This is a genomic window from bacterium (assembly GCA_013360215.1).
In the GTDB taxonomy this organism is placed as follows: Bacteria; CLD3; CLD3; order SB21; family SB21; genus JABWCP01.
This window is the reverse complement of record JABWCP010000012.1, coordinates 1-57,671: the sequence shown is the minus strand read 5'-3', so window position 1 is coordinate 57,671 and position 57,671 is coordinate 1. Positions and strand designations below refer to the sequence as shown.

48 protein-coding genes and 1 tRNA gene (1 of these 49 running past the window's edge) are annotated in these 57,671 nt (G+C 46.3%); 19 read left to right on the top strand and 30 right to left on the bottom strand.

The features are described 5' to 3' along the window. The 5 genes from HUU58_09455 to HUU58_09435 all read right to left on the bottom strand — a co-directional run. Positions 1 to 2,588, bottom strand: partial view of a response regulator gene (locus HUU58_09455; protein ID NUN45898.1) — the 5' portion only. The gene continues 1,741 nt to the left of window position 1, outside the view; only the first 2,588 of its 4,329 coding nucleotides appear in the window; the start codon lies at positions 2,586 to 2,588; its stop codon lies beyond the left edge, outside the window. Between the two features lie 294 nt (positions 2,589 to 2,882). Beyond that, positions 2,883 to 6,080, bottom strand: coding sequence for a hypothetical protein (locus HUU58_09450; GenBank protein NUN45897.1), 3,198 nt, complete (start codon positions 6,078 to 6,080; stop codon positions 2,883 to 2,885). Between the two features lie 278 nt (positions 6,081 to 6,358). After that, positions 6,359 to 6,431, bottom strand: a tRNA-Phe gene (locus tag HUU58_09445). Between the two features lie 235 nt (positions 6,432 to 6,666). Next, the gene (locus tag HUU58_09440; protein ID NUN45896.1) at positions 6,667 to 7,257 is read right to left on the bottom strand and encodes a hypothetical protein; all 591 of its coding nucleotides are present in this window, start codon (positions 7,255 to 7,257) and stop codon (positions 6,667 to 6,669) included. Between the two features lie 199 nt (positions 7,258 to 7,456). After that, entirely contained in the window at positions 7,457 to 8,851 is a 1,395-nt protein-coding gene (locus tag HUU58_09435) for a S8 family serine peptidase (protein NUN45895.1), read from the bottom strand. 205 nt (positions 8,852 to 9,056) lie between these two features. Here HUU58_09435 and HUU58_09430 point away from each other — a divergent pair, with 205 nt between their 5' ends. Then, positions 9,057 to 9,866 (top strand): hypothetical protein, encoded by an 810-nt coding sequence (locus HUU58_09430; GenBank protein NUN45894.1) that lies wholly within the window; start codon positions 9,057 to 9,059, stop codon positions 9,864 to 9,866. A gap of 56 nt (positions 9,867 to 9,922) precedes the next feature. Here HUU58_09430 and HUU58_09425 read toward each other — a convergent pair whose 3' ends face one another. The 10 genes from HUU58_09425 to HUU58_09380 all read right to left on the bottom strand — a co-directional run bounded on the left by HUU58_09425 (position 9,923) and on the right by HUU58_09380 (position 19,423). After that, a complete protein-coding gene (locus HUU58_09425; protein NUN45893.1) occupies positions 9,923 to 10,423 on the bottom strand; it encodes a GNAT family N-acetyltransferase in 501 nt (166 codons plus the stop codon). 51 nt (positions 10,424 to 10,474) lie between these two features. Next, complete coding sequence (locus HUU58_09420; GenBank protein NUN45892.1) at positions 10,475 to 11,317, bottom strand: maleylpyruvate isomerase N-terminal domain-containing protein; 843 nt, start codon at positions 11,315 to 11,317, stop codon at positions 10,475 to 10,477. A gap of 60 nt (positions 11,318 to 11,377) precedes the next feature. After that, a complete protein-coding gene (locus tag HUU58_09415) occupies positions 11,378 to 12,757 on the bottom strand; it encodes a M20/M25/M40 family metallo-hydrolase (protein NUN45891.1) in 1,380 nt (459 codons plus the stop codon). A 34-nt stretch (positions 12,758 to 12,791) separates the two neighbouring features. Further along, positions 12,792 to 13,445, bottom strand: a complete 654-nt coding sequence (locus tag HUU58_09410) for a hypothetical protein (protein ID NUN45890.1) — start codon at positions 13,443 to 13,445, stop codon at positions 12,792 to 12,794. A gap of 39 nt (positions 13,446 to 13,484) precedes the next feature. Next, a complete protein-coding gene (locus HUU58_09405) occupies positions 13,485 to 13,925 on the bottom strand; it encodes a hypothetical protein (protein NUN45889.1) in 441 nt (146 codons plus the stop codon). 125 nt (positions 13,926 to 14,050) lie between these two features. Beyond that, entirely contained in the window at positions 14,051 to 15,223 is a 1,173-nt protein-coding gene (locus HUU58_09400) for an acyl-CoA dehydrogenase family protein (protein NUN45888.1), read from the bottom strand. 28 nt (positions 15,224 to 15,251) lie between these two features. After that, positions 15,252 to 15,713 carry a hypothetical protein gene (locus HUU58_09395; GenBank protein NUN45887.1) on the bottom strand — a complete coding sequence of 154 codons (462 nt, stop codon included), beginning with the start codon at positions 15,711 to 15,713 and terminating at the stop codon, positions 15,252 to 15,254. A gap of 104 nt (positions 15,714 to 15,817) precedes the next feature. Continuing rightward, positions 15,818 to 16,231, bottom strand: coding sequence for a hypothetical protein (locus HUU58_09390; GenBank protein ID NUN45886.1), 414 nt, complete (start codon positions 16,229 to 16,231; stop codon positions 15,818 to 15,820). Positions 16,232 to 16,275: 44 nt separating this feature from the next. Beyond that, entirely contained in the window at positions 16,276 to 18,018 is a 1,743-nt protein-coding gene (locus HUU58_09385; GenBank protein NUN45885.1) for a DUF1957 domain-containing protein, read from the bottom strand. Between the two features lie 151 nt (positions 18,019 to 18,169). Further along, positions 18,170 to 19,423: a pyridoxal phosphate-dependent aminotransferase family protein gene (locus HUU58_09380; GenBank protein NUN45884.1), complete on the bottom strand. Its 1,254-nt coding sequence runs from the start codon at positions 19,421 to 19,423 to the stop codon at positions 18,170 to 18,172. Between the two features lie 416 nt (positions 19,424 to 19,839). Between HUU58_09380 and HUU58_09375 the strand changes: the two genes are divergently transcribed. The 9 genes from HUU58_09375 (at position 19,840) to HUU58_09335 (ending at position 28,112) form a co-directional block, all read left to right on the top strand. Continuing rightward, positions 19,840 to 20,214, top strand: a complete 375-nt coding sequence (locus tag HUU58_09375; protein NUN45883.1) for a response regulator — start codon at positions 19,840 to 19,842, stop codon at positions 20,212 to 20,214. A gap of 17 nt (positions 20,215 to 20,231) precedes the next feature. Further along, positions 20,232 to 20,894 (top strand): DUF4388 domain-containing protein, encoded by a 663-nt coding sequence (locus HUU58_09370; GenBank protein NUN45882.1) that lies wholly within the window; start codon positions 20,232 to 20,234, stop codon positions 20,892 to 20,894. Between the two features lie 21 nt (positions 20,895 to 20,915). Then, positions 20,916 to 21,353 (top strand): hypothetical protein, encoded by a 438-nt coding sequence (locus HUU58_09365; GenBank protein ID NUN45881.1) that lies wholly within the window; start codon positions 20,916 to 20,918, stop codon positions 21,351 to 21,353. A 22-nt stretch (positions 21,354 to 21,375) separates the two neighbouring features. After that, positions 21,376 to 22,179: a DUF4388 domain-containing protein gene (locus tag HUU58_09360; GenBank protein ID NUN45880.1), complete on the top strand. Its 804-nt coding sequence runs from the start codon at positions 21,376 to 21,378 to the stop codon at positions 22,177 to 22,179. 10 nt (positions 22,180 to 22,189) lie between these two features. Continuing rightward, a complete protein-coding gene (locus HUU58_09355) occupies positions 22,190 to 22,936 on the top strand; it encodes a HAMP domain-containing protein (protein NUN45879.1) in 747 nt (248 codons plus the stop codon). A 135-nt stretch (positions 22,937 to 23,071) separates the two neighbouring features. Further along, complete coding sequence (locus tag HUU58_09350) at positions 23,072 to 23,587, top strand: roadblock/LC7 domain-containing protein (protein NUN45878.1); 516 nt, start codon at positions 23,072 to 23,074, stop codon at positions 23,585 to 23,587. Positions 23,588 to 23,637: 50 nt separating this feature from the next. Continuing rightward, complete coding sequence (locus tag HUU58_09345; protein ID NUN45877.1) at positions 23,638 to 24,222, top strand: GTPase domain-containing protein; 585 nt, start codon at positions 23,638 to 23,640, stop codon at positions 24,220 to 24,222. A 78-nt stretch (positions 24,223 to 24,300) separates the two neighbouring features. After that, complete coding sequence (gene uppP / locus HUU58_09340; GenBank protein ID NUN45876.1) at positions 24,301 to 25,140, top strand: undecaprenyl-diphosphatase UppP; 840 nt, start codon at positions 24,301 to 24,303, stop codon at positions 25,138 to 25,140. A gap of 173 nt (positions 25,141 to 25,313) precedes the next feature. After that, complete coding sequence (locus tag HUU58_09335; GenBank protein ID NUN45875.1) at positions 25,314 to 28,112, top strand: SpoIIE family protein phosphatase; 2,799 nt, start codon at positions 25,314 to 25,316, stop codon at positions 28,110 to 28,112. Between the two features lie 92 nt (positions 28,113 to 28,204). Here HUU58_09335 and HUU58_09330 read toward each other — a convergent pair whose 3' ends face one another. The 6 genes from HUU58_09330 to HUU58_09305 all read right to left on the bottom strand — a co-directional run bounded on the left by HUU58_09330 (position 28,205) and on the right by HUU58_09305 (position 34,515). Beyond that, positions 28,205 to 29,179: a PorV/PorQ family protein gene (locus tag HUU58_09330; GenBank protein ID NUN45874.1), complete on the bottom strand. Its 975-nt coding sequence runs from the start codon at positions 29,177 to 29,179 to the stop codon at positions 28,205 to 28,207. After that, on the bottom strand, positions 29,176 to 30,879 hold the full coding sequence (locus HUU58_09325; GenBank protein ID NUN45873.1) for a hypothetical protein: 1,704 nt from the start codon (positions 30,877 to 30,879) through the stop codon (positions 29,176 to 29,178). Before HUU58_09325 ends, HUU58_09330 begins: the two co-directional genes overlap by 4 nt. Positions 30,880 to 30,918: 39 nt before the next feature. After that, positions 30,919 to 32,361 (bottom strand): NAD(P)(+) transhydrogenase (Re/Si-specific) subunit beta, encoded by a 1,443-nt coding sequence (locus tag HUU58_09320; protein ID NUN45872.1) that lies wholly within the window; start codon positions 32,359 to 32,361, stop codon positions 30,919 to 30,921. A 30-nt stretch (positions 32,362 to 32,391) separates the two neighbouring features. Then, positions 32,392 to 32,670: an NAD(P) transhydrogenase subunit alpha gene (locus HUU58_09315; protein ID NUN45871.1), complete on the bottom strand. Its 279-nt coding sequence runs from the start codon at positions 32,668 to 32,670 to the stop codon at positions 32,392 to 32,394. A gap of 21 nt (positions 32,671 to 32,691) precedes the next feature. After that, a complete protein-coding gene (locus HUU58_09310; protein NUN45870.1) occupies positions 32,692 to 33,816 on the bottom strand; it encodes a Re/Si-specific NAD(P)(+) transhydrogenase subunit alpha in 1,125 nt (374 codons plus the stop codon). A 228-nt stretch (positions 33,817 to 34,044) separates the two neighbouring features. Beyond that, complete coding sequence (locus tag HUU58_09305) at positions 34,045 to 34,515, bottom strand: photosynthetic reaction center cytochrome c subunit (protein NUN45869.1); 471 nt, start codon at positions 34,513 to 34,515, stop codon at positions 34,045 to 34,047. 151 nt (positions 34,516 to 34,666) lie between these two features. On the opposite strand from HUU58_09305, the gene HUU58_09300 reads away from it, so the two are divergent. Further along, positions 34,667 to 35,551 carry a tyrosine-type recombinase/integrase gene (locus tag HUU58_09300; protein ID NUN45868.1) on the top strand — a complete coding sequence of 295 codons (885 nt, stop codon included), beginning with the start codon at positions 34,667 to 34,669 and terminating at the stop codon, positions 35,549 to 35,551. 237 nt (positions 35,552 to 35,788) lie between these two features. Then, a complete protein-coding gene (locus HUU58_09295; protein ID NUN45867.1) occupies positions 35,789 to 36,808 on the top strand; it encodes a trypsin-like peptidase domain-containing protein in 1,020 nt (339 codons plus the stop codon). Between the two features lie 107 nt (positions 36,809 to 36,915). Here HUU58_09295 and pabB read toward each other — a convergent pair whose 3' ends face one another. The 6 genes from pabB to HUU58_09265 form a co-directional block, all read right to left on the bottom strand. After that, positions 36,916 to 38,319, bottom strand: coding sequence for an aminodeoxychorismate synthase component I (gene pabB / locus HUU58_09290; GenBank protein NUN45866.1), 1,404 nt, complete (start codon positions 38,317 to 38,319; stop codon positions 36,916 to 36,918). Then, positions 38,312 to 39,181, bottom strand: a complete 870-nt coding sequence (locus tag HUU58_09285; protein ID NUN45865.1) for an aminotransferase class IV — start codon at positions 39,179 to 39,181, stop codon at positions 38,312 to 38,314. Before HUU58_09285 ends, pabB begins: the two co-directional genes overlap by 8 nt. Positions 39,182 to 39,212: 31 nt before the next feature. Continuing rightward, a complete protein-coding gene (locus HUU58_09280) occupies positions 39,213 to 40,865 on the bottom strand; it encodes a Zn-dependent hydrolase (GenBank protein NUN45864.1) in 1,653 nt (550 codons plus the stop codon). Positions 40,866 to 40,897: 32 nt separating this feature from the next. Then, positions 40,898 to 44,167 (bottom strand): PD40 domain-containing protein, encoded by a 3,270-nt coding sequence (locus tag HUU58_09275; protein ID NUN45863.1) that lies wholly within the window; start codon positions 44,165 to 44,167, stop codon positions 40,898 to 40,900. Positions 44,168 to 44,432: 265 nt separating this feature from the next. Beyond that, positions 44,433 to 46,085, bottom strand: a complete 1,653-nt coding sequence (gene groL / locus HUU58_09270) for a chaperonin GroEL (GenBank protein ID NUN45862.1) — start codon at positions 46,083 to 46,085, stop codon at positions 44,433 to 44,435. A 56-nt stretch (positions 46,086 to 46,141) separates the two neighbouring features. Next, positions 46,142 to 46,417, bottom strand: a complete 276-nt coding sequence (locus HUU58_09265) for a co-chaperone GroES (protein ID NUN45861.1) — start codon at positions 46,415 to 46,417, stop codon at positions 46,142 to 46,144. A gap of 417 nt (positions 46,418 to 46,834) precedes the next feature. Here HUU58_09265 and HUU58_09260 point away from each other — a divergent pair, with 417 nt between their 5' ends. The 3 genes from HUU58_09260 to HUU58_09250 all read left to right on the top strand — a co-directional run bounded on the left by HUU58_09260 (position 46,835) and on the right by HUU58_09250 (position 50,428). After that, positions 46,835 to 47,821: a hypothetical protein gene (locus tag HUU58_09260; protein ID NUN45860.1), complete on the top strand. Its 987-nt coding sequence runs from the start codon at positions 46,835 to 46,837 to the stop codon at positions 47,819 to 47,821. Between the two features lie 443 nt (positions 47,822 to 48,264). After that, the gene (locus HUU58_09255; GenBank protein ID NUN45859.1) at positions 48,265 to 48,657 is read left to right on the top strand and encodes a bacteriohemerythrin; all 393 of its coding nucleotides are present in this window, start codon (positions 48,265 to 48,267) and stop codon (positions 48,655 to 48,657) included. A 139-nt stretch (positions 48,658 to 48,796) separates the two neighbouring features. Further along, complete coding sequence (locus HUU58_09250; protein NUN45858.1) at positions 48,797 to 50,428, top strand: hypothetical protein; 1,632 nt, start codon at positions 48,797 to 48,799, stop codon at positions 50,426 to 50,428. A 30-nt stretch (positions 50,429 to 50,458) separates the two neighbouring features. Here HUU58_09250 and HUU58_09245 read toward each other — a convergent pair whose 3' ends face one another. Next, positions 50,459 to 51,913, bottom strand: coding sequence for a trypsin-like peptidase domain-containing protein (locus HUU58_09245; protein ID NUN45857.1), 1,455 nt, complete (start codon positions 51,911 to 51,913; stop codon positions 50,459 to 50,461). Between the two features lie 476 nt (positions 51,914 to 52,389). Here HUU58_09245 and HUU58_09240 point away from each other — a divergent pair, with 476 nt between their 5' ends. Genes HUU58_09240 through HUU58_09225 form a run of 4 tightly spaced genes read left to right on the top strand, consistent with a single transcriptional unit; the run spans position 52,390 to position 56,360 of the window. Continuing rightward, the gene (locus HUU58_09240) at positions 52,390 to 53,307 is read left to right on the top strand and encodes a TIGR01777 family protein (protein ID NUN45856.1); all 918 of its coding nucleotides are present in this window, start codon (positions 52,390 to 52,392) and stop codon (positions 53,305 to 53,307) included. Then, on the top strand, positions 53,304 to 54,449 hold the full coding sequence (locus HUU58_09235) for an aminotransferase class V-fold PLP-dependent enzyme (GenBank protein ID NUN45855.1): 1,146 nt from the start codon (positions 53,304 to 53,306) through the stop codon (positions 54,447 to 54,449). The genes HUU58_09240 and HUU58_09235 overlap by 4 nt, the downstream gene beginning before the upstream one ends. Continuing rightward, a complete protein-coding gene (locus HUU58_09230) occupies positions 54,446 to 54,934 on the top strand; it encodes an NYN domain-containing protein (GenBank protein ID NUN45854.1) in 489 nt (162 codons plus the stop codon). Before HUU58_09235 ends, HUU58_09230 begins: the two co-directional genes overlap by 4 nt. Next, entirely contained in the window at positions 54,924 to 56,360 is a 1,437-nt protein-coding gene (locus HUU58_09225) for an ABC transporter permease (GenBank protein ID NUN45853.1), read from the top strand. Before HUU58_09230 ends, HUU58_09225 begins: the two co-directional genes overlap by 11 nt. On the opposite strand, the gene HUU58_09220 is transcribed toward HUU58_09225, so the two are convergent. Then, positions 56,349 to 56,816 carry an NUDIX domain-containing protein gene (locus HUU58_09220; GenBank protein NUN45852.1) on the bottom strand — a complete coding sequence of 156 codons (468 nt, stop codon included), beginning with the start codon at positions 56,814 to 56,816 and terminating at the stop codon, positions 56,349 to 56,351. The genes HUU58_09225 and HUU58_09220 overlap by 12 nt on opposite strands. 20 nt (positions 56,817 to 56,836) lie before the next feature. After that, a complete protein-coding gene (locus HUU58_09215) occupies positions 56,837 to 57,520 on the bottom strand; it encodes a queuosine precursor transporter (protein ID NUN45851.1) in 684 nt (227 codons plus the stop codon). Positions 57,521 to 57,671: the final 151 nt, after the last annotated feature.

Here is a 57,671-nt window from a genome sequence, read left to right as displayed (position 1 = left end):
GCCTCCAGAAGTTGATTGATCAAACCCAATAGTTGCTTGGCTTGACGTAACATGAGTTCAAATGAAACGCGTTGATCGGCCGAAAGCGTGGCGGATCGCAATACATCTTCCAAAGGTCCGATGATCAATGTGAGCGGGGTACGAAATTCGTGAGAAATATTGGTAAAGAAATTGGTTTTTACTTTATCCAATTCGATCAATTTTTGTGATTGCGACTGAATGACCTGCTGAGATTTTTCGATCTCGCGTTTAGCTTCCTCGGATTCCCGCAACGCGTGTTCGGTTTTTTCTTTTTCCTCGCGCAGATTACGTGTGCGTTCCTGTACAAGCCGTGTCAGTTCTTCCTGACGTTCGTGCAGTTCGCGCACACGCGAACGGTAATACGTAAAACCGAGATACAAAAGGAATACACCGGACAAACTGTAAAACCACACGGTCTCAAAAAAATACGGATCAATTGAAAATAATACTGTCGCCGGTTGCGAGGACCAAATGCCGTCGCTATTGGAAGCCATCACCTCAAAGCGGTATGCACCGGGCGGTACATTGGTATAGACGGCATGACGAGTTTTTTCGGCTTGGATCCATTCTTTATCAAAACCGATAAGCCGGTACATAAATGTGTTGTTTTCCGGAGCGGTAAAACTTAAACCGGTAAATGTAAATTCGATACGGCGGTGTCCCGGCGTCAATTCGATTTTTTCACCTAAGGTGATGAGTTTTTGTTCAGCCAGCATGCGCTCAATGACGACCAGCGGTGACGGGGAAACGCGCGACAACAAACGCGGATTCACGGCAGCAAGACCTTTACCGGTCGGATACAGAAGCCATCCGCCGCGGGTCATCCATGCGGCGGGTTGTGTAGTGCCATTGCATTCGCTGCTGCGCATACCGTCGCTGCGGCCAAACACTTTGCATGGTATAACGGGTATTATTTTCTGACGGTATCGTTCAAAATCTTCTTTGGCGACGCGAAACACGCCCTTACCGCAGCTCATCCACAGATAACCTTCGCCATCTTCCAGAATGGAATACATGTTTTCGTTGAATAAACCATCGGCCGTCGTAAATATGGCGATGGAGTCGTTTTGTAAGCGGTTGAGTCCGTTACCAAATGTACCCGCCCACAGCGTATTGGTTTTGTCCACATACAGAGATAAAAAAATATCAGATGACATACCGTTTTTGGAATTGTATGTGACAAAGTTTTTTCCGTCGAAGCGACTCAGTCCGCTATTGGTGCCAAACCACATTCGCCCGAGCGAGTCTTCCGCTATAGCGATCACGACGATGCCGGCTAAACCTTGTTTGGAGGTATATTGTTGTACGTTTTGAGGTTTGTAAGATACCGCACCAGCGCCGCCGGTGCCGATCCACATCGTACCGTCGCGCGCGCGCAGCATGGAGAGAATGACCAAGGGTGGAATTTTGAGGCGCGCATTCCATGATTCGAAACGTACCTCATTCCATACAAAAACACCTTCGCGCGTGCCGACCCATATTCGTCCGTCTGTATCTTCCGCAAAAGAACGCACTTTGGTGTTGGTCAGTCCGCTGGATTCACCGAGATTACGGATCGTATCGCCGTCAATGATCGAAACGCCGGCTTCGGTACCGACCCAGATGCGAGCACGGCTGTCTTCGAATACGACGTTGGCGCTGTTGTCTTTAAAACCTTCAAGGGTCGTATAAGTGATAAATTTTTCATCACGCAGACGGTTAAGCCCGCTACCGTTGGTGCCAAACCACAAATTGCCGTCGCGATCTTCCAGCAGACACATGACTTTGTCGAGAGGAAAATTCGATTCATCCATAAATCGTTCAAAGCGTCCGTGATGTTCACGATAGAGACCGCCATCGGTAGCCAACCAGCGATTACCGTTTTTATCACGAGCGATCGCATTGATAAAATTATGAGGAATACTTTTGGGTGCTTGCAAGTGTGCGATGCTATCTCCCTTGATACGATACACGCCTTTGCCGAGTACCGTAATCCAAATGATATCCGTGCTGTCGGAAGTGATCGAAGTGACGTTTTTGTCGGCAAGTTCGTGCGCGAAAATTTTACGAATCACGCCGTTTTCCATTAAACTGAGTCCGACCGAAGAGCCGATCCAAAGCCGTCCTTTACGATCAAAAAACAGCGAACGTACGGAAGTATGCGTTAAACCTTCTTTTGCCGTATAGGTAATCCACGACGTATCGCCGCGAGTGACCAATCCGTCGCGCGTAGCGAACCACAAGCGCCCTTGTTCGTCTTCGGCCATATGCAAGATATACGCACTGGGGAACTTCTCCGTTAATCCGTAAGAAATAAATTTTCCGTTCTTATAATGCACTAGGCCTCCGCCTATGGTACCTACCCACAAACCACCGGAGCGATCTTCGAACATCGTGATGATTGCATTATTGCGAATGGCCGGCGTATTACGCTTATCAAAAACTTCAAAGCGTACACCGTCAAATCGTACAAGCCCATCCAACGTGCCACACCAGATATAGCCGTCCCGCGTTTGGATCATAGAGGTAATATTATTTTGTGGCAGCCCCTGATCGGTCGTCCACATCGTATGCATGTATTGTGTCACGCGCCGATCCGGATCCAGCGCGTATAAGGAACCGGTGACGAAAAGGCAATGTAACCAAATCAGGGTTATTTGAACACGGCTTCTAAGAGGATGACATGATTGCATAAATACACTATGATTTTTTTATATGTAATTCAAAATGGATATGCTGCCTTTGCCAACTTGATTTCCAATTCAAACTCGGTCGCTACAGTGAGTGGCGATCCGCCGTTTTATTAAAAATTCAATCCGGTCGGATCGGAGTTGGTTGTATGATGGGTCTTTCCTTGTATAAACGATAAAATGATTCGTTTGCTATGAAGTGAATCTTGGCAACTCCACGACAAAGGTACTGCCTTTACCGAATTCACTTTCGGCCCAAACCTGGCCTTCATGCATTTCGACGATTTGTTTGACGATAGACAAACCCAAGCCTGTAGATGTCTCTCCGCCGGTAGGTTTGGCTGAAAGACGTTGAAATTTACCGAAAAGTTTTTTCATATCGTCGGTAGTCATTCCGGGACCTTCATCCGTGATTCGAATTATGATTTTAAGTTCATTCATGCCCAAATCTACGCGTATTGTTTTATCGTAATCGGAATATTTGATCGCGTTACTGATCAGGTTATCCAGCGCTTCGTAGAGACGGTCACGGTCGGCGTTAACATAGAGTCCGGGTACAGTTTGTACCTGCACATGTTGACGTTTTCGTTCCAGCATTTGTTGATTACTAAAAAGAACCTGTTCCACCAAATCGGATACATCTAATTTTTCTTTTTGCAGGACGACTTTTCCGCTTTCCAGGCTAACCGTATTGAGAAGACCGTTAATAAGATGAAGCATGCGATGGGCCGCCTTGCGAATATAACCCAGATCGCGCATGGACTGAGCTTTATCGTCATACGCTTCGATGATCAGATCGGTATAACTTATGATAGCCGCTAACGGATTTTTTAAGTCATGGGATGCCATACCGAGAAATTGTGTTTTAAGCTCATTGGCGCGCAACGCCTCTTCGCGTTGACGTTCGGCTTCGATGCGTGCGTCCTCGGTGCGTTTTTTTTCTTCTTCCAGATTATGCGTGCGCAGTTTGACCAATGCGGCTAGTTCCTTTTCACGGTGCATCAAGTGGCGAACACGCCAACGGTATAATGATAAAGCCGCAGCGATCATACCGCCGAAAATGAGAAGCAAAAACCACCGTGTTTCGTAAAAATGCGGACGAATCGTAAAAGAAAACGAAGTCGGCTCCGATGCCCAGATGCCGTCGTTGTTGCAGGCGATGACTTTAAAAGTGTATTCGCCGGGATGAAGTCCCGTGTAGAATGCCGTGCGTCGTGTACCGGCATCCATCCAATCGGTGTCAAATCCTTCGAGTTTAAATTTGTGAAATACGCGCTGCGGAGCGAGAAAACTCAAAGCGGCGTATTGAAACTCAATTCGCAAAATACCGGGCGGCAATACCACATCGTTTTGTATCGGCCATGATTGCCCATCGGCTATGCATCGTTCGATCACCACGGGTGGCGGTACAGGGTTGGTTTTTATTTTATCCGGATCGATGACCACGGCGCCTTTAGGGGTGGGAAACCAAAGCTTTCCGTCGGATGTTTTGTGCGCACGTCCCGAAGGGGTTGTTTGGCTGGTCTTCATACCGTCCGGTCTGCCAAAAAGAAGCGGGGTCAATTGATTGGTTTTACCGCGCGCGACATCTTCAAAATCCTTTTTACTGATGCGAAAAATTCCTTCTGCACCGCCAAGCCAGATGTAACCGTGATTATCTTCGAGGATTTCAAATGCCGCATCGGCCGGCAAACCTTGGCGTACGGTGAGCGAAGCAAACGGCAAATCTGTGGCGCGTGGATCGTAGCGCGTAATGCCGCTTTGCGTCGCAAACCAATATACGCTGTCCCGGTCACAGTGTATTGCAAAAACAATATCGCTGCTCAATCCGTCTTTCATCGTCAGTACTCTGAAAAAACCTTTGTTACGATCGTAGCGTGCAGCGCCGCCACCATCCGTACCGGCCCACACGTTGCCATAGATGTCTTCGTACAAACATAAAATAGATGTGGTAAGCAGGCCGTCTTGCATGGTAAAAGTACGGTGGCTGCCGTCTGGTTTGATCAATCCGATACTGTTGATAGTGCCGATCCACAGATGGCCTTCGCGGTCTTTAAGCATATCACGAATGTTGCGAAAGGCGTGGTTAATCGCAGACGGAGCCGGCGCGAATCGTCCACTGGCCGGATTAAAAATATCTAAACCCGCACCGTACGTGCCGACCCACAGGCGGCCCCTGGAATCACGAACAATGCCGCGTACCTGATTATTGGAAAGCCCGTTGGCCGTCGTGTAATTTACAAAACGGTTGCCCGAATAGTGCGACAAACCGCCCTCCGTACCAAACCACATATCGCCGTTATGTTCCTGTACGATGGGATAAACAACCGGGTGCACCATTCCGTTGGCGGATGCATAAGTGATAAATTTTCCGTCACGCAGGCGATTGAGACCACCGCGAAATGTGCCGATCCACAAACTGCCTTCCCGATCCTCAAAAAGCGCCGAAATTCGATTATTGGTTAATCCTTCTTTTTCTGAAAACTGCTCAAGGGAAATCAATTCGTTTTCGTCGCGGAAACTTCCGGGTTTGGCGCGAAAAAGACCCATACCATCCGAACCCAACCAAACATTGCCGTCACGGTCATACCACACACGCCAGATGGATTCCGGGGGGAGCCCGTTTTTAGTTGTAAAATGGCGCAGTTGATTTTCTGAAATTTGAAAAACGCCGGGGTTGGTGGTGCCGATCCATATCCTATTATCGCGATCTACATACATCGAACGGATGCGCTCGCCGATGTTTGCAAACTCCTCAAGGCGGCCTTCGACATAACGATAAATAGTATTTGTAGCGCCTATCCATACGGTGCCGTCGTGATCGGTACACAACCCAAAAACGTCCTGCAGTACATTACTGCGATACATCACGGGTTCAACGGCAAAACTATCTTGTGAAATAATTCGTATTCTGTTTAATCCCTTTCGCGTGCCCGCCCAAACTATTTCATCCTGATCCATCGCCAGTGATAAAACATTGTCATTGGTGAGCCCGTTGGTTACGGCAAGGCGTTGGAAGTTAGGATCTTTAAAGCGATAAATACCGTTGCCGTTGGTTCCCATCCAAATATAACCGTGTTTATCTTCTAAGATTCGCCAGAGCCCGTAACTGAGAAAAGCATCAATGGAACGGCGATTGAAAAGCGTAAATTTTGCGCCGTCAAAACGCGCCAATCCTTCAAACGAACCGATCCATAAATACCCTTCACGGGTTTGATAAAACGACAGTACGGAGATTCCGGGTAAACCGTCTTCTTTCAACCAAACATCGTGCACGTATTGCGTTACACTGCGCTCCGGATCCAGCGCCTTCGTATCGGCAGCCAACATGAAAAGAAAAAGGAAAAAACAAAACAGACGACGAAATATTTTTTTAGATGTGATACTCATGAAGCTTTACTTTCGTAACAGCGTCGGCAGTTTCAAAAAAGGTAGGGGTAACCGGAAAGCACGAACATTGGAACCGATGTGTGGCAAGGGACGTGCCCGGTCACAATTATACATAACTTACAAAAAAATGCCCCATAAGTTCAAGAAATGAAAAAATATCACGGCACGATCGGTCATCACCATACACTAGTTCACGGAAGAAATAAAACTACGTGAAATAATGTCATAGGACATAAACTAAAAACCCTTAAGCTGTTGTAACTTAAGGGTCTTTGCTGTGGCTCCGGACGGAATTGAACCGCCGACACAAGGATTTTCAGTCCTCTGCTCTACCAACTGAGCTACAGAGCCAAATTCATATGTTTTTTTATTTTCAGGCAGGCAATAATATCAAAAGAGACCGAGGATGTCAAGATTTTTTTCAGTTCGTTGATTATTCGGACACATGACGGCAAAAGGCTGAGAACACATTTGTTTTCAGCCTAAATACCGGAGAGGATCCGATGCTCCCGATACGTTTTCTAAAAGATTCAGATTCCCATGTTACCCCCTTGGCACGACAGGACCCGTGAAAACGATATCGGAATTAAAAGTGATACGTCAGATTAACTTGAGGTCCGCGAATGGGTTTATCGCCAAGCTGATAGTCTTTCTTGTTTTGTTTTTTCTGAAAGCTGGCGCCCATACCGATAAAATTGACATCAATACCCAAACGTCCGTCGAAAAATAACGCCGTCATTCCGAGACCCAATCCCATTTTGATATAGTTACGACGACGTTCCGATTCACTGCGATCGCCGGTTGTAGGGTCGTAGATCCCAAAACGGTCAATGTCAAGAAAATAGCTGCCACCACTTACGACATTGACACTGACACGTTTGTTGATTCGGCTAAAAGTGTATTTGAAAGTAAGGCCGGTATTAAAATCGCTTTGGCTTTTTTGGGCAACACCGCCGATGACAAACAGTGCTGAAAAATTTCTAAAAAGATCACGTTCGTATGATAAGCCAACCCCGGATACATTTCCTGCAGCAAAGCCGATACGGTTTTTGGTTTCATAGTAAGTGCTTTTTGGCTCGGGCGTAAGCGGTTCTTCGTTTGCGACTTCGATCGTTTGAGCGGCCACCATTACATGGGTTGCGAAAACGAATGTGAAGATTTTCAGTAAATTTTTCATGACGAGACTCCCTAAAAGTTTTTGATATGTTATTGCTACGTGTGATAGAGATCACAATTTGTATGCCAAAAACATAACATTAAAAATTAAGGATTTAATGATGTGCAATTCAGAAGATTAATTCACAGGAGTGAAAATAAAATACAAGCCTGCAAGGAAAAAGAGGCAGTTGGCAGGCATTTGTATGAAGGACAGACGATCAGATATGCAGAATGTTATTCATTCCTCCGAACGAGTCGGCAGTTTTATGCGGATTGAGCGGGTCTTCGGTCCATAAAGTATCATCCACAAAAAATTTGTACTGGTATTGCCCGGCTGATAAAAGGGGTATATCAACACGCCATACACCGGGACGAATTTCAACGAAGAGTAATTTGTTCTTTTGCCAATCCGTAAAATCACCGACAAGATTGACCTTGCGGATATTGCGATGGTAATACAAAAAAACAATGCGATCTTTGAGTATCAATGGAGACTCGTGAATTTCCGGCATAGACGTTTCTATCAAAGCCTGTTCTACACAAGCCTTGGCTTGAACGAGGCCGAATCCTTGTTTCTCGGGTGCAATGCCGGGTATACGTTTGGCCGTCGTTTCGAGGATCATACGTATCATGGTCGGCGTCAGCAATGGATTAGCTTCCAGCATTTGCGCCACTACGGCGGCTATGATCGGCGCGGCAAATGAAGTGCCATCAACGTGTTGAAAACCCGGTGCGATAAATTTTTCGCCGTCCATGCGTTGCCGTATAGCTTTTTTGATTTCTGCCGGCTTGAGAGAAAGAATAGCCGCGTCTAAGCGCGTTTTATGTATCAACGACCTTAACTTACGCTTCAGATTACTGGCCGGTGTTTTATAAAGTACATGCAGAATTTCCGATTCCGCATATGTAAAATTTTCCGGCAGCATTGGTGCCGGTAAAAACCGGGCATGCGCTACGATTTCCGGTTTACTCAGACCATCTAAAGTAATACCGTAGGAGGAACCATATTCGCTGGCCGTATCCGGGTTTTTGTCGTTATGATCGTAGATACCTCCGACGGCGATAGCAAAGCGGCAGCTCGCCGGTGGAATCACCGGTCGTGAAGGATTATTGCCGGCCGCCGCAATCACGGTAATGCCTAACTGATGTAAACGGTGAATAGCCTTGCAAATGCGGCTTTTTTCGGAAGGTTCATTGCGGTCACCGCCCACGGATACACTGACGACGCGAATATGATACGGCTTGTGATGGGCGATAATCCATGTGAGGGATTTAAGGATATACGACGATTTTACTTTTTTACCGTCAAAGGCTTTGATCAAAACTACATTAGCTCCGGATGCGATTCCGCGATAATAACCTTTGGACCAGATGCCGTTCCCGCAGGCGGAGCAGGCTACCATCGTACCGTGCCAACTGGACGGCCGGATTGTATGAAAATCTTTTTCCGTAAATGCTTCCGATGACACATCCACAAATTTTAGAATACGACCGCGCAATTCCGGATGTGGATAATATCCGCTGTCCACAAAAGCGATAGTCACACCACTACCATCATAGTCGGCATGCGGCCGGACGCGTTCGCGTAAAGAAAGGACAGGGTATTTTTTCAATCAACGGTACACTTTATGATACATGATTGATCAATAAAAACAATTATCGTTATGGAAATCAAGCGGTTTTTATTATAAGCACATAAAAGAGATGGACATCGTAATCATTATAAAATATATTTACTTTGTTCACGTAAATGGTATTCAATCGTAATTACAGGTGTCATCAATAATTAACCTGTATAACAAAACCAGAGGGGATTTTATGAAAAGTATGAGATTATTTGTGTTTGGTGTTCTGACGCTGACCATGTTGGGCTGCGACAGCAATAATTCCAATGTGCTTATCGCTTATGTTTATCAGCATGAGTATTTGGGCTCCGAAGGAAATGATTTTGATTATGACGGAATTGTTATGGGCGATCCTCTGCCGTTTATCGAATCGGTTACTGCAAAAAACATCACCGGCGTGGAAGATTTATTTGTTTTTCAAAATTCATTCGATTTTGATTTTGCATCCGAAGCCTCATTTGGCGATGGAGATATCGCGATCAAAACTACCGAAGGAACGATAACAGGCACCGTAGATCAGCCGACGATGTATGATAGTGTCAAAGCAAGTACGACGGATTATTATATTCCTTTGAATACCGCGTTGACATTGACGACGTACGGTGGAAACTCAGACTTCAAATATATTTCCGCGGAATTAGAATATTATGATGGCGAATCATGGTATTATGTTGAAATTGATTCAGCATTTGAGGGCAATACCTTTACTTTTCCGGCCAGCATGCTTGATACGGAGTCGTATCTATATATTTATGGTATTGATTGCGCCAATGGACCTATCGCTAAAGCCGGTGCGTCCGGTAACATGGGCGGCGATGGTACCGGATTTATGTGGCATATTGTATCAGATGATACTTTCTATATGTCTTTTGCTGTCGGTATAGAAGCCGGCTCCAATGTTAAAAAATCGTCCTCGCATGTACAGGAACGTCGTACACGCGAAGATAGAAAACGCCGTTTTCAGGAAAAAACTACAAAAATATTGAATACATCGGCGATGTAGAATTTTGATTAATTCTATTTTACTAGAAAAAAGAGCCGCTAATTGCAGCTCTTTTTTTATTCCATGACCAAAGTTTCGCCGCTGTAGCCGGGTAATTGGATGATTTCTTTTTCGACGAGGCCGAGTTTTTTGAGCAGTTTGATAGAAGACGCATTATCCGGTGAAGTGATGGCGATGATTTTATTGAGGCCGTGCTGTTTTTGACCATAAGCCATCGTAGCCGCCGCCGCTTCGTACGCATAACCTTGCCCCCAATATTCCGGTAAAAAAGCAAACCCGATGTCCGCATGTTCGAGTGTGTCACGTTTGAGCAAACCGCACATGCCGATAGGTGTATCCGACCCTTTTAGAACTACAAGAAATAAACCAAATCCGTATTTGGCATACATCGCCATCGGGCCATCGGTAATATAACGTACAGCGTCTTCGGGGCTGTGTACATTACGATCTCCGATAAACCGTAACCACGATGGTTCGTTGACCAAGCGCAGGATAAAATGTTTATCTTCATGGGTCAATCGGCGGAGGATCAAACGATCTGTTTCTGCAATAATCATAGGTTTCATTTGATTGTATAAATAAGTTATTGACCGTCGGTTATAAAAAAATCAAGCCATGACAGCCACCATATTCAGCAAGGGGTTAAGCCAAAAATCATCGCCCTCAAGCATGTGGATATAGGGACGTGCACGCTCGCCATTCAGATTTTTAGTAAAAATACGCCAAGCCGCTTTTTTTTCGATACGCATGTGTGCGTGCGGCTTCGGATCGGTACCACTGAAAAGTTCCCACTTGTTATTATTTCTTTTCAAAAACCAATTAGCATCAGTCAAGTCGGATACTGTAAACTGTAAAACTATGCCGTCGGGAGCCGGCATATTACGATATACATACGGCAGCGCACGCATACTGGTATCAAGATAAGGCAAATACCATACGTTCTGCAAAAGTGTCACCTCATCGCCGAGCGATGAACGAATTTGTTGCTGATGATGCCATTTTTCAGTGTACTCCCGAGCGACATGAAACCAATTTTTAGACATGGATTCACCCGCCCACGTAACGGGAAATACCGCATCATCATCATGGCGTATCGTTTTCAAATAAGCACAGTACCACGCGCCCGTAATTTCAAGCAATTCGCAAATCATCGCCGGACTGACTCGCTCAAAAGCTTTGATCCAGTCGGCATTGAGTGTATTAAGAAACTGTACCGTCGCTTCATACGAAGAAAGATCGTTCGGTGTCGGTGCAAAATGATGGTCGCGCATCGCTGATACTAAACGAATATTACCGTCAAGCAGATGTATGGCTACATCACGAACCGTCCACGAACCGGCTGATGTCTGTACACGCCAGTCTTCCGGCCTTAGATTCCGCAAGCACGCGATGAGCAATCGGTCCAGCTCGGGAAATAAATGAACCGTATTAATTTCTGTTACGGGTTTCACGCGATAAAAACGACCTTAAGCATATCGTGGTAGTTTCTTCTTTTTGATACTGCAAGTTTTTTAAATGCCTTCAAACGCGATGGCGTAAGTTAGAATCGCCATGGCAATAGCTCCAAGTTCGAGTTCGCGATCATGTACTTTGTCGATCGTATCGTGATCGGAGTGATGGTAATCAAAATAACGTTGGGGATCGGGATGAAGTCCGATACACGGTACACCGGTTTTACCCAAAGGTTCGATATCGGTTCCGCCGTGCCCGGGCCCGACGCGATCGGCATCTATGATTTTGAGGAGCGATTCAAATCGTGTAATCCGCGGTAGTTTTACGGAATCAGCTTCTACGCCAAAGCCGCGCGGTGCATGCCCACCGCCGTCGGATTCCAAAGCGGCAATATGTTTTTCGTTTGGCCGCTCAACCGCCGCATAACCCTTACCGCCGCGGACGCCGTTTTCTTCGTTCATAAATAATACGACACGAACGGTGCGTTTGGGTAAAAGGCCGGTAGCCTTCATCAACCGCAACGCTTCGATAGAGTGTACGATCCCGGCGCCGTCATCGTGTGCACCTGTACCTTTATCCCAACTGTCAAGATGCCCGCCGATCACGATCACTTCTTCCGGTTTTTCCGTTCCGCGAATTTCACCGATGACATTGTACGACAGCTTATCAGCCAACGTTTCGCATGTGAGTTTCATCCGCACTTTTACCGGTTGTCCTTTGGTCAGCATAGCGCTGAGGTTATTGGCATCCAGCGTGCTGATCGCGGCGGCCGGAATTTTCGGAATGGAATCGTTGTAACGCATCGCGCCGGTGTGCGGATAGGTATCAATCCGATTGGTCATGGAGCGAACCAGTACTGCGGCGGCTCCGAAACGGGCCGCTTCGACCGCGCCGTATCCGCGTTGATCTACCGCGCCGCCGTAGGCCTCAAAAGGAGCAAATAACGTTTTATCAAACGGGCGATTGTAAAATACAATTTTGCCTTTCACTTTGTCACCAAGCGTACGCACTTCTTGAAGGCTTTTCACTTCGATGATTTCGGACTCGATGCCTTCTTTAGGTGTGGCGATACTGCCGCCCAGCGCACAGATATTGAGTTTTTGAGAGGGTGCGGTTGATGTGATAAAGGCTTCTTCGACAGGTCCGCGTACCCAATGCGGTACCATTACGGGTTCCAAACGAACATTTTCAAATCCGAGATTTTTCATCGTACGTTCGCCCCACGCAACGGCGCTGTCCGCCATTGCGGAACCGCTCAGTCTTTTGGGCGCTTTCGTCGTAAGTTCGGATAACATCGTGTATGCGTGTAGATCATTCAAACCTTGTTTCATCAAAGCCATCGCGGCCGGTTCCAAATGTTTGACATCCGGTTGTTTCGGAGCTGGTTTTTGGCATGATGCGACCATGATGATCAAAAAAACACAAAACCATTGTTTCATACGGCTGATCCTGTAGTTAAACGATAATGGTAATTTATTTGATTACGGTGCGATTTTTTTCGATCCAATACGCCCACAGTACAAATAACCACATCAGGTTCCCGGCCAGTGCTATGCCTGTAATATTTGGCGGCGGAGGACCGAGGAGATTTCCTGTATGAATGATCATAAGAAAAGCGATCAAACCCCAAAACGCCCATACGCCTGTTTTTCCGGTTGCTCGGGTTGTGCGATGATAGATAAAAATTCCCGCAGCCATTAATGCCAACTCTGCAACGACAGCAACCGGAGGAATATTCCACCAGCCGAGACCAAACATTTGCGAACTGCCCGGCGAAAGCGGTAAATCCGGTCGGTGCGTTACAAAATCCAAAATCCAGTGACTACATGCCGTGATAAAAAGTAAAGCGGCTACGCGTTGATCGCGATATCGCCGTAGCGCCCAGAGAGCAAATAGAGATGCAACGAGAAGATTGGTCATGAGGCTGTGCGAGTACGGATAGTGATCAAATGCCAGCGGCGTCATTACCGTATTGCCGGGTTCGATGCGTACCGATTCCCATCCCAATAAAAGCATGGCAGGCCATATCAAGTCCGGCCATTGTACGGTGATAAAAAGCACGGGAAGTGAAATATGCGGCATCCATTTTTTGGAAATAAATCCCGTCGCAAAATGTCCGATGAACATGTCTGCTCCTCTAAAAAATCTGAATACGAAGAATACTTATTAACGTGTAAAAGCTTCGATAAACCAATTGACAAGCCAAATCGTCGCGATCCCGCCGATGGCAATAAGCAGTATGCCGATGGCAGTAGAAATCCAACCCGACCAAATGCCGATCTGGCAATATGTTTCGCCGTTGGTCGAATATCTTTCACCGCGCAGTTTTTTGAGTTCATTGTTTCCGATGATGATAGCCATGATCCCCGGCAGCGGCGCACAAATCACTGCAAAAAAAACAAAAAACAACGAAATCAATCCGAGCGTCATGGCGAGTTTTGCCATACCGCTGGCCGGATGATCTTCGCGATGTGTGATATGGTCTTTGGGAAATCGGGATTCGCGCGCAGGTTCTTCTTTAACAGGCATTGTCAGTTCCGCGCCGCAACTGACACAGTAGGCCGACGTGTCAAGATTGTTGGTCGTGCAGTTAGGACAGATTTTCATGAGTATTTCCGAAATTGATCTTTACAATATACGCGGGAAATGACGATCGGTTACTTTGAAAATAAAAAAGCCGCAGCATAATCTCGATGCAATACGAAAACTATGCTGCGGCTGTGAAATGAGTACTACTTATAAGCCGGAATGCCCGTCACGCTTTCGCCGATGATCAACGTATGAATGTCGTGCGTACCTTCGTAGGTTTTCACGGATTCGAGATTCATCATATGGCGTATGATCGGATATTCGTCGATGATACCGTTAGCGCCATGCAGATCGCGCGCCATCCGGGCTATCTCAAGGGCGATATACACGTTATTGCGTTTGGCCATCGAAACCTGATGGAATTTCATCTTGTTGCTGTCTTTCAGGCGACCCAGTTGCAATACCAAAAGTTGGCCTTTGGTGATTTCAGTAATCATATAAGCCAATTTTTCCTGTACCAACTGGAAGCTGCCGATGGGCTTATCGAATTGGATACGTTCTTTAGCGTAACGAACGGACGAATCAAAGCACGCCATCGCGGCACCGAGTGCACCCCACGCGATACCGTAACGCGCTTGGGTAAGACATCCGAGAGGCGCTTTGAGGCCGGAGCCGTTAGGTAAAATATTTTCTTCAGGAATGCGAACATCCTGAAGTACAAGTTCGCTTGTAACGGATGCGCGTAATGAAAACTTACCTTTCATTTCCGGTGCTGTAAATCCCGGCGTTCCTTTTTCTACGAGGAAGCCGCGCACCACACCATCCAATTTCGCCCAGACAACGGCCACATCGGAAACCGTGCCATTGGTGATCCACATCTTGGCGCCATTGAGGATATAGTGCTTTCCGTCTTTGACGGCTTTAGTTTTCATACCGCCGGGATCGGAGCCGTTATCAGGTTCAGTCAGACCGAAGCATCCGATTTTTTCACCCTTAGCCAGTTTAGGTAACCAATAGTTTTTTTGTTCTTCGGAACCGTAGGCGTAGATCGGATACATTACGAGCGCGCCCTGCACCGATGCAAAACTGCGCACCCCGCTGTCACCGCGTTCCAGCTCCTGCATGATAAGTCCGTACGCGACATTGTTCATGCCGGCACAACCGTATTTCTCTGGCAGATTGGCTCCAAAAACACCGAGGTCGGCCATCTCTTTTACCAGATGCATAGGAAACGTGCCGTTACGGTTATGCTCTTCGATGATGGGCAGGATTTTGTCATCCACAAAATCCCGAACCGTATCACGCGTCATCCGTTCTTCGTCGGAGAGCAGCGTATCCATATCATAATAATCTACATTCTTAAACTTTCCAGCCATAAAACTCCTTGTATGCATTCACTTAAAATTAAAACGTCACGCCAAGAACCATGGACTTCACCCAACTACCGTCAATATTTGTTGTGCGAATCAATCCAAACGCACTCACACCTAGGCTGGCCTTTGCGCCGAATTGCAAGTTAAATCCACTGTTGGTGCTGGCATCAACACCTTTAGGTTTGGCGTATTGAAAAGTATACCCGCCGCCTGCAACCAGTTTTGCCACGCCGACACCGATGAATGTATATTGTACATCCGCACCGGTATGGATGTTTGTCGCGTTATCTACGAAGACGTATTCGGCATTCGGAACGAAGGTCAAAGGTAATACCGGCAAACTGACTTCGATATGTCCGCCGACAAAATAATCGCCGCCGTCACCGATATTGACGCCTGCGCGCGGTCCCATTTTAACAGGTAATTGAGCGTTGGCATTTTGAGAAAATGTAAATGCAGTGATCAGTGCTGCAATCATCATCCATTTTTTCATAAAAAACTCCTTTAATTTATGGGACGATTTATATTCCGTGTGTTTTATCCGAACGCGGCAAGATAAACTCAAAAAATCTGAATTTCAAGCCATTCACGAGGACTTTATTTGGGCCAGAGGACTTCCATTCCGTTTTTTCCGTTACCGACGGCGTCGGGATCCATGGGCGCGATACACCATGCGCCGACGAGATAACCTTTATCTTTTTTAAAATCTTTATACGATACCGTTCCGTAAATGGATTTATCCACGGATACATAACTGACAGAAAGAACATTATCAATGTGAATGCCGAGCCCGTAATACGAGAGATTACCGTTTTCAAACCAACGTACCATATAATAATCGCCGGTTTTTTCGATCGTCACATCGATCACATAACTTGGTTTTTCCGTATATTTTTCGCCGGGGCGAAATCCTTTGCCGGTGTAGGAACCTGTGAAAGGGTCCGATTGTGCATGGATGGCCGTGGTCATGAGCGGCAAACAAAATAAAACTAAAATCCGGGAATTTTTCATAACACCTCCGGTGTTTGTTGAGTAGGAAAAATAAGCGGAAAAAGTCAATCGTTCAAAAACCAATTCGGATCAATCAGCGCATCATCAAAAATGTGATCTTGCGATGTGATTTCGCGTAACCAGGCGCGGTCGTCCGGATGCAATGCAGAACCGTTACAATGATATTCGGACAGACGTGCTAATTTTTCAAAAGCAGTATGATGTTCCATAAAGCGCTCGGTCGCATAATCTATCGCCGACTGCGTGCTGATCAAAAAAGGCCAATCGGAAGATTCGAGAAGAAAAAGTTCGCGCACCATTTGTTTGATGATCGCGGTCCATTCGGGATCGGTATTATTGTTCCATCGCTGCACATGATCGCGCATAGCCGCTTCGTCATTGTAGATAAAAGGCCACATCCAATCCACCTCATGATTAAACCACACATAGTGGTTGCCGCCCGCACCCCAACTGCCTTCCGGAATAGCGATGATTTTTTCAGGCGGATTCTGATCCAACGATTCGGCGCAATGCATAGTTTGGATTGCGGGATCGTCATCCATCAGTTCGAAGATGGTTTTGAGAAAACCGGGACCTTCAAACCACCAATGCCCGAAAAGCTCGGAATCGAAAGGAGCGGTAAGCGTGCCTTCGTATCCGTGTTTTGTTTTAAATCGAGTGAGTGCCTGACGCACGGCTTGCACAAAATGCTGTGCATCATCGGCGATGGCCGATTGGATTTTTTGAGGCTCGTATGGTGCTTTTAGACCGAGATCGGCCTCAAGACTGGTGACGCGCCAGTAGCGGTGTCCGCTTTGCTCGTGCTTTTTATGGAAATCCAAATACCATTCGCCGCCGGGATAACCTTGTTCACTGGACCAAACCTGCATGGATGTTTCCATATCCCTTGCAAAAATGGAAACGGGATTACCGGGTGCGTCGTACGATGATTTGGTTTTATAGACATCATATACCGATTGCAGAAAATCCGCTTTAGGTATCGGGCGATTTTCACTGGCCAAACGCATCATCAGTTTGCGTAGATTTTCAAACCGTCCCATGTACATCGGTACGGCCCGACCCGGCTCGACGAGCGAGGAATCAACGATAAAATATTCCAAACCGTTAGCGTCCAGTATTTCCTCGATACCTTTACGAAGACGCGGCTCGGAGCCAAGCGCCGAAGCCACGGGCGGTGTCCATACATACCGGGGGCGATAGGCGCATTCCGGAAGCCATATTCCGCGCGGTTTACGACCAAAATATTTTTCATGTGTCACGACGGCCATTCGGATTTGCGCGTGGATATTGGCATCGGTACCGAGGAGAGGAAAATATCCGTGGGTAGCACCGCAGGTGATGATATCAAGTACGCCTTGATCCTGTAAGGTGCGAAACGCGCCGATTAAATCATGGCGGTATGTGAGTGTAAAATCTTTGAGCGTATTTTGATAAAAATCCAACCAATATTCCGCCAGCGAAACTAACTTTTTCTCCGTCGGACTTTTTTCAAAAGACACCATATCCGTGCGGGCGCGTTCAATCTCATCGTACAAAAAAGCGACAAATTCTTTTTTAAACGCTTCGCTCGCAAGTTGTTCGGTAATGACCGGAGTCATGCTGATGGTAAGGCGCGGCCGGCGGCCTTCGTTTTGCAATGCATTCAGGGCATTGAGCAGCGGAATATAAGTTTCGGACGCGGCTTCATAAAGCCACTCCATGCCATGCGGCCATTGACCATGATGCAGCACATAGGGTAGATGCGTATGCAGGACGAGGATAAAATTACCGACCGATTTTTTTGTCATGGTGCCGCGTACCGCCGTAAAAAACGATTGTTTTGAATATAGAGAAGCAAATAGGGGGAATCAAGGGAATTGGCGTATGAAAATGGCCGAACACAAAAAAACCCTGCATGCCAAAGCTTGCAGGGTTTTAAAAAATGGAGGTTGCTTTATATCAGATAACGCCGATTTTTTTACCTTCCGTGTAGAGCACGTCCAAGGCGTGATCTAAATCCTGGCGCGTATGTTTGGCGCTGATCGTACAGCGAAGACGTTCCTGGCCGCGCGCAACGGCAGGGAAAATCATCGGCAGCATGAGAATATTGTTCTCGTACAATTTTTTGGAAATGTACATCGTTTTTTCCGAGTCACCGATGATGATCGGTACGATCGGTGTTTCACTGTCGCCGTAGTTAAATCCGAATTCTTTGAGTTTGGATTTGAAGTACGACTCGTTGACGCGCAGATTTTGAAGATGCTCGGGTTCAGAACGAATGATGTCTATGATTTTGGATACGGAAACGATATTGGAGACGGGGGATGCGGCGGAGAAGATGAGGCTGCGGGCTTTATGTTTGATGTGGGAAATCACATCGCGCTGGCCACACACAAAGCCTCCGACGCCGCCTAGGGCTTTGCTGAAGGTGCCCATCAGCAGATCAATATCTTTGTCCATGCCGAAGTGTTCACCCGTGCCGCGTCCGGTTTTACCCAAAACACCGGTGCCATGGGCGTCATCTACGGCGATACACGCATCGTATTTGTTGGCAATATTGACAAAATCCGGAAGACGACAAATGTCGCCGTCCATACTGTAAACACCTTCTACAATGATCATCACATTTTTACCGCGTTTGACACTGGACTCAACGATGGACTCTAGGCTTCCCGGATCATTGTGTCGAAAATACCGTATCTGTCCGTCCAGATTTTTGGTACTTCCGCCGCGCGTCATGTGGGTTCCTACGGCCAGCGCGCATCCGTCAAGGATACAGGCGTGGCTCAGTTTGTCAATGGCCAGCACAATATTATCTTCGATCGAATCATCGGCTTTGACCAGCATGGCCGATACGGTGCCAAGCAAAGTCTGATAACCGGTACTAAATACAATGCAATTTTCTTTTTGCTTCCAGTCGGCAATTTTTTCTTCCAAGCGCGTATGTTCGATGGTCGTGCCGACGACATAGCGGGATCCGCAGAGTCCCGACCCGTAAATATCCAGCGCTTTGCGTGCCTCTTCGATCACACGCGGATCATGCGTAAGACCCAAATAATCGTTGGATGAAAAATTGACGAGATTTTGACCTTTGACGGTGATATATGTGCCGGTGCGTTCCAGTTCCGTAAAGTAACTGTATAAGCCTTTGGCCTTAATATCTTCGACAAAGTTAGAAAACGGTTTACATTTTTCGACTAACCACGTACTCATGCCCTGCTCCGGTTATTGGATGACACCCTCAACGATACCCGAAACTATATACAACCAATATAAGTCAGGTATATCAAAATTTTGGGAAAATACACAGCTAAAAATAAAAAGTAAAGGAGTTTCTTTGTCTTAAAACGATGCTAAAGTCTTGAAAATTCTTCACGAAGCATATCTTTTCAATTGACAATCTCCATTCGCTTTTCATATATTTCCCCGCTATTTAATTTATCTTGTAATTTGAAAGTCTGAAAGAATACCCGAATAATCATTACGCAATTCATTGCAGTAAAGATTCCAATCATCGGTCACAAACATAAAATTTCAAATTATTAAGCGTATGGTGTCTGTTAAACCGATGCAGTTCGGTTTTGTAATTATTAAAACAAATGTTTTTTTCAATGGCAATCTGAGGCCTTATGTCGGGTACTTTAAAGCGAATTTTGATTGTAGATGACGAAGAGACGCTTACGTTTAGTCTCTACCAGAGTTTTATCATATCTAAAGAAAATTACGAAGTCGTGACAGCTTCCTCCGGTACCGAAGCGTGGGAAAAATTTGCCGAACATCCGTTTGATCTGATATTGACGGATATTACCATGCCCGGCATCAGCGGGATCGAATTGCTCAAACGCGTAAAAAAAGAACGCCCGCAGACGCATGTGATTATCATGACGGCATACGGTTCGGATGAAAAAAAAGAGGAAGCGCTGAGTTTTGGCGCATACCGCTATATCGAAAAACCGTTTGAAATCAAGATGATGAAAAGCGTAATTGCCGAAGCGTTGAAATAAGAATAAAGGGTATTGACGTGGCGCTTGTAGGAAATCTAAGAGATCTCAAATTGACCAACATCGTTCAACTGAACTGTATGGAAAAGAACGAAGCGATGTTTACGGTCGAATTACGCAATGCGGTCGGACGTATTTATTTTGCGGAAGGTAATATCGTACACGCGACATTTGGTGCTGTAGAAGGTGAAGATGCCGTGTATAAAATATTAGCTATCAAAGAAGGCCCTTTTAAAGTCGAAAACGGTGTTGCTTCACCGAAGCGTACGATCAATGCACCGTGGGGCAATCTGATGATGGAAGGCCTTCGCCTGATTGATGAAGCCTTAGAAGCCAAAGGCGAAGCCATGGCCAAGTTTACCCGTGACATCAAAACCATCAACGGCGTAAACGCGGTGCTGGTATCGTCACCGCAGGGCGAGATTCTGATGGAAGACGGCATTGCCAACGGAAAACGCACCTCTGCCGGTATGGGTTTTATAATGCGCAAACTGGCTAAGATAGGCCGTGCTTCCAAATCAGGCACGTATAAGTTTGGCATCGTAACGGGCAAAAATGATCGAAAAATTATTTCCAAGTGGCATGACGATATTATCACGCTGACCGTAGAACAAAAAGCGGCAGCGGATCTGATCGAGCAGGCAATAGAAAAAGCGCCCGGTATTCAAAAAGTTTCCGAATAAGCGTTTTCCACGGACAGGATTATGAAAGACAAACTCGAAGAAATCAATAGCGTCAACGGTGTCAAAACCTCATTTATTTATTTTAATGACGGCGAAACGGTGTATGCCAATATGCCGCAAGGTTTTGACGAAGCGACGTATGTGGAAATCGCGCGCGATGTGATCCAGGTGGCGGCCATGTTTGATCGCCTCTCCACGCCGCTGCATGAATACGATCTCAAATACGATAATGGGCGCGTCATCGCCTATCCGATGAGTAATTTTAACTTGATCATTCTGTGTCAGCCCAATGTGAGCGTGGCGATGCTGCGCCTCACGGTCAATGTGGCGCTGGCGGATCTGGAAGCCGATAAAAAATTTCAAAAAAGACTCAGTAAAGTTGAAGCGTCCCGCCGCAGTTTTCTGGTGCGGAGCAATATGGATGCGGAAAGCTGGGCACTGGTCGAAGTTGTCAATTAACCAACACGTGCGGGCCTGATCCATGGCAACCGTTCTCTCCGGAAATTTATCTCACGTTGACGTGCTGAGCATCGTCAAGTTATTGGTCGCAGGTGACCGTACAGGACGCATTTTGCTGGAGCGCGGCGATCAACGCGAAAATGGGGAAATTTATCTGGCCAATAAGCGTATCGTCCATGCCGTGTGCGATACCTATCTCGGCGAACCCGCCTTCCACGAGTTGATACTCTGGACCAGCGGTAAGTTTTCATTTGAACCGGATGTGGCGTCGCTTCAGAAAAGCATTGATAAGGAAACAGGCAAGCTCATCACGGAAGCGACGTTAGAGTATGAAGCCTGGCAAAAAATTGCACGCCACATACCTTCGTTCCGCGTCAAATTTCGTAAAACAGATAATGAACCTTCGCCGACCATTCGTCTTAAAGCTAAAGACTGGGAATTGCTACATCTCTTAGAAAAAGACGAATATTCCGTGGATGAGTTATCCTCGCGTCTTGGTATGAAAGATATGGATGTGGCGGGGATCGTATACATGCTGGCCGAAGCCGGGTTGATCACGGCAGTTTCAGGCGCTACAGCGTCGGCCGATAAACAAAACGTATCCTCTGCATTTTTCAAGAACCTGGAAAATGAATTGATTCAATTGATCGGGCCGGTGGCCTCGATCATTATCGACGACGTGGTTGAGACGTTTGGCGAAGATCAGAGAACGTTTCCCAAAGACAAAGTGCCGCCGTTGGTGGAGGCGATCGCCAATGAGATCTACGATCCGGCCAAACAATTGGCCTTTAAACAACTGATGCTCAAACAAATCCGTACATTGTGATCGGACGATTATGGCCAAAGGACTAAGCCTAAAATGGAAAGTGCCGCTCGTGATCGTGAGCGGTGCGTTGATTGCCGGTATCACGATTACCATTCTTGTGGTACAGTTGGTGTCGGGTTCACTGCAGTCCGAACTGACAGAGCGCGGCAAAGCGATCGTGACCACACTGTCCAAACAGGTGGAACGTCCGCTGGTCGGCGATGATGAAGTGGACATCCAGAATCTCGTGGATATAGCTTCCGGTTTTACCGCCGTATCTTACGTGTATATTTCCGACAAAGAAAATAAAGTGGTTGCACAGAAATTTAAAGTCGGTTCGTACAATCAACGCACGATGGTAGAAGCGGCCGTGATTGACGGCGGCGGTGATTATAAGATTGACTTGACACAAGTCGAAAATACAGAAACCTACGAAATTTCCACACCGATCGGCGCCGGTACGTTGGGCAATGCACACGTCGGAATGTCCGGAAAATTTATTGATGACACGATCCGTGCTACGGCGCTTTTAGTGGGCGGCGTACTCGCTCTGGCCGTGGTTTTCGGTATGATCGTCGCGTTGTATCTTTCGAACGCGCTTACCAAACAGCTATTGTATCTGACGGAATCGGCCGAGCAGATCAGTAAAGGCGATCTGGAATCCATCGTGCGCGTCGAAGCGACCGATGAAATCGGTGATTTGGCGGATGCGATTGAGCGTTTGCGTGAATCGTTGAAAGCGGCTATCGAACGTTTGCGAAAGAAAAAGGCCGGTTAAAAAATTATTTGACTAAAGGACGAAAATTCCATAGGTTACGGTTGTTAATCCGTAATGCGATGCACGTCCGCTTATCAAGATCCAATTTTGATTATTCTTTTAAGATTACCATAACCAGAGCAAAGGGTAACCGCTATGTTGCAGACGAAAAAATTGAAAGACGGTAGCAAGCAAATTATTCTCAACGGGAAACAATTTGAGGGCGTTACCAAAGTTTTGTCTGAGCTGGCGTCGAAAACGAAAGCTTCGGCGATTCTTTTTGCGGATATGAGCGGCCAGCTCATCAGCCAGCGCGGCAATACGGACAAAATGAACACGACAGTGCTTTCGGCGTTAGCTGCATCGGATTTTGCAGCGACGGCGGAAATGGCCAAACTTGTCGGCGAAGACGCTAAGTTCAAATTGCTTTTTCACGAGGGTGAAAAACGCAATGTTTATCTTTCCAATGTCGGCGACAATTTTTTCCTCGTCGTCGTGTTTGATACCAGCGTAACGCTCGGCCTCATTCGTATTTACACGAAAAAAGCCATCCAGAATCTGATTGAAATTTTTGAAGATTCTTCCAATTCCAGCGATGATTCCGCAAAAGACCTGATTGACTCCGAATTCGGTTCGCTCCTCGGGGATGCACTCGACGAATCGTTTAAATAACGGATTATCCGGTCTGCTGATTCAACCATAAAACCTTAGAGAGGATACGAATGTTTATCAACTGGGCATTACAAGAGATCAATCTGAAGATAGTGTACTACGGCCCCGGTATGAGCGGCAAGACGACCAATTTGGAATACATCCATTCCAAAATGGATCCCTCGCTGGCCGGCGAACTCGTATCGCTTAAAACCAAAGAAGATCGTACGATATTTTTCGACTTTTTACAACTTGAAGTCGGTCGTATCAAAGGTAAAAAACCGAAATTTAATTTATACACCGTTCCCGGTCAGGTTTATTACGCCTCCAGCCGTAAAGTTATTCTCAACGGCGTGGACGGTATCGTTTTCGTTGCCGATTCACAAAAGCATCGTATGGACGGCAATATTGAAACCTTGCTTGATCTGGAAAACAATCTGCGTGAAGACGGCCACTCGCTGGACTCGTTTCCTTGGGTGATCCAGTACAATAAGCGCGATCTTCCGGATGTTGATACAGTAGAAAATCTTCAAAAACGCCTCAATTATTTTAATGTACCTTATTATGAAGCCGTCGGTATCAAAGGTGTCGGTGTTTTTGACACACTCAAAGCGATCATCAATAAAGTGATTGCCAACGTTCAAACACAATTATAATTTTTCTGATATGCGGAAAAAAGCCCTACATCATTGGTGTAGGGCTTTTTTATTGTTACTTTAAACTTCAGGAAACGTATGGATTTTTTTCAAGCGATAGTGATCGGTATCATACAAGGACTTACTGAATTTTTGCCGATCAGCAGTACGGCGCATGTTCGCATCGTGCCGGCGCTTTTGGGTTGGTCAGATCCCGGCGCCGCCGTGACGGCGGTGACACAGCTTGGGACGCTGATGGCGGTGCTTATCTTTTTTAGAAACGATATTATCCGCCTTATCAAAGCGGCTTTTTTTTCTGTGACACGATGGAGTCAGAAAGCGCAATGGGATGCCGAGTTACGACAGGACGTACGAATGGCTTGGTTTATTGCACTTGGAACCTTGCCGCTCGGAATACTGGGAATTATTTTCAAAGATACGATTGAAACCGATTTTCGCAGCCTCACCATCATAGGATGGAGTCTGATCGGACTGGCTGTGATCTTAGCATTGGCGGAGGTGGTGGCCAAGCATCGTCGTAGTATTACCGACATGGATTTTAAAGATACCCAGATCATCGGGCTTGCGCAGGCTGTTGCATTGATACCGGGCGCATCGCGTTCGGGAGTGACGATCACGGCCGGATTATTTCTAGGTTTGACGCGTGAAAGCGCCGCACGATTTTCGTTTCTACTTTCGATCCCTGCCGTGCTAGCCAGCGGGCTTTTCGAACTAAAAGACCTTATTAAATACGGTCTCGGTGACGAAGGGTTGATTCATCTTTTCGTAGCCACGCTTGTCGCCGGTATCGTCGGATATGCTTCCATTGCTTTTCTGATCAAATGGCTACAGACACGTTCGACGACGATTTTTATCGTTTATCGTATCGTTCTCGGCATATTGATTTTGACGCTATCGGGAATGCATGTGATACGATAGAATGAATTGTAATGTATCAGTATGTTCTGCGCGGCGGTAATCGGAACGTATTCCAGTGGGCATGAACCGGATGCGCATATAAATAGTGAATCTTTTTTTATCATAGCGCGTAACCTTTGTTAGAGTATTTTTTGAAGCTTGCAGCATTGCGTTCTAAGCCATAAGTTATGACCATGAAGCCCACACACCTCCTATTTCGGCGCATTTTTCTGACAGCCTTTATGATCGCTGCCGTAGTCTTAGTCGTTGTCAATTTTTATCGTTTTGCCGCTTCTCCGACAGATGAAAATATTTTTGATGATGCACCGTCTCAGCTATACATCTTTCGCAGTTTTCCGGCCGATATCAGTTATTATCAAAAACGCGATACGACAGGTGTATTTATTCGCGATTCCGTATATGCAGGCGACTTGCTCGTATCCGTCGGCGGTATCTTTTGGAAAGATCAGGATTCCATAGCCCGATTTTTGAAACGCGTCGGATCTGAAGAAAAAATCAACGCCATTGTTTTTCGCTCCAAAGCATCCAAGATGTTCGTGGCCAATTTTATCCGGAAAGATGCCCCGGATAGTTTTTATCATGAAATTCCTTTTACGGCGCATGTGCGTGAAGTGGCCCACAACGGCGCTTCCGATCGCGCGGGCATGTTGGTCGGTGATTTGATTGTTCGTATCAACGGGCGAACATTCAAATCGGCGATCGAAGCGGATCGAATTCTGTCATCCGGACAAATCGGTAAGACCATTGCTTACGATATTTTGCGCGACAACCAAATCATTACCTTGGATGTTACGCTGGCCAAGTTTGGCATACCATTTTTTCTGTTGGTGATTTATGGCGCCGGTCTCGTGTATATATTAGTAGGATCATTTTTGGTTTACAAACGCGCGGATACCACAGCGGCAGTGCTTTTGGGAATGGCTTTTTTTCTTATCGGAATGATGTTGTCGCTTTTAGGTGAGCGGGGATCCTTGAGTACTACACCATTCGGAGTATTTGTGACCAATGTGCGATGGTGGAGCCTCGTACTTGGTATGGCCATGCTGATGCACAGCCGATTATATTTTCCGTTTTCCGTTCAGGAATTAATTCAGAAAAAATGGGTAGCCATCGTACCCTATGGCATATCGGCGATAACGTTTATCGGAATTGTAGTTTACCAACAAGCGTTTGCCGCGTTTGTAAGCGGTATTGCGATGATGGTGTATTATATATTTATCCGATTGCGTTACAAGTCGTATTTTTCATCCTCATATCGTTCGGTTTCGCGTCTGAGCGGTTGGATTGCTTTCGCATGCGCTGTTTTGGGTTATGTACTGACATTTTTCAGTGACGGTAATTCAGGACGTGGTTACCTTTTCGGTTATGCCGGATTCTTCTTTGCGCTGATCCCTCTCGCGCATCTTTATACGATCGCACGATACCACTTGATGGAGCTAAACTTCCGTGTGCGTCGTAATGTGCAATATGTAATCGCATCGCTGGTTTGGAATTTAACCGTGGTGTACGGCGCTGTACAATTGATTGTCATAGCGGTCACTTCGAATATGGATTTGCCTAATATCCGTTTTACGGAATCTTCTGTCGAAATTACGGATGTACCTGTAAGTGCGGATGAACGCATGCAAATTCTTAAAGTCGTTCTGATACTATTAGCTGTTTTGATGACGTTTGTTTGGGTACGCCTGCGATCATGGGGCCAACGTTGGATCGATTATAAATTTCACCGATCCCATCACGACTACCGGCGTGCGGCGGCAGAGCTTGCGGAGGTGATGGCGACCAATCTTAATATGAATGATTTGGCGCGCGGAATGGTTGAAAAATTAGCTTCGCTCATGCATCTCAAAATGGCCGGCGTCGTTTTTTATCGGGATGAAAAATCGTTGTGTTGCAGTGAAGTATATGGGTATGAATCCGGCGCGTGGCAGGCGTTATGCTCGAAGTCGGATCAACCTCTTATGGCGGCTGTGCGTGCCAATACGTCAACAGCTACGATCAATGTGGATAATTTACCGGGACCGCTGCGCAACGAATTGCGCCAATGCGGTTTTCGTTTTGTGATACCGATTCGCTCAAAAGAGCACACTGTCGGCGCGATTATCGTCGGGGAACGCATGTCGGAATCGCCGTTTGATCATGATGATCTTATGTTTTTGACGACGGTCGCCAAACAAGCTTCGGTTGCGATCGAGAATGCCTTTTTGTATGAGAATCTTGCCGAGCAAGATCGTTTGAAGCATGAGCTGAATATCGCCCGTCGCATTCAGTTGGAGTCATTGCCTCAAAAAACACCGAACGTGAGAGGTTTGGAAATCGCAGGGCGCTCGGTACCGGCGCTCGAGGTGGGCGGTGATTATTTCGATTATCTCAACGGTAAACCGGATAAGTTTACTGTTATCGTAGGCGATGTGAGCGGCAAAGGCACGTCAGCGGCGTTATATATGTCCAAGGTGCAGGGTATTATTCATTCGCTCAACAGCTTTGATCTGACACCGCGCGAATTGTTTATTCGTTCCAATCGTATTTTATGTCGTGATCTGGAGAAAAAATCATTTGTCACTTCGATCGGTGCAACGTTTCTATTGGAAGAGAAAAAAATTCGTCTCGCACGTGCAGGGCACTTACCGTTGTATTGTTACAATGCATCCCAACGCAAGGTGGAGCTTATTACGCCGCTAGGAGTAGGATTGGGCATAACCGATGACGGGACATTTGAGGAAAATCTGGAAGAGAAAGAATTCGCTTATGCACCAGGGGATGTCTTTGTTTTTGTAACGGATGGCGTGATCGAAGCGCACAATATTCATCGTCATGAATACGGTGAAGAGCGGTTATTGAAACTAATTGATGAAAAACCGGATTCCTCAGCGGAGATGTTGGTGCATCGGATCATTGATGATGTGCATTCGTTTACCGGTGAAGCCATGCAGCACGATGACGAGACGGTCGTTGTGATAAAAGCATTATAAAAAATCAGTTCGTACGTTACGTCGGCTTCTCACCGTTTGTGTGTTGATTTTAATTTTCAGAATCGAAATCGTTGCCGGACAAACGCAGAGATTCAAAATCTGACGTAGAGCCCCATGTCGTGCGATACGGTACTAATGCCGTTGCGCCCGTCCAATATAACAGTGTAATCCACGATGAGTTTTTCCCCAAACGTATCAAACGGGATTCCCAATCCCGCCGTCCAATCGTATTGATCCAAGCCTGTGCGTAAGAAAAATTTGTTTTGCCAGCCGATCTCAGCTCCAAAGTGATGCGCCAATGTGTAACCGGATGTTTTTTCCAGATCATAGGATGCGACCAACGAGAAATTTTCGTTGAGCGAATGATGATGTGCGACGCCGAGTCGTAATGTTGCCGGAAGCTTGTCCACCGTGGTTTCATCGCCGAGCCCGGTTGCATTGCGGGAGTATTGAAGTTTTTGTAAAAGATTTTTGAGTGAAATACCGAACGACCAAACCGGAGAATATTGATACAAAGCTCCGACATTTAATCCGACGGACGAAGCGGTCACATCGTAAATCCGGGAGTGAATCCATTGCGGTGCGATACCGGCTGAAAATTTTTCACTGAAACGTAATGCGAACCCGAACATCACGGTGTACTGTGTATCCTCGATGTGTTCGCCGGTAGCGTTGCCATCGGCATCGCGTACATCGCTTTCGCCGAAACCGCTGCGCAGTACGTTAATCCCAAATCCTGCTTTGGGCGGAAGAAACTTGGCAAATCCTGCAGAAGTGAATTGGCGATCAAAACTCAAAATACCAGTTGAAACAGCAACCTCCGGCTGAACAATCAGAGGCAGTCCTGCGGGATTGTAGTATGGGGCGTACACATTATCAGCTAATGCCGTGTACGCATCACCCATAGCGCGTGCACGCGGACCTAATCCCAGGCGAAGGAAGGACCCTGCGCGTCCACCATTATCTCCGGCATACAAAGCCGCGGCGGTTGTAATGCTGAAAACCATCCATTGCATCCAAATCAAATAACTTGTGGGAATATATAAATAGCGCCGCAGTATGATCATTTTCTCACCGTTACTTTGCCGTGAAACTTCTTTTTCCCCGCTTCGATAATATAAATATACGTACCATTGGCAACGCGTTGATCTTTTTGGTTCCTGCCATTCCAGAAAATGGTTTGATCAATCGGTGCGTTTTTGACAAGTGTGACGACCGGTGTCATAGAAAAATCATAGATGGATAACGTGACACGATCGTCGGATGAAAGGTCGTCTTTGTCAAATTGGAATCGTGTGATGCCATACTTCGGAGAGAAAGGGTTAGGATATGCGTATGAAGATGGATTTCCTTTTTGCCCGGGCTTGGCATACGCACGCGGTATGGTCCACGTCACGCCATCATCAGTAGAAATGCCCAAACCATCATAGGTTCCTGCAAAGATAGTATGCGTTCCGGATTTAGGAGTGACACCGATGGTTGTAAATTCGCTCGTAAAAATACGATCGCCGCTTGTTTGATCTATAATGGTAATAAAACGTTCCCAACTTTGGCCGAGGTTCGACGAGCGAAAAAGACCGTCCGACGTAGCAACGTACACTGTTTTTCCGTCAAAAGTAATGTTATTGACAAAATAACCGCGAAGCGAAGTTTGCCATGTCGCACCCGAATCGGTAGTAAAAGAAACGCCGGATTCTTCGGCCGAACTCAGGGCGCGGTTGGTCCCTGCCCAAATAACCCGATGCAGCGAACCGGATTCGGTATAAAATTGTTCAGCTAAGGCGGTGACAAAATTACCGCTGATATGGTGTTGATCGGACGTATAGCGTTTCCATGTTTGACCGAAATCGGACGAAAAATTGATACCGCCGGCCGAACCGCACCATATGCCATCGCGTGCGCTGATCACCGAAAAAACGCGATGATTGTAATGCTCTAAAGGGTCGATCGAAAAATCATAATCGCGGTCGGCTTTAATTTCAAGCAGCGAGTCGGGCGGCAATGGCATTGGCGTGAAATATCCGATCGTGCCGTCCAAGGCGATACGTGCGCGACGGAGTCCGCCGGCAAATGCGGCCAGCCAAATCGAACTGTCGTTGACAGCGATATCAAACGTGATATTATCTATCGCCGACTTGATCGTAACGACGTAGATCGAATCGGTAAGGAAACCCGTTTGCCGTCGCATCACATCACGTACCAAATTAAGAACGATCGGCTGCGATGTACGTGCATCCGTGCGTACGACGGGGCCCCGAATGGTGCCGGTGTCAGTGGGTTGCGCAATATGCGACCACGTGTTGCCGAAATCTTTGGAAATGGAAATACCGCCACTGACACCGTAGGTTGGTTCAATGGCGAGGGACGAATCGTAAGCCGTCGTTACATACAAAACGGATTTATGATGCGTGATGGCGACAGGCGAACCCTTGTATAATCCGTCAGAGCGTCCGATGATGTTCCATGCCGCACCCGCATTTGTGGTGATATTGAGATTGCTTCCTGCAGCGATAAAAACTGTATCGCCGGTTGTGGTAATAACACCGATCGAATTACCGGAAGGGCGCTCTTGTGCAATTGCACCGGTTTCATTTGGCATTTTAAATGAACGCTGCGCGATGACGGATGGTGCTGATCCTAACCAAATGAAAATGGCCAAATACAGACCTGTACAATACACGATGCGTTGATAACGTACGATAGTAAAACGCTTCATAAAAAAAGATAAAGGATAAAAAGGACAATCGCCATGAACATTTGTGATCATGGCGATTGTGTGTAACCGTCTATCAAACGAAGGGGGGTTCTAATTATTCATGCTCTTCAGTTCGTTGGTGAGTTTGGAAACGGCATCTTTCGCGTCACCAAAGTACATCAACGCATTGGGGAATCCGAAGAGTTCGTTATCAATACCGGCATAACCGGCCGCCATGGAGCGTTTGTTGATAATTACGGTTTTAGCGTAATCCGCATTAAGAATAGGCATACCATAAATCGGGCTGGACTGGTCATGGCGTGCGGCCGGATTGACGACGTCATTGGCACCGATGATGAGTGCGATATCGGCATTGCGGAAGTCATCATTGATTTCTTCAAGAGCGTACATGTGTTCGTAGGGCACATTGGATTCTGCCAAGAGCACATTCATGTGACCGGGCATACGACCGGCGACCGGGTGAATAGCGAACTTAACGGCGCATCCTTTTTTCTCGAGTACATTCATCAGTTCACGAACAGCATGCTGTGCTTGTGCGACGGCCATACCGTAACCCGGAACGACGATCACAAGACGCGCGGCATCAAACAGCATAGCGGCTTCCTCGACATCCACCGATTTGACGACTACTTGTTTTTTATCTTTCGAGGCTTCGACAGCCGGCGCCGTACCCCAGCCGCCGAGGAGCACATTCATCAGCGAACGATTCATGCCTTTGCACATAATGTCCGTAAGGATGATACCCGAAGCGCCAACCAATGCGCCGGTGATGATCAACATATTATTGTTGATCACAAATCCCGTAATCGCCGCGGCAATACCGGAGTAGGAATTGAGCAACGAGATAACTACCGGCATGTCGGCACCGCCGATGGGAATCACAAGCGTGATACCGAGAATAAGCCCGAGTATAGTGACCGTTAAAAAGTACCATTGGTTGTTCAAGTCCATAACGCCTAAGGCACCAATGACCAACGTAACAACGATCATCAGCGCGTTGAGCGGATGCTGCATAGGATAACGGATACTATTACCGGAAATCAAACCCTGAAGTTTGGCGTACGCGACGAGTGAACCGTTGAATGTAACCGCGCCGACAAGAATACCGAGCACTATTGAAACAGTGGTTTGATACGGCATATGCTCAAGAAGCGTCAATGACGGATTGGACTGAAGCGCAGTTTGATAGGTCGCCATACCGCGGTAATATTCCGCCAAGGCCACCAGGGTCGATGCACCGCCGCCGAATCCGTTGAGCAAACCGACCATCTGCGGCATGGAAGTCATTTCCACTTTAACGGCTAATACAGCGCCGACTAAAGATCCGGCCAAAACGCCTACGATAATCCATTCGTATGTGAGAATGTGTTTGTCAAATAACGTAACAACGATAGCGATCAGCATACCGACCGCTGAATAAAAATTACCTTTACGTGCCGTCTTCGGTGAACCGAGCATTTTGATGCCGAAAATAAAAAGTACGGCACCGATGAGGTACATGATATTTTCAATACTTTCGCGGAGATGTTCCATAGTGAACCTGTTGGTTTATCGCTGAGAAAATTATTTTCTTTTAAACATTTTGAGCATACGGTCAGTGACAAGATAACCGCCGACCACATTGATCATGGCAAAAGCCACAGCAATCACGCCCAAAATAGTGCTGATAGTCATTTCACCGATACCGGCACTGATCAGCGAGCCTACGATGGTAATGCCCGAAATAGCATTGGAACCGGACATCAGCGGTGTGTGCAGCGTCGGGGGTACTTTGGAAATCAATTCCACGCCCACGAAACAGGCGAGCACAAAAACCGTGATGAGCATAACGATATCACCCATATATATATCCTCCGGGATCGGTTATAAAACTTGTTTAATGCGTTCGTTGACTACCGCGCCATTGTGTACCAGTAACGCCGACTTGACGATTTCATCTTCCAGTTTGAGCTGGAGGTTGCCGTCTTTGGCGATGTACTGAAGCAATGCGAGCAGGTTTTTGGAATACAATTCGCTGGCATGCGTAGGTACGGTAGCGGGAATATTGGATTCGCCGATAATTGTTACACCGTGTTTGGTTACGGTTTTACCGACTTCGCTGACTTCGCAATTTCCGCCAAATTCGACCGCCATATCCAAAACGATGGAACCGTGGCGCATGTGTTTGATCATTTCTTCGGTGACGAGCACAGGTGCTTTTTTACCGGGTACCAGCGCGGTGGTAATGACGATATCGGCTTCGGTGATGTGTTTGAAAAGTAATTCTTTTTGTTTTTGCAGAAATTCTGCCGAGGCTTCTTTGGCATATCCGCCGGCATCCTGCATATTTTCAGCACCGGGCACTTCGATGAATTTACCGCCGAGACTCTGCACTTCTTCTTTGACCGCAGCGCGCACGTCGGACACTTCGACGACAGCACCGAGACGGCGAGCCGTTCCTATAGCCTGCAATCCGGCAACGCCGGCGCCCATGATCACAACTTTGGCCGGTGAAATCGTACCGGCGGCCGTCATCATCAGAGGGAACATTTTACCGAAAGCCGCAGCACACATCAGAACGGCTTTATAGCCGGCGATGTTATATTGTGAACTCAGGGCATCCATTTTTTGAGCCAGTGTAGTGCGCGGAATGAAGTCCATGGACATCAGATTGACGCCCGCTTCAGCACACGCTTTGGGCACTTGCGGATAATTTAGCCCATACACAAACGAAATCAGCAATGCGCCTTTTTTGATTTGTTTGATTTCCGCATCGCTGGGTTTTTGAACTTTGAGAATGATATCCGACTGACCGAGCAGGTCTGTCGCCGTAGCGGCAATGGCCGCGCCATGTTTGGTGTATTGTTCATCCGTATAATGAGCATTTTGGCCGGCGCTTTTTTCGACGCGGACTTCAAACCCCATTTTGATGAGTTTGGCAGCAGTATCGGGCGTCACGGCAACGCGGTTTTCGCCTGCTGCAGTTTCTTTGGGAATTCCTATGACCACGGAATAATCTCCTTAATAGCCGGGGGTGTATGCAAATTCACACTTAATTAAGAGTCATGAGACGGGAAAAAGAATGACTTCGGTCATATTGTACGCTAAAAAAAAAGAGTATTCAAGAGGGGACTATTTTTGAAGAAATCGGCCTATGCATCACACAATGTGATTATTTTATAGTATGACAAAAGCCTTTCGTGAAAGGTATTTCGGCTATAAATGGCTTGAATTGATTTATTTTACCCGCGTAGCCGGTTTGACTTCGCCGCGATGGCATGTTGCGCAATTGACCACAGGTCGTTCACTTAGTCCGTCAATTTTGCTAAGTACATTACGTATCGCTTCATTGAGTGGTCCGGCCATCTGACGCGCCGTCTTTTTTTCGTGAATAGCATCCGAAGCCCAGTTATTTGTATCGTGGCAATAGTCGCAACCGACCCCCAAAGCGATACTCCATTTTTCCATAATGACCGGCATTAACCCGGCTTCAAATCCCCCGATGGTCTGCAGGTTTTTAAAAACCGAATCCGCCGGTAATGATTCACGGCCTTCAAGGGTTTTGTTGAGTGCACTTAAATGTAATTTTCTAACGGCCGCCACGGAATCAGTTTGAGACCGGCTTTGCCCTAGGCACGGTGTAATAAGAGCCAAACCAAAAATACCTAAATTTAGGTGTACGAAAAACAATCGTGTGAAGCCGCGCATAAGCGTTTCCTTTTTAGAGAGATGATAGAGGATTGATCGTGAATACGCATCTAAATTATGATAGTTTCATTCAATATACTTCATCATCTAACCCACCACAGTTATGGAAAATATTATTCAACGTATGGTCATGGAAATGAAATTGAGAAACATGAGTGATAGAACGGTTGACGTGTACACCTACAGAGTGCGTTGTTTTTTGATGCATTTTCAAAAAGCGCCAGAAACTATCCGCGACGACGAGATTGGGCGATATCTTATGTTTTTGCGTGAAACAAAAAACTACAGTTGGTCCGGCGTTAATATCGTCTATAGCGCGATAAAGTTTCTATACGAACAAACCTTGGGCGTGGTTATCAATCATTTTCCGATGCCGCGACCGACGCGTGAGAAACGCCTTCCGGTTGTTCTGTCCATTAGTGAAGTCGAGCGGCTTTTGACGCATGAACCTAACGCAAAATATCGGCTTATTTTTATGATGATTTATGCGACGGGTATGCGATTGAATGAGCTTTTGCATGTTCGGCAGCGCGACATTGATCGGGAGCGCATGCTTATTTTGGTGCGCTATGCCAAAGGCGGCAGAGCGCGTTATGTACCTATGAATGCGACGCTTTTAATTCATATAGAAAATTATCTGCGTACGCAACCGAAGCAACGGTGGCTTTTTCCAGGGCAAATAGGGGATGAACCGCTTGCCGATCGTTATGTGCAAGGGCTTTTCCGTACATTACAAAAAAGAAGCCGGCTCAGTAAACAACTCAATATGCATGCCCTGCGTCATAGCTTGGCGACACATCTTTATGAAAACGGTACGGATCTGATGACGATCCAGCGTGTACTCGGTCATCGCAGTATCAATCCCACGCTGCAATATATCCAATTGCAAGCACGTGAATTCAACCAGATTGATCACCCGTTGGACCACATGCAAGCGTTTACTGCACTTCCTAAACGTTTATCACGATCCGCGTATGCGGACAGGCGTTATCGCCCCTGGCGCAGAAAAATAAACTGCTTTCAAGAATCTTATTAGGCGCATTGCATGGAATAATATTAATTACCCCGATGTAACGATATGTGAGATCATACAAAATACATTCTTCTCAAAATATCGTATTTATTGATCGTGGATTTGACTACACTTTAAATGTATTTTGCATTGTGAGCCTTAACTACCGATGCGAAAACCAATCTGTCGGATTAACTTATCTCGTGTAAAGCCGGTAGAGATGCGAAAAGGTTCATCGTTAAACTAAATCGGGGAAATTTTATGAAAACATTATTGCGTATGATGGTCATTATCGCATTTGGCCTCTTGCTTTCGTGTTCGTCACGTATTCGCCAAGCGGCTTATCCGACCTTATTTGATAATGAATACGACAGCGAATTCCCATACCGAAGCAGTTCGGATCAATTGGAAGAGATCAGCGCTTCGGTAAAAATCATGTTCTCCACGGCGTTTTATAATTCGTACTATTTTGATGAAAAATTTGCCGTAACTCCGACGGCGGTGCGCGCCGGTGCAGCAGAAAAATACGCGTACCGTTATCTTAATACGCAAGCCTCTGTGTCCGGTACGGCGACGGTGATTTATTATGATACCAAACGTGTGGCTTTACTTACGTGTGCGCATGTTGTCGAATTTTCGGATACGGTGTATTCTTATTATCCGAGCGGGCATGTCCAGTCGGTGTCTTTTCTTCAACGTCAAAGCAATTTTATACGCGATTTGCCGGAAGGCGGAGAGTTGGAAGTTTTAGCCATAGATAGCAAAAATGATATCGCGATCATCGGCCGTTCATTTGATCATATGCCACAGGAACCCGTGCATGTTTTCGGATATCCGATCGGGAAATCCAAAAAATTACGATGGGGTTCATTTGTGTACGTGATCGGTTATCCGATGGGTTTTAAAATGGTAACCAAAGGCACAGTGAGCAGTCCCAATCGCGATCGTAACGGTTCCTTTCTGACCGATGCGCCGATGAATGAAGGACTCAGTGGAGGGATCGTGCTCGCCATCAAAGACGGGGTGCCCAATTTTGAACTTGTGGGCGTGGCGAAATCCATATCCGCTACGCAGGAATATTATCTGATGCCGGATCCCGGTTTTACACAGGAAATTCCTGCGCCAAGTTTATATAAGGGTGAACTGTACGCTCGCCTTAAAACAGAATACCGTTACGGCATCACCCATGTCGTATCAACAGAAATTTTGCGTTCAATGTACGAAAAATACAAAAAAAGCATTGATGCCAAAGGTTACTCGATGGATGCGCTTTTCAAATAGCCGCTTTTGCTGACAAAAAATAAAAATGAAATTTTGAAGAATCTAAAAAGCTGGTTCGGCTAGGCATTGCAGATGATGTGACGATGGGCGATAGAATGACGTATAGGTTATATATATACCGGTAAGTTAATTACTCCCAATTTTTCAAGCGCGCGCAGAATTCCCTGAGCTTTATCCCAACACTCCTGATACTCCTCATCGGGTATAGAATCCCACACGATGGCCCCGCCGGTTTGAAAATAACCGGAGGCTCCGTTGAAAATAAGTGTTCGAATTACCACCGATAACATTGTTTCCCCCGAAGCTTGCATCCAGCCGATAGCGCCGGCATAAACACTGCGCTTATAAGGTTCTAACGATTCGATATGTTGCATGGCGCTTATTTTGGGGGCGCCTGTCATCGAACCGGGCGGAAATGCTGCTTTCACGGCATCCATCATCGTAGCATGTTCGGACAATCGGCTCTGTATCGTAGAAACCATCTGAAAAACGGTGGCGTACGTTTCGACAGCAAAAAGATCTTTCGTAACAACAGAGCCCGCCTGTGAAACGCGCCCAAGATCATTGCGGACGAGATCAACGATCATGAGATTTTCGGCGCGATCTTTTTCATCGGTTTGTAAATCGAAATAATTTTTTTCGTCGGAATCAAAATTACCCGTGCGTGGCCGTGTGCCTTTGATCGGTTTGCTGGTGCATATATTTTGATGCATTTGCAAAAAGAGCTCAGGTGATGAACTGATTACAGCTGTTTCATCGCATTGAATAATCGCCGAAAAAGGCGCGGGACTTGTTTCGACCAACGATCTAAAAATACGACTGTACACGTTCGGATCGTAGCCATCTACCGTCACATCAAAACGCTGCGATAGATTGACTTCGTACACATCGCCCGCAGCGATTGATTCATGCAGGGAGTTAATTTTTTGAATGTATGATGCACGGGTTTCGGTCGGATGAATTTTAAATTGAAGCGGTTTTTCAGGATACGAGGCTACAGGTTGTTGAAGGCGCTCGCGTAATTTCTGAATGCCGGTACGAGTACCGGTAATCCGCGCCTGATGCTCTTGGTGATCTAAAACGATAACGGCGTCAAATTTCATCCATAACGCATCGGACGTATTCAAACACATGCGGGCGTGTGATGCGACTTTTTCCAGATGATCGCGCGTATCATAACCCCAATATCCAAACCAGCCGTCTGTACAAAAATCAACGTTGCCGTGATTTTTTGGCGCGGCATATTGTTGCATCAGATCGTACATGCAATCGAAGGGGTTCCCGTCCATAGACGTCACGCCGGTCGCTGTAGTAATCTCGTTGTGATGAGAGGTACATTTAAAAACGATGGAAGGGTCGCATGCAAGGTATGAATATCGGCCGTACGATGGTTGTAGCAACGAACTGTATAAAAAAATAAATCGCGGAGAGGCGGCGATCGTACGATACAGTGACCAAATATCGTTCGGCCAATCCCAAGGTTCGCTATGTACGTCGGATGCTTTATTCAAGGATTTCGATCAGAGTTTGGCGGTACAGTTGAAGTAATGATTGTGTGATTTTTCCAGGTAAGCCATTGCCTATGGTTTGTTCACCTGCGACGGTTACCGGCAATACATCAATATTGGTATTCGTCAAAAAAACCTCTTCTGCGGTCAGTACATCTTGTTTAGAAAACAAGATTTCCCGCACGGGCAGATGAAGTTTTGTTTCAGCCAAAGTGATGACCCGTGCGCGCGTAATACCCGGAAGTATGCCGCTATGAACCGGCGGCGTGCACAACGCACCTTGACGGACGACAAATACATTACTGGAGGTGCCCTCGTACACGCGTTCGATCGAATCCATCAATAACATATCGTAGCATTTATTCTCAAGCGCCGATTGTTTGGCAAGAACGTATTCCACCGCGCTCAATGATTTGATGGCCGTATCACCGGTGTGTGAACCAAAAAGTGAACTGATCTGAAATCCGACAGATACGCCTTTTTGGTAAATATTATCAGGAATCGTCGGCGCAGGGCGTACGGCGAGGAGGCACGTCGGTTTGATGGTTTTGGAAAATCCAAAACCAAATTGCTCAACCGGGCCGCGGCTTATACTGATCCGTATATAAGCATCTTGTAACGCGTTTCGGTTGAGCAATTCTTGAATGATCGTTCGGAAATTTTCAGGTCCTTGTGTAAGCGGAATTCGCAATCGTTCACAGGCCGTTTTCAAACGGTGTATATGTGCATGCAATGCGATGATGCGCGATTGCACGGACCGCATCGTTTCAAACGCCCCGTCGCCGTATAAAAAACCGCGATCGTTGGGCGACAAAGCTATTTCATCTTCGGGCACATATTTGCCGTTGATCCAGGCTATGGGCATGATTCCGCCATCGGTTTATAAAGTGACCGAATCAAAGTTGATTCATTATATCGTATGTCGTATTGAGATCGCGCGGAATATCGTGAAACTTGGCCAAGTCGGCTTTGATCGCATCGGTCAGTTTACCGTATTTTTCGATAAACGTCTTAGCTCCGTCATAGTTTCCTTCGGCTTCGATTTCAAGCAGTACTTTAGCTAAAGCCGACAGACCGGCTTGAAATTTTTCGGGATGAATTTGCCAATAACCTTGCGCATCACGTCCCAACGCACCTTGTTCTTGCAAAAATGCTAACTGCGCGATGTTGGCTTTACCATGCGCTTCTTCGGCGCCAAATCGGATCGAACGGAACAAACCGACAACGTAGGTTGTATAATGTTTGCGCATGGTTTCCGCATCGTAAATGCCTTGTTTGGCAAAATAATCCATATTGTAAATACCGACAACGTCGGCTTTGGCCTCTTCGATGGCAGAATACAATTCTTTCAAAGCATTACGAACAGGCAGATCGTCTTTACCATAGACAAAACTGCGTCCGAGCGTGTGCGACACTTCGTGCATCGTTACGAATGTCGTAAACGAATGCATGTCTATATATTTACGCGAATCCGGTGCGATAAGACGTTCGCCGAGAGGAAGCAGAATTTTTTGAAACTTAGCTTCCATCAGATTTTTATACATCTGTTTTTTGCCTCCGTATTCATCATGGACTTTCGGATCGTTGGGTAAAGATGCAGCAATCGTTTTTACGCCTTTTTGAAAGTCGCCGCCGAAGTAAACAATATTGACCACCTCAAGCACATTGGCTTTGCCGGCCGAGGAGCGAATGTATTCTTTTTTAGACGGGAGGTTTTTTTCAAGTGCATCCAAGTGCGACTGGAACATTTGCAGTTCTTTGGTGCCTTCGGGATCTTTGACCATCACGGCGCATTCGTGTGCTGTTTTGTAGTTGTACAGACGATCTTCGTAGTTTTCGATGGGGCCGATCACGACGTCTATGTTGTTATCTTTAAGTTTCATCCACGCGACATCGGATGCGTAGTAGTCGTCCGTCAATACGGCTTTGGCGCGCTCGGTGAGATATGTTTTGAGGGAGACATTTTCGCACAATGCAGCGGCTTGCGCAAGCAATTGGCTTATGGCCGTAACTTCCGCTTTGTACACTTCATGAAAAGGAACGGCTTTGAGTTTTTTCCCATCCCGCACGACTACGGTATACAATCCGGTCAGTTCTTTTTCTTCTTTAGGGTTGGCCTTGATATACGCTTCAAATTCTTCTTTGGTCATGTCGGCGGGATAATACGTTCCCGTCAACGGACGTTCGGTGGGCCCTTGCCCGACAAAGCGACGATTGGTTTCCAAATCGTACGGCCCATAATTGATCATCAGGTATTCGTAGGCTTCTTTGGAAGCCGGATCGTTTTTGGCTTTCAGTTCATCACGGAGCCTAACGGCATCCGCATCCGTTTGTTTCCAAAAAATACCATCGGCGATTTGTCCGGCTTTGACCAGTAGTTTGACCATTTCTTTTTCCTTGGCGGAAAGATGGTCCATATTGACGGCGATGTGCGTTTTGGCAAATTCGTCTATTTTTTTCTGCATTTCAGATTTTTCCGGTTTAGGTTTTTCAGCCGGTTTGCATGCGATCATCGTGATCAGCAGAGCCGTGATGAGAAAATGTTTCATGGTTTGGTCCATTGGTTTAGGTTATGAAAAAATTACTTTTTCGGATATTCCGGTTTTTTGGGTAACTCGCGTTTTTTGGTTTTCAATTCTTCCATGATGACCTCGATGCCTTTGGTAAGCTGGTCGTCTATGCCGGCGAATTCACGCGCCGGGTCATTATCTATGACGATATCGGGATCCACGCCGTGTCCTTCGATGATCCATTCTTTGCCGTCGGTATCATATGAACCGAATTCCGGGCGATTCAGATAACCGCCGTCTACGAGCGGCAGTGAGCCGCGAATACCGACGACACCGCCCCAGCTGCGTTTGCCGATGAGTTTACCGAGTTTCATTTTGCGGAAACGGTAGGGGAAAAGATCGCCGTCCGATGCGGAAAACTCATTGAGGAGGCAAACCATCGGACCGACCATCATATCAAAAGGATCCGGGCGGGATGAAAGATTACGTGGCGCATCCACCATAGCGATTTCACGGCGCAGACGTTCGATGAGCATCGGTGATACGTTGCCGCCGCCGTTGCCGCGTACGTCTATGATCAGCGCTTTTTTGCGAAGCTGCGGGTAAAAGTGTTTTACAAATTCGTTGAGCCCGTTGACGCCCATGTCAGGTACGTGGATATATCCGACTTCGCCGTTCGTCGCTTTGTTGACTTTTTCGATATTGGTTTGTACCCATTGATAATAGTATAAGTCCGCTTCGTCAGCGATAGGGGTCACGGCGACGTCGCGCGCACCTTGTTCCGATGGTTTGGAGTTAACTTTCAGCAGGGTTGTTTTGTCGGCGGTATTGATCAGAAGTTCGTTGATATTATTGACTCCGGCGACCGACTGACCGTTGATCGCGATGATATAATCACCGCTGTTTACATTTACGCCGACTTCGGTGAGCGGCGAACGCACTTCTTTCCGCCAGTTTTCACCGGGCAGAATGCGTGCGATACGATAATATTTCGTTGCGGGATCACGTTCGATTTCTGCGCCGAGCAAGCCGAGATTGATACGGCGCGGTTGTTTGCGTTCACCGCCGCCGACATAAGCATGTCCGATATTGAGTTCGCCGATGACTTCGCCGATGATATAGGTCAGATCATTGCGATGGTTGACATGTTCTACAAGCGGTGCATATTTTTTGCGAACGCCTTCCCAATCAACGCCGTGCAGAGCCGGGTCATACAAAAAGTCGCGCATTTGCCGCCAGCACTCGTTGAAGATTTGCATCCATTCTTCGCGATAGTTAACGCGCATCTCCATATTGCCGAGGTCAAGCTTGTCTTTAAATTCGATTTTTCCTTTGGGCAGATCGACGATGGCAAATGAACCGCTTTGGCCGACGAGCATCTTTTTATTATCAGCGGAAATTTCATACCCGTTAAATGATCCGAGTTCGGTTTCTTTTTGTTCTTTGAGGTCAAACACGAAAAGCAGCGGTTTCTCGTCTTTGCTGCCTTGGCGGCTGTAATAAATCTTATCGTCGACGCCTGCCAGATTATAATAGTTGGATGCGCTGACCGGCAATACGATCAGGCGTTGTTTGATGCCATCCAAATCTATTTTTACTGAAGCATCTGCTTTTTTGCCGGCGTCATCTTTTTTGGCTTTATCGTCGGCTTTAGGTTGGTCGTCCTTTTTGATCTCAACTTCGTCATTTTTTGGTTTGAACGGCGAATCCGTTTCTTTGGACAAAGTGACCATATAGATACGCGTCATGTCCTGATAGGAATGATTCCATTCCGTCCAACTGTAAACCGGATTAAAATCGCGATTGGAACCGAAAATCAGATATTTGCCGTCATGGCTGAAAGCCGGCGAACCGGATTCGTACCAACCGTCGGTAATTTCCGTTGATTTTTTTTGATCCAGAGAATACAACATAACACGGCTCATACCGGCATCTTCAGGGCGTGTGTATGCGATCCATTTGCTGTCGGGCGACCACGTATATTCCGAAAATTCCCAAAACGTCGCCTGATCCACTTCAGTTACATTTTTGGTAGCTACATCCACATAACGCAAACGGAGTTTTTTATCCGCCCAGAGAATTTTTTTGCTGTCCGGAGACCAGTACAGCGTATAGTAATAGGTGTCCGCATTTTTGGTGATCGGTGTCGGTTTGGCGCTGCCGTCCTGCGGCATAATGTAGATTTCATTTTCGCCGGATGCATCACCGATGAACGCGATCCATTTGCCATCGGGCGACCATTTGGAAGCGCGTTCGTGCGTACCGGAAGTCTGCGTTAGATTACGCGTGATACCGGCTTTGGACGGTACGGTAAATATTTCGCCGTGCGCACCTAATAAAGCACGTTTACCATCCGGTGAAATTTCAAAATTGGTTACATTTTTGCCGACCTGAAGAAGCGCATTGCGGCCCGATGCGAAATCTTCCTGAATCGAGATCGGTACTTTTGTTGCTTTTTCGGTTTTCAAATCAAAACGATAAATGTAGCCGCCGTTTTCAAATACGATGGCGTCTTTGCCGAGCGAAGGAAACTTGATATCAAAATCCGTGAACGTTGTAAGTTGAGTTGTCGTTTTGGAGGTAATATCATAGCTGTACAAGTTAAATCGGGAGCGGGCGTCGCGGTCGGAAACGAAGTAGATTTTATTGCCGACCCACATCGGGTAAAGATCGGAGGCATTATTATTAGTAATGTTCTCGACCGTTTTGGAGGCAAAGTCATAAATCCAGACATCATCGGCCATACCGCCGCGATAGCGTTTCCATGTACGGAATTCGCGGAAGATGCGATTGTACGCCATTTTTTTATCATCCGGAGAAAAGGACATCCATCCGCCGCGCGGTACGGGTACTTGAGACAGGGCATCGCCCTGCAGATTGACGCTAAAAAGTTCACCGTTCCAATCGTTGAAAGAACGCATGCGGGAGCGGAATAGAATTTCTTCGGATGTATTTTTCCATGCCATCACGATCGTACTGGGGCCCATACGATCAGCAACGTCATCGCGCCCGAGGGTGGCGGTGATGGTCAGACGTTTGGGAACACCGCCGCCGGAAGGCATTACATAAACTTCGGTGTTGCCGTCGTATTGGCCGGAAAAAGCCAGCCATTGACCGTTCGGAGAAAAGCGTGCGAACATTTCATAACCATTGGCATCGGAGGTAAGCTTGCGTGCCAATCCGCCGTTGACAGGGACGGTGTATAAATCACCGGCATAGGTGAACACGATTTGCTGTCCATCCGTCGCCGGGAAACGCATTAAGCGCGACTCTTGTTGCGCTTGTGCCGATGAAAGCGTAAAGAGCGCAAACCATAAGCATAACCAGAGATTCCGTTTCATAACTTTATCCTCGCAGAGATAGTGATAGATATGTAAAAAACATTTTTAACGACGTGGAAACGGTGTAATACTACAAAAACGTTTTGACATTGGGTATGATAAAATGCACGGTTTTATGGATCGGATAAGAACGTTATCGGCCGCAAATTGTTGCATGCTTTCCAAAAAAAATCCCCGTTCTGCATAGCGCAGAACAGGGATTTTATATTTGATGTCCGCCGGCCGTTTTCGCCTGCGGAACTTGGGAGACGTATTAAGCTGACGATTAATACATATCGCCCATACCGCCGCCCGGAGGCATCGGAGGCATAGCGGGTTTGTTTTCTTTCTTCTCATACACGGTGGCTTCGGTAGTAAGGAGCATACCGGATACGGAAGCGGCATTTTCCAAGGCCGTACGGGTTACTTTGGTCGGGTCAATAACGCCGGCTTTGAGTAAATCTTCGTACTGTTCGGTCAACGCGTTGAAACCGAAGTGATCGTTGCCTTCGCGGACTTTTTGGACCACGATCGAAGCTTCGATACCGCAGTTTTCGACGATCTGACGGATCGGCTCTTCGAGGGCGCGTTTGACGATGGATACGCCGAGACCGGTGTCGCCTTTGAGCAGGGTATCATTGATACCGCCGCGGCCCGGTTCGAGGGCTTTTTGAGCGCGGAGCAGAGCCACGCCGCCGCCGGCCACAATACCTTCTTCGACCGCAGCACGGGTAGCGTGCAATGCGTCTTCCACGCGGGCTTTCTTTTCCTTCATTTCGATTTCCGAAGCCGCACCGATACGGATCACGGCAACGCCGCCGGCTAACTTAGCCAAACGTTCCTGAAGTTTTTCTTTATCGTAATCGCTGCTGGTATTTTCGATCTGTGTTTTGATCTGAGCGATACGTCCTTTGATGGTTTCTTTTTTGCCGACACCTTCGACGATCGTGGTGTTGTCTTTGTCAATGATTACTTTTTTAGCGCGGCCGAGGTATTCGACTTTAGCGCTTTCGAGTTTATAACCCGCATCTTCGCTGATCACGGTACCGCCGGTGAGGATCGCGATATCTTCGAGCATCGCTTTACGACGATCGCCGAAACCGGGCGCTTTGACAGCCGCTACACGCAAGGTGCCGCGCAGTTTGTTCACGACGAGAGTGGCCAACGCTTCGTTTTCCACATCTTCCGCGATGATCACAAGACCTTTGCCCATCTGAACTGTTTTTTCGAGAATAGGAAGCAGATCTTTCATTACACTGATTTTTTTGTCATAGATCAGGATAAAAGGATCTTCGAGAACAGCTTCTTGGGAATCGGCATCGGTGATGAAATAAGGGGATAAGAAGCCGCGGTCAAACTGCATACCTTCGACGGTTTCCAAAATGGTCTCATAACCTTTGGCTTCTTCGACGGTGATCACACCATCTTTACCGACTTTTTCCATTGCATCGGCGAGCAATTTACCGATTTCATTGTCGTTGTTAGCGGAGATCGCAGCGACTTGCGCGATTTGTTCTTTACCTTCGACTTTTTTGGTCATTTTCGCGAGTTCAGCGACGACGACTTTGACAGCCGCATCAATACCTTTTTTCAATTCCATCGGATTAGCGCCGGCGGTTACGTTTTTGAAACCTTCGCGCACGATGGATTGAGCTAATACGGTCGCGGTCGTAGTACCGTCACCGGCGACATCGCTGGTTTTGGAAGCGACTTCGCGCACCATTTGAGCGCCCATGTTTTCGATGGGATCTTCAAGTTCGATTTCTTTGGCAACGGTCACACCGTCTTTAGTAACGGTCGGCGCGCCAAATTTTTTATCAATCAGCACGTTACGGCCTTGGGGACCGAGGGTCACCTTTACCGCATCGGCCAATACGTCAACGCCACGTTTCAGTTTTGAACGGGCATCAACATCAAATACGATTTCTTTTGCAGCCATGTTGATGTATCTCCTGTAAGATTGTTATCGTTATCGGTTAGTGTTCTAAAATTAGATTAACCTTGAACGGCGAGGATATCCGACTCGCTCATGATCAGATATTTTTTGTTTTCATAGGTGATTTCAGTACCGGAGTATTTTCCGTAAAGCACCATATCGCCGGTTTTAACGGTGAGGGGTTCGTCTTTTTTCTTGCCGGGACCTGCGGCAACGACTTTACCGACTTGCGGTTTTTCTTTGGCTGAATCCGGAATAATAAGACCGGATGCTGTTTTTTCTTCGGCTTCCATCGGTTCCACGATGACGCGATCCGCTAAGGGCTTCAGTTTCATGAGAGAATCTCCTGTTTATGAAGTATGAGTTAAGAAGTTACTATTATTGGTTAATGGTTATAGCTTGAATTCGTTGGCCGCAAATATACAAGGTTTGTGCCTAAATTCAAGTTTTTTGTTTTTATTTAATTTGCACTCTACTTGTTAGCACTCATAAATCATGAGTGCTAAAATGTCATCATAAGATATGACTTATTGTCTTTTCTCTATGCCAAAATTTCCTTTTACCAATTTGAAGGTTATTTGGGTTGATTAATCTGAAAAAGCGACGGTTTTTTCGTCAATCCGTACTTTTTTGAATCATTATAACATTAAATATCAAATATTTAAAATATGGCATATAAATTGTTTTAATATCATGCAGCGGGTCAGAAAATGTTAGAAGATATTTACCACAAACATAAAGGAGTGAAGCGTATGAAAAAGTATTGGAATGCAAGCCGATGGTTGATCGTAATGATTATGGTCAATTTTTTACTGGTTATCGGGTGTTCTGAAAAAGATAGTTCCAATCTGACAGTTGATGAAGAAGAAATTCAGAATCAGATAATCGAAGATGCGGATGAAATAATCGGCGTAGATATTTTGGGTGAATCGGATGCAACGGGGTATTCCAAGTCCTATGATGGTGAGGCGGTCGTATTGTCTAAGTCCGCGTCGCCTATTGATTCGATCAAAGGGTATGGTCGTGTTGTGCGTATGAGCCGTAGAGATATCCAGATAACGGTTGCCGAAGATACGATGAGCGCCGAAGCGGAAATCACATTTCTTATGAAAGGTAATTTTGTGATTCGTGCGGAAAATCCGGACGGCGAAGGATTGGTCAAATATACTAAGCCGCTCGAACATGAAATGAAACGTATCGTTCGTTTCGTTCGCAATACCGATCCGGAGATAGATCGCCGTTGGCTCGTGAGCGAAGTGTCGGCCGGATTTGGTAGATCCAAAAACGGGACGATGAGTCTGAGCAGCGTCAATGTAACCATACACAGTGCAGCCGGTGTAACGGATTTCGGATTTACCGATCCGCTCGCCTACTTCATCGAACGCGGTGGTTTACCGCAAGTGAGTCAGGGCGATACGGTGACTGTAGAAGTCGGGATTGCGAACAGCAACGCTGACGATGCGCCGATGGGATGGATACATCGCGGTAAAAACCGTAATGCCAAAATTGCAGGTATGCGCGTCAAGCATCTTTTCAACGATGAAGGTACCTATGGCGATCGCGTTGCCGGTGACGGTATTTATACGGTTCGCTGGATTGTAGGTCAGACCGAATTTGCCGGTGTACATGTCGGTGCTTTGGATTTCGTTACTCACAATACTGTGTACGAATCCGATGCGGATGTTGCACCTTATAATTCACTGATCGTAGCGTTACCGTATCGCAAAGTAATCAACTAATTATCTAATTCCCCCTTGGTTTAGTGAAAGACGGTGGAGCGCGTCAAACCGCTCCGCCGTTAATTTTAAATCTGACTAATTAAGGAATAGATGCGTATGGAAAAGCAAGAATACAAAAAAACAATGTTGGCCATTTTTACGGCTGAATTTTTAGCCGTTTGTATCTTGATGTATTTTTATTTACAGTTGGTGCAGTGAACGTTGAACGCAGTGTTTAAAAGCATACGGCGTTTCCTTCTGTACGCGAGCATGCTCTCTGTCAAGACGCATGCCCGATAAGGCGATCGGTAAATTAGAAAATGTTTGTACGCAGATTTGTTTGAAAAATATTTTGTTTCCTTACATCCTTTCCATTAAAATTTACGTATTAACTCTTGATTATAGTTCTATGGCCTTGCAAATTAGGTCGGTTCTTTTGACCTACCTATAACGAGAAAAAATTTATGTCTTTTGTTTGGAAGGATGAATACCTGATCGGTGATAAAGAAATAGACGATCAGCATAAAAATATTTTTCATTTCCTGGCCGACCTGGAGGAAGGCGTCACGCACGGGCGTAGCGATGAGCTGGTCAATCAGGCTATTGATTTTTTGAGCGCATACATCCGCGATCATTTTAAGTACGAAGAGAAGTGCATGCATGAACGCAAATGCCCGGTAGCCGAATATAATGAGCATTCTCATAAAAAATTCTTAGAAGCGTATGAAAAAATTGCGGATAAATATCAGCATGACGGCGACTCGATACAATTGCTCCGCGAAATTCAGGCGTTGGTAAAAGTTTGGTTGGTTACCCATATCATACGGATTGACTCACATTTAAAAAAATGTTCTTAAAATTACTTACCGCTTGTTTGGTGTGAAACCTTATTTGCATTCGTAACAAATTTATTGACATTGCAATAGGGCTCAGTGTATATTGCTCCCCACCAAAAACAAACACGTCGTTTGTTTACGGTCGGACCAAAATACATATATGGAAAATTCTACTTCTGAAGCCTCGAAACCGGATTCGGTATCCCAATCCGGATCTGATGAACCTCCCCAATCTAACGATCCTCAAGCAAAAACCGGTTCTTTACAAGACGAAATAAACCGAATAGAAAGTCGGATTGAATTTAGTATCCGCAAGTATTCGGCAGCCGAAATTGCCATCATCGGTTTTGCTATGGCGATTTTGATCGGATCGATTTTGTTGTTCCTTATTGAAAATCGCGGCGAAAATGTGATATCCTACGTGGATGCGTTGTTTATTTCGACGTCCGCAATTTGTGTAACCGGCCTGACATCGGTTGACTTCAGCAAATTCACTTTTGCCGGTCAAGTCATAACGATGGTTCTGATACAAGTCGGTGGCTTTGGTGTGGTGACGGCATTTCGACTTTTGTGGATTGGTAGAACCGGTAATCTTTCTCCGGGAACAGCACAAACATTAGGTTCCGTGATGGACGTCGAAGGTGAGCATCGTACGATTTTTCAAGTTTTGGCTTCGACGGCTAAAATCACTTTGGCGATCGAAGGAGTAGGTTGTTTACTGCTTTATCTGGCGACGAAAGATCGTTTAGCCGAGGGCCCGATTACACCGTTATGGTTTTCTGTTTTTCATACGATCTCGGCATTCAATAATGCAGGTTTCGGGTTATATACGGATAATCTGATGCCTTTTCGCTCGGATGTGTCTGTGAATATGATTATCGCCGGACTCATCGTATTAGGCGGTATCGGCTACCCCGTTCTTCTCGGCATTGAAAGTTTTTTCCTGCTGATGCTTCACAAAATGCTCAATTTCAGCGAAGCATTGATGGAGATGATCGCCATGCGACGCCCGGACAAGCTGTATCTGGTGGAACCCTTTTATAATTTTGTTGATCGGTTATATTTACGATCCAAAAAATTGCGTGAAGAACTAGCCGGCGTGGCAAGTCCCTTGCAAATGAAAATTGTAATATGGGGAACTGTTGTTCTGCTCGCCATCGGTACGGTACTCATGGCCGCATACGAATGGGATGATCCACATACGCTTGGTCACTACGATGCCGGTGAAAAATGGTTGATTTCATTTTTTCACTCCGTATCTACACGGACGGCCGGATTTAATACCGTTGATATTGGGCTTCTGCAAATCCGTACTTTGATGGTATTTATTTCGCTGATGTTTATCGGTGCAGCGCCCCAGGGTACGGCCGGCGGCATTAAAATTCCTACATTTGCCACTATGCTCGGATATATTCGCAGTTCGTTTCGTGGTATGAATCGTGTCTCTTTGTTCCGCTATGTGGTAAGCAAAGGATCGGTAGGCAATGCCGTGAAGCTTTACGTTTTGAGTTCCACCTTTGTATTGAGCGTGATACTTTTGATGACCGTTTTGGAAACGCGATTTACGCTCATGCAAATGGCGTTTGAAGTCGTAAGCGCGTTTGGTACCGTAGGCCTGTCGGCCGGCATTACGATGTTGATGACGCCGGCTTCGAAAATACTCATCGTTGTAACGATGTTTGTCGGCCGAGTCGGATTACTTACGATCGGGAGTGCGATCATTAAGCCGACAGATTCGTCACCCAATACTGGTACATGGACCGACGACGGTATGAAACTTCAGATCGGTTAATAGAACGATATTTTGTTCAAGCGATTGGTTTTAACGGCGCACCTCTACGGCCGTAAGAATATGATTGGCCGGATTGCGACGATCGGCTAACTGGATAATCACTGCTTCGCCATTTTTTAATTCCCGTGCTGTTTTTTCAAAAACAGAAACGTCATTGATATCCGTTTTTTGGACGCGGGTCAGGATCATGCCTTCGTAAATATTTTGAGCCTTGGCGCGCCATGAGCTTTTGGAAATCATCACACCGCGCATCCCTTGATCACTTAAGTTCTCCACTTCAAACCCAAGCCCGTAACCCCATGATTCTGAACCGATATGTGCATCGTTTTGCCGTTGTATTTTTTCTGCTGGTATATCGGTATTGCCGTCGGGATTGCGCAGCATGACTTTCTTTTCGACGGTTTGCCCGTCGCGCCAAATCTGTAATCGCACACTCTCACCCGGTTTGTGGAGTGCGACGTAGGCTTGCAGTTCGTTGCGCTGAAAAAGCGGCATGTCGTCAATTTGTAAAATCACGTCGCCTTCTTCCACGCCGCTGTGCCGTGCCGCGCCTTTTTCCGTAAGCGATTCTACCAATACGCCGCGGGCTTTATCCAGCCCGATAGCTTTGGCATATATAGCGTCCACATCTTTGATGCCGACACCGATATAACCGCGCACGACACGCCCGTACCGCGATAAGTCCTGAACGGCATTACGCACAATATTGGATGGGACGGCGAAACCGTATCCCTGATACATGCCGGTTCGGCTGGCTATAGCCGTATTAATGCCGATCAATTCACCTCGCATATTGAGCAACGCACCGCCGCTGTTTCCGGGATTGATGACGGCGTCGGTTTGAATAAAATTTTCAACCCCATATTGATCACCGATGATTTCGATTTGACGATTCGTTGCACTGACGATACCTGCGGTTACGGTCGAATTAAGACTGAGCGGCGAGCCGACAGCGATGACCCAGTCGCCGACTTGGATCATGTCCGAATTACCAAACGTGATGGTCGGCAAACCTGTCGCATCAATGCGAATGAGGGCGATGTCCGTTAGTGGATCGGTTCCCAAAAGTGTGGCTTCAAAAGAGCGGCGATCGGCTAAACGCACTACGATACGTTCGGCTTGATCAATTACGTGATTGTTGGTTACGATATAGCCATCGGCGGAAACAATAACGCCGGAACCGACGCCTTGCTCGGGCATATCACGGTGAAAACGGAATTGTGTTTCTTCGTCCGATGAAGATTGTTTTTTTTCGCTTGTAATAGTTACAACCGCCGGTGTCGAAAGCCGGGCAATTCCCGAAAAAGAAGTTGCGGCGAGCTCTGATGCCAGCGCTTGTGAAATGTGAACGATCGGGAACGAATCGGTTGTCGAAGAATTTTGGGCGGAAGGGCGTGGTTTTCCGATATTAAAACTAAGAATCAGCCCTATTCCGATACCAACGAACAAAATCAGTAATAAAAAAAATATGCGATACGATTTCATAATCACCTGCGCAAACGATGTATTGTGGGGTAATGAGTCATTATTATGGTACGAAAAAAAGTAATTTTGTACCCAATTAATTTATGAATTTTAGAGTAGGAAAAAATGAAAATAAAAAACCCAGGGATGAGGGAAACAACCCTGGGTCTCTATCGTAGCCAGAGGTTAGGGGGTAACCTCCGTGGGGGTTTCAAAAACAATGTGATCAGCGATCACACTTTCAATATAATATATCACAGGTTACTGCGCAAGAAAAATATTGCAGTAATCAAAAAATAAATTAAAAATACATAATAATACGGAGTCTGTTTTTTGCAAAACATTGATTAATAATAGGTTAGTTTATTTGGCTTTTAAAAGTAATTATTTTTAATAAAAGTAATTAATTTTTTTTCTTTAGAATTAAAAATGTGCAAATTAAGAGATGAATCTAATACATTGAGCTATTCAAATTCATAATCTTAAATGTATTTTAAATGAAAATCGTACTGGCCGGCGCGACCGGATTTATCGGAAATGCTTTGATAAAGGCATTATTAGAAGAAAAACATCAACTTATCATTCTCTCACGCCGACCGGATGTGGTTCGAAATCAGTGGGGCGATACGGTCAAAGCCGTTTTCTGGGATGCTGTTTCTTCGGGGGATTGGTTTTCCGACGTCAATGAAGCGGACGCCATAATTAATTTGACCGGAGCTAGTATTGCCGGAAAACGGTGGGACGCATCTTATAAAAAAATAATAGCCGATAGTCGGATATTATCAACACGCATATTGATGAAAGCGTGCCACGTAGCGCAACAAAAACCAAAAACCTGGATCAATGCGAGCGCGGTGGGTTATTACGGCGATGTTCCGGAAGGTGCTGTGGACGAAACCCGTCACGCATCCGATGATTTTTTAGGGCGTACGTGTGCTGCATGGGAAAACGAAGCCTTACAAGCGGAAACATTGGGAATACGCGTGGTGTGTCTGCGCATCGGCATCGTGCTTGAAGAAGGTGGCGGTGCATTACAAAAAATGGTTTTACCGTTTAAACTTTTTGTAGGTGGCCCGCTTGGCTCCGGCCGACAATGGTTGCCGTGGATTCACCGTGACGATCTTGTGCGAGCGGTACTTTTTATTTTAAATGAAAAAACCATCCGCGGTCCGGTTAATGGGACAGCCCCTATGCCCGTGACAATGAAACAATTTTCTCAAACACTCGGTTCAGTGCTGCGCCGACCCAGTTGGGCGCCTGTTCCGGGTTTTGTTTTAAAAATAGTTGTCGGAGAATTTTCCGATTCCTTATTAGCCGGTCAGAAAGCTCTTCCGGTAAAATTACAAAACGCCGGTTTTCAGTTTACGTTTGATGAACTGTATGCGGCACTAAGGGATATTTTTATAAAAAAATGAAAAATAAACTCAACCAATGGCGTGCGCTTTTTCCGTCCACTCAACATGGGGTATATGTCAATCATGCAGCCTGTTCGCCGGTATCTACACGCGTGAAATCGGCCATTGACGAACTTTTGACGGTTTCTTCTACGACACACGTTGATAATTTTCCCGTCTGGATGGAAACGCGCGAAAATCTGCGCGGTATCTTAGCACAAATGTTGAACACTCGACCAGCGCATATCGGCTTTGTCAAAAACACATCGGCGGGATTGAACATCCTGGCTGATGGATTGTCGTGGCAACGCGGTGACCATATTCTGATCGCGGAGGGTGAATTTCCTTCCAATGTATATCCTTTTTTAAAATTGCAAGATCGCGGTGTGCGTGTCGAATTTGTGCCGACACCTACAGGGCGCTTTACAACCGATGATTTTGTTTCGCGATTTACCGCGGCGACGCGCCTAGTCTCGGTTAGTTTTGTCCAATACCATAATGGATTTCGAGCTGATTTGGAAGCACTGGGCAAAGCATGCCGTGATCGCGGAATATTATTTTGTGTGGACGGGATTCAGGGTGTCGGAGCCGTCCCTTTGGATGTAACAAAAACCTATGTGGATTTTTTATCCAATGGCGGTCACAAGTGGCTCATGGCGCCGGGCGGATTGGGTTTCGTATATGTCGGTGAACAACTGATTGATCGTTTGACGGTTCAGCAGGTCGGTTGGCTGTCGGTAAAGCATCCGTGGAATCTGCGTGAATATGCTCTGGATTTTCCGGAAGATGCCCGTCGGTTTGAATTGGCTACTGAAAACATGCTGGGTATCTACGGTATGAAAGCATCGGTGTCGCTTTTGATGGAAGTCGGCATTGAAAATATTTTTTATCATATTACGGAGCTCATTGATCTTTTGGCACAGGGTTTGAATGAACAAGGATGGATCATCCGTAGCGATCTAACCCCCATCCATCGTTCGGGGATTATATCGTTTCAGTCGCGTGACGAGCAGCGCATTCCTACGAAAAACGTTTTTGAAAAGCTTATGCAATCGGGAGTTACCGTATCGTACCGCGATGGCGCGATTCGCGTTTCACCGCATTTTTATAATACCGAAAATGAAATACGACAGATTCTCGAAAAACTGAGCGCCGGGGTATGACACAAAAACCGCTTTATATTTTTGACGGATATAACCTGATCAAACGTATTGACGCTTTGCGACGGGAGGAAATAAAAAGTTTAGAGCAAGGACGTCAGGCGCTTTTGGTGCATATCGCTACGTTTAGAAATATGACAAACCACGATGCGGTAGTGGTATTTGACGGAAAAAAAATGTCCCTACAGGTCAAATCCGGAGTGCGCATACTATTTTCTAATCTTCCCAATCGCGCTGATGAAGCGATCAAACGCCTCGTGGATGATCAGGCAAAAGCGCGTACGATCACCGTCGTGTCTTCCGATAACGAAGTGATGTGGTATGCTCAAGGGTGCGGCTGCCGAGTCGAACGCTCCGAAGATTTTTTCCAACGATTGACGACGCTTAAAAATAAACCGGTTTCAGACGAACTGAGCGCGAAAAACGATCCGTCGTTATCGGAACGTGAAATGGATTACTGGCGGAGCATGTTCGAACATGGCGAATAACAAAATAGGGAATCGCATTTCGATACAGAGTTTGCCGGGTTTTCCCGAATTGCGGCGCGGTGATCGTACCTCAGCCATGATCCTGTTCATATCGTGGCTATTGCCGATAGGGATGATTATATATTCGTGGAAGGCCTTTCTCACGGGTTGGCATGCCGCAGTGACCGTACCAATATTGATCGTTACAAATTTTGAGTCCCTTACACGTCTGTGGTCACCGGAAATCATGGAGCATGCGGTGGCTTCTCTGGCGGCATCGGGATGGATCATCGGCGTATTTTACTGGTATCACAAAAAATGCATAATAACTCAACAGAGAATATCGGCATCACCGTGGCGGCTTGCCGGGCAGGCGTTTCGGCGTAATGGCTTTGCCATGTGTTTTTTTTGCATTCTGATGTTACTCGTTCTTATGGCTATATTTGCACCCTGGTATGCACCACATGATCCCAATGCGCAACAAGATATTGTCGTTACTAAATACATAAAACCCATGCACTCCGTTACGGCCTTGCGGCTTAAAAAAAATGATATCGCGCCGCCTAGGCCATCTGCACTAAACTTTTCAGAATACTGGACCGCTACACTTCAAAGCATCAATCAACAGCTTCGACAAACGGAAGAACCCTTACTGTTTGTTGATGAGTGGCATCTTCAGGGTAACGAAGTTTTTTATACACAAGGAATTCAAAAAAAGAAACTGGATATTTCGAATCTGGCAAGTACTGAACCCAAAATTTTTCTAACACAAAGAACATATTGGTTGGGTTCAGATCGCTTTGGGCGTGACATTCTGAGCCGACTGATCTACGGTGCGCGCATTTCGCTGGCCATCGGTATGCTGGCCATGGTGATGGCTGTGGCGCTCGGCACATTGGTGGGTACGATCGCCGGTTATTTTGGTCATCGGATTGACGGATTTCTGATGCGCGGAGTGGATATCATGATGGCTTTTCCTAATTTATTTCTCATTCTGATGATCGTTGCGCTTTTTGGCAATTCGGTTTTACTAATGATCGCCGTATTAGGATTGACCGGATGGATGGGTGTATCGCGTATCGTACGAAGTCAGGTGTTGGTATTGCGTAATAGTGAATTTGTCACGGCCGCGCGTGCATTGGGTTATTCGCATGCACGCATCATGCGTGTGCATATTATTCCCAACACTTTAGCGCCGGTCGTTGTCGCGGCGACGCTGCGTTTAGGCGCGATTATTTTAGTCGAAGCCGGATTGAGTTTTCTTGGTGTGGGCGTTCAGCCGCCTACGGCAAGCTGGGGTAATATGGTGAGTGATGGGCGCGATGCCTTGCTGAACGCGTGGTGGATTTCGACATTTCCCGGTTTAGCGATCGTGTTGACCGTGATGAGTTTTAATATCGTCGGTGACGGTGTACGTGATGCTCTGGATCCCAAACTACGCGCGTAAAGGGATTTCTACGAATCCGGCAACCGTTTTTCCGGTAGTGATGTATTCGTGAACGATACGCAATCCCTCGATTTGAGCCGGCCACGGTAATAAGGTCAAAGCCTCATCATACGATGCCCATCGATATGCGTTATGTTCCCGCGAAAGTGTCACGGTGTCGTTTTGTACGCACGCCGCAAAAACAGGTATGATGTTGACACGATCTTTGGAAGCCTCGTAGAAACTATTGATGTATGGCACGGCCCAAAGACGCATAGCCGTAAGCCCGGTTTCTTCGCTCAATTCCCGTAAGGCCGTTTCCCACGCTTTTTCCCCGTTTTCTATTTTTCCACCGACCATACGCCACGAACCGGCGTAAATCACTTCATTGGCACGTTGCATCACCAGATAACGCGGCCCTTCTTGTGTTTGACGAAAAACGTGGCAGTCTATTACGCGGCAAAGTATTTCAGGCATAGGTTGAATTCCGTATTCATTTATTTTTCGACGGACTGTGCGATCATTGTGTGTGATTCCGAGACACCCAAATAGCGATCAATCATCGCATGGGTCAAATAAATCACGGGTGTCAGGATAATGGCGATGACAAATTTGTAAATATAATTCGTTGCTCCGATCGTCATAATTTGCTCGAAAGACAAAGTATTGCTGAATGCAATGAACAGTACGACAAACGAGTCAATGAGTTGGGATACAAAAGTGGAACCCGTAGCCCTGAGCCAGAGCCATTTCTCACCGGTATGTTTGCGGATGGTATGAAAAATTTGAATATCAATAAATTGCCCGATGAGATACGCCGTAACCGAACCTAAAATAATGCGACTGGACTGGCCAAAAACAGCGTTGAACTGTGCATCGGATACGGGTGAAATCGCCGCCGCAGGAATACTCATATCAATAAATAAAATAACATACACAAAGCCGATCAGTACCATGCCAAGCAATGTGACGAAACGAATACCGGGTTTTCCGTAGTATTCATTGATCAAATCGGTTACAAGAAAAGTAATCGGAAACGGGATCGTACCCATCGTGAGTATAAAAACCCAATTTTCGGAGACGGAATGTTGAATGAGTTTACTGCCGGTGATTTCGGCGACGATCAATGCCGAAATAAAAATGCCGCAAAGAATCGTATATAACTTTTGTGCGCGGGTCATACTAGGGTTCCGTTTTTTTTCAATATGAGAATTCGTCAGGCGAATTGCAAGATAGGGATACTGAATAAGATCATACCCCCTTTGGCTGTTGTTTTCAAGTTTGAATTTCCAGAGCAGGTCGAGATTGAATGTAGGAAGCGTAGCAATTTTC

Excerpts from the sequence above, each read along its gene's own strand:
- HUU58_09430 (NUN45894.1), top strand. The coding sequence starts at position 9,057 with ATGAAAAGTATGAGATTATTTGTGTTTGGTGTTCTGACGCTGACCATG.
- HUU58_09330 (NUN45874.1), bottom strand. The coding sequence starts at position 29,179 with ATGATCATACTGCGGCGCTATTTATATATTCCCACAAGTTATTTGATT.
- HUU58_09335 (NUN45875.1), top strand. The coding sequence starts at position 25,314 with ATGAAGCCCACACACCTCCTATTTCGGCGCATTTTTCTGACAGCCTTT.
- HUU58_09265 (NUN45861.1), bottom strand. The coding sequence starts at position 46,417 with ATGAAACTGAAGCCCTTAGCGGATCGCGTCATCGTGGAACCGATGGAA.
- HUU58_09215 (NUN45851.1), bottom strand. The coding sequence starts at position 57,520 with ATGACCCGCGCACAAAAGTTATATACGATTCTTTGCGGCATTTTTATT.
- HUU58_09295 (NUN45867.1), top strand. The coding sequence starts at position 35,789 with ATGAAAACATTATTGCGTATGATGGTCATTATCGCATTTGGCCTCTTG.
- HUU58_09395 (NUN45887.1), bottom strand. The coding sequence starts at position 15,713 with ATGAAAAAATGGATGATGATTGCAGCACTGATCACTGCATTTACATTT.
- groL (NUN45862.1), bottom strand. The coding sequence starts at position 46,085 with ATGGCTGCAAAAGAAATCGTATTTGATGTTGATGCCCGTTCAAAACTG.
- HUU58_09320 (NUN45872.1), bottom strand. The coding sequence starts at position 32,361 with ATGGAACATCTCCGCGAAAGTATTGAAAATATCATGTACCTCATCGGT.
- HUU58_09255 (NUN45859.1), top strand. The coding sequence starts at position 48,265 with ATGTCTTTTGTTTGGAAGGATGAATACCTGATCGGTGATAAAGAAATA.
- HUU58_09380 (NUN45884.1), bottom strand. The coding sequence starts at position 19,423 with ATGAGTACGTGGTTAGTCGAAAAATGTAAACCGTTTTCTAACTTTGTC.
- HUU58_09250 (NUN45858.1), top strand. The coding sequence starts at position 48,797 with ATGGAAAATTCTACTTCTGAAGCCTCGAAACCGGATTCGGTATCCCAA.
- HUU58_09280 (NUN45864.1), bottom strand. The coding sequence starts at position 40,865 with ATGAAACATTTTCTCATCACGGCTCTGCTGATCACGATGATCGCATGC.
- HUU58_09415 (NUN45891.1), bottom strand. The coding sequence starts at position 12,757 with ATGAAACAATGGTTTTGTGTTTTTTTGATCATCATGGTCGCATCATGC.
- HUU58_09360 (NUN45880.1), top strand. The coding sequence starts at position 21,376 with ATGGCAACCGTTCTCTCCGGAAATTTATCTCACGTTGACGTGCTGAGC.
- HUU58_09385 (NUN45885.1), bottom strand. The coding sequence starts at position 18,018 with ATGACAAAAAAATCGGTCGGTAATTTTATCCTCGTCCTGCATACGCAT.
- HUU58_09230 (NUN45854.1), top strand. The coding sequence starts at position 54,446 with ATGACACAAAAACCGCTTTATATTTTTGACGGATATAACCTGATCAAA.
- HUU58_09225 (NUN45853.1), top strand. The coding sequence starts at position 54,924 with ATGGCGAATAACAAAATAGGGAATCGCATTTCGATACAGAGTTTGCCG.
- HUU58_09245 (NUN45857.1), bottom strand. The coding sequence starts at position 51,913 with ATGAAATCGTATCGCATATTTTTTTTATTACTGATTTTGTTCGTTGGT.
- HUU58_09285 (NUN45865.1), bottom strand. The coding sequence starts at position 39,181 with ATGCCCATAGCCTGGATCAACGGCAAATATGTGCCCGAAGATGAAATA.
- HUU58_09375 (NUN45883.1), top strand. The coding sequence starts at position 19,840 with ATGTCGGGTACTTTAAAGCGAATTTTGATTGTAGATGACGAAGAGACG.
- HUU58_09390 (NUN45886.1), bottom strand. The coding sequence starts at position 16,231 with ATGAAAAATTCCCGGATTTTAGTTTTATTTTGTTTGCCGCTCATGACC.
- uppP (NUN45876.1), top strand. The coding sequence starts at position 24,301 with ATGGATTTTTTTCAAGCGATAGTGATCGGTATCATACAAGGACTTACT.
- HUU58_09275 (NUN45863.1), bottom strand. The coding sequence starts at position 44,167 with ATGAAACGGAATCTCTGGTTATGCTTATGGTTTGCGCTCTTTACGCTT.
- HUU58_09305 (NUN45869.1), bottom strand. The coding sequence starts at position 34,515 with ATGCGCGGCTTCACACGATTGTTTTTCGTACACCTAAATTTAGGTATT.
- HUU58_09300 (NUN45868.1), top strand. The coding sequence starts at position 34,667 with ATGAGTGATAGAACGGTTGACGTGTACACCTACAGAGTGCGTTGTTTT.
- HUU58_09235 (NUN45855.1), top strand. The coding sequence starts at position 53,304 with ATGAAAAATAAACTCAACCAATGGCGTGCGCTTTTTCCGTCCACTCAA.
- HUU58_09405 (NUN45889.1), bottom strand. The coding sequence starts at position 13,925 with ATGAAAATCTGTCCTAACTGCACGACCAACAATCTTGACACGTCGGCC.
- HUU58_09410 (NUN45890.1), bottom strand. The coding sequence starts at position 13,445 with ATGTTCATCGGACATTTTGCGACGGGATTTATTTCCAAAAAATGGATG.
- HUU58_09220 (NUN45852.1), bottom strand. The coding sequence starts at position 56,816 with ATGCCTGAAATACTTTGCCGCGTAATAGACTGCCACGTTTTTCGTCAA.
- HUU58_09315 (NUN45871.1), bottom strand. The coding sequence starts at position 32,670 with ATGGGTGATATCGTTATGCTCATCACGGTTTTTGTGCTCGCCTGTTTC.
- HUU58_09350 (NUN45878.1), top strand. The coding sequence starts at position 23,072 with ATGTTGCAGACGAAAAAATTGAAAGACGGTAGCAAGCAAATTATTCTC.
- HUU58_09345 (NUN45877.1), top strand. The coding sequence starts at position 23,638 with ATGTTTATCAACTGGGCATTACAAGAGATCAATCTGAAGATAGTGTAC.
- HUU58_09260 (NUN45860.1), top strand. The coding sequence starts at position 46,835 with ATGAAAAAGTATTGGAATGCAAGCCGATGGTTGATCGTAATGATTATG.
- HUU58_09325 (NUN45873.1), bottom strand. The coding sequence starts at position 30,879 with ATGATCACAAATGTTCATGGCGATTGTCCTTTTTATCCTTTATCTTTT.
- HUU58_09400 (NUN45888.1), bottom strand. The coding sequence starts at position 15,223 with ATGGCTGGAAAGTTTAAGAATGTAGATTATTATGATATGGATACGCTG.
- HUU58_09240 (NUN45856.1), top strand. The coding sequence starts at position 52,390 with ATGAAAATCGTACTGGCCGGCGCGACCGGATTTATCGGAAATGCTTTG.
- HUU58_09440 (NUN45896.1), bottom strand. The coding sequence starts at position 7,257 with ATGAAAAATTTACTGAAAATCTTCACATTCGTTTTCGCAACCCATGTA.
- HUU58_09355 (NUN45879.1), top strand. The coding sequence starts at position 22,190 with ATGGCCAAAGGACTAAGCCTAAAATGGAAAGTGCCGCTCGTGATCGTG.
- HUU58_09450 (NUN45897.1), bottom strand. The coding sequence starts at position 6,080 with ATGAGTATCACATCTAAAAAAATATTTCGTCGTCTGTTTTGTTTTTTC.
- HUU58_09425 (NUN45893.1), bottom strand. The coding sequence starts at position 10,423 with ATGATTATTGCAGAAACAGATCGTTTGATCCTCCGCCGATTGACCCAT.
- HUU58_09365 (NUN45881.1), top strand. The coding sequence starts at position 20,916 with ATGAAAGACAAACTCGAAGAAATCAATAGCGTCAACGGTGTCAAAACC.